This window comes from Leptolyngbya sp. NK1-12 (assembly GCF_032598965.1).
GTDB lineage: Bacteria > Cyanobacteriota > Cyanobacteriia > Elainellales > Elainellaceae > Elainella.
On record NZ_CP053586.1, the window covers coordinates 6490097 to 6546500 of the forward strand.

Below are 56404 nucleotides of genomic sequence, written 5' to 3' on the forward strand. Positions count from 1 at the left end.
CCAAGCTAGGCAAAACGACAATGACAGAACTGAGCGATATCTTGTTTATTCCCGATTGGAAGATCATCAACCAAAACCGTGCTGCTTGGATTGAACGCTTTAACAAGGAGGTCAAAATTTAGCATGAACATTGCCAAGTTATTCACACCACGGGAAGGGCAGTTGGCTCTGCCGCTGGCTATCTTCTTACATTTGTTTTATGTGATACCGCTGGCCGTTTTGCTGGCCTCCAGCTTTCAACAGGCTGCCGGTGTACCTGGCTTTAGTTTGGGGCAGTACGGCGAATTCTTTCGCGATCCGGTCAACCTGAAGGTTTTGCGCGATACCATCTTTCTCGGCATTCAGGTGACGCTGGCCTGTTTGATTTTGGGATATCCAGTCGCCTACGTGTTCGCGAATGCACCGGGGAAGTGGAAAGGAATCTTGACGTTTTTGATTCTGCTACCGCTGTTGACTAGTGCAGTGGTACGGACCTTTGGCTGGGTGGTGATTTTAGGCAAACAGGGATTGGTGAATACCTTCTTGCAGAACCTGGGATTAATTGGAGAACCGATCAAATTACTGTTTACCCATCATGGGGTGGCGATCGCCATGACCCAAATTCAATTGCCGCTAATGATTCTGCCAATCGTTGCCTCTCTTTCCCAGGTTGATCCACGCTTGGCGGCGGCCTCTGCCAGTTTGGGCGGCGGAGCTTGGCGCACTTTCTGGAAAATCATTTTTCCCTTGACATTACCTGGTGTCATCTCTGGCTGTCTACTCGTGTTTGCCATCACCGTCAGCTCCTTTGTGACTCCGTCAATTATTGGCGGCGGCCAAGTAATGTATATGCCAACGCTGATTTATCAACAGGCGGTCGTATTGCTGAACGGGCCGTTTGCAGCGGCTGTTTCGGCGATTTTGTTGGCGGTTGTATTGGCGGTTGTGATTGGCCTCAGCACGCTGGGTCAAAAGAGCCGTGCTTATATTCGTTAGGAGTTCACTATGTCATCTGCTGCGTCAACGAATACATCAACTCATGCACCAGCGCGATCGGCGTCCAGTTCTGCCACTCAGCTCGATCAGCTTTCCTTTAATTGGGTGATTGGCGGTATTGCGGTCTTCAGTTTGCTGATGCTCACCCTGCCCACCCTGATCGTCTTGATCGCCTCATTCAGTTCTGCCCAAACCCTGCGATTTCCCCCTCCTGGCTTTTCGCTGCAATGGTATCTGGCCCTATTCAACTACCCCGAACTGTGGTCGGCAGCCGTGACTAGCTTTCAGGTCGCGTTTTGGGCCACGCTTCTCTGTGTGGTGCTAGGCGTTTGCGCGTCTCTGGCAATGGCCGGAAGCCGTGCCCGCTGGGTGGCGGCAATGGATGCGTTGGTGATGTCGCCGCTCGCCTTACCCGGCATTGCAGTTGGTTTAGGCATGCTGACGTTTTTTAGCATGATCGGCTGGCGGCTGTCTGTGGTTACGCTGGTGATCAGTCACGTTGTTATCTGTATTCCCTATGTAGTTCGGACAACGTTGGCTAGTTTGACCCAGTTGGGTAACTCGCTGCGAGAAGCGTCAACGGTTTTGGGTGCCGGTCCGATCTATACCTTCTTTCACGTGACGTTGCCATTAATCAAACAAGGCGTAATTACAGGTGCCTTTATGGCATTCCTGAGTTCGTTTGATAATATTACCGTTTCGCTATTTCTATCCGATTCCCGCACCGAGGTGCTGCCAATTCGGATGTGGTCAATGATCGAGAACGATTTGGATGTCCGTGCGGCTGCGATTTCGGGCTTGCTAATCTTATCCACGGCATTGCTGATGATATTCATGGAACGAGTATCTGGCTTGTCGAAATTCTTGGTTAAATCTTGATATGAGTGGTGGCATTTCAGTGCATGTGGTGGATGTGACGCGAGGATTACCGGCTGAAAGCATGCAGGTGGAAATCTTTCAGCTGGGAGTGCCGGAACCGATCGCCGAAGGCTGCTTATCTAGCAAAGGTACCTTAGACCATCCAATTGCCCAAAAACAAGTTGAGCCTGGTGTTTACGAAGTGGTTTTTTACGTGGGCGACTTCTACCGTCAACTCGGCTATCCATTGCCCGATTTTCCGTTTGTGGACGTGATGCCGTTTCGGTTTGGAGTTAGCGATGTGCAGCAGCATTATCATTTGCCGCTCAAGGTTTCCCCCTGGGGGTTTTCCCTATTCCGGGGAGGGTAAATGGTGATAACCGCTGAAGCTGCGCTAGTGTCCTTACAGCAGGGCCAGATTTCTGCTGTAGAACTGCTGCAACTTTATCTGGAGCGCATTAAGCAGCGAGAGCCGCTCGTTGGTGCGTGGGAAACGCTCGACCTCGATTCTGCTCTTCAGCAGGCCCAGCGATGTGATGCAGCTCAAGCCGCAGGCCAACCCTTGGCCCCCCTGCACGGTATTCCAATCGGGATTAAAGACACCTTTGCCACCCGTGATTTCCCGACTAATTGGGGCACTCCCATTCACGCTGGACAACAGCTTGGCTATGATGCTGCCGTGGTAGAACGCTTGCGAGCGGCTGGGGCGATTATTCTCGGCAAAACCGTCACCACCGAGTATGCCATCGCCCGCCCCAACAAAACGCGCAATCCCCATAACCTAGAGCACACGCCGGGAGCTAGTTCTAGCGGTTCAGCCGCCGCTGTAGCAGATGGAATGGTGCCGGTAGCCATTGGCACGCAAATGGTGGGGTCAATCCTGCGCCCTGCTGCTTACTGTGGCATCCTTGGTTTCAAGCCCAGTTTTGGCACCATCTCTCGCTATGGCCTAATGCCAAGCTGCCGCGAGCTTGATCATGTTGGAATCTTTGCCCACACCGTTGCCGACATTCAACGAACGCTCAAGGTTTTGGCTGCCACCGATCCGCGTGACCCCGACTGCTACGGCACGCTTGCTCCCAGCTCGCCTAACCCTACTCCACCCAAATTAGCCCTGATGCTCGAACCCCACGCATCATGGCTAGAATCTGAAGCCAAAGCAGCCTTACTCGACACTGCAACCGCGTTGACTGCCGCAGGGGCAATCATCACCGAGATCGGCTTACCGCCAGAGTTTACGACTCATTTCGAGCAGATTAACGTTCTCGCCGCTGCTAGTATGGCCGCCAATCATGGTGCAGATTACGATCGCTGTGCCGATCAAATGTCGCCCAAACTACGGCAAGTGATTGAAGAAGGACGCCGCATTTCAGCCACGGCCTATGCCCACGCTAGACAGGCTGCCGTTAATTACACGCTTCATTTATCAAACCTGTGGCGAGACGTTGACGCAATTCTCACGCCTGTCACCACAGGTCCGGCTCCCCACGGCCTAGAAAACACTGGCTCCCCCATCTTCTGTGCCCTGTGGACCCTGTGCGGCTTGCCTGCCATTGCTATTCCAGTCCGAACCGCCAGCAATGGTTTACCGCTGGCAATTCAGCTGGTGGCCGCGCGATTGCGAGACTTTGATTTGCTAGCGCTTACTGATTGGGTGATGGGTTGCTTGTCCACTCATCCGCTGTCCAACTATGCCAATTGCCATTTGTACTGAGTTGAAACGTGACCATGATTAAACATGACTAAACGAGTGCTGCTGGGGATGCTCACCCCCTCTTCTAATACCACGCTAGAGCCAGTTACGAGTGCAATGGTGGCTGAGTTGCCCAATGTTTCAGCGCATTTTGGCCGCTTTCGCGTCACGGAAATTTCGCTGCGGGAACAGGCACTCGCCCAGTTTGACAATGCGCCCCTACTAGAAGCAGCTCGACTGCTGGCCGATGCCCATGTAGACGTGATTGCCTGGAATGGCACCTCCGCTGGCTGGTTGGGCTTTGAGGCCGATATACAGCTTTGCCAGGAGATTACAGCTGCCACCGGCATTCCGGCAACAACTTCAGTGTTGGCAATTGTAGAGATTTTGCGCGATCGTCACATCACGCAGTTTGGCCTGGTGACGCCCTATCTGATGGAGGTGCAGGAGCAGATCATCACCAACTTTGCCAAGGAGGGCTTTGACTGCATAGCTGAACAACACCTGGATCTATCGGTCAATTTTGCCTTCTCTGAGGTGACGGCTGATCAAATCACCGCCATGATTCACAAGGTTGCGGCAGCACACCCCCAAGCGATCGTCACTTTCTGCACTAATCTGCGAGCCGCGCCGTTGGTGAACAAGCTAGAGCAAGCGTTAGGTATCCCGATTTACGACACGATTTCTGCAGTGGTTTGGAAATCACTGCAGATGGCAGGCGTTGATCCAATTGGCGTGAAAGGCTGGGGGCGATTATTCACTGATGTCTATTAATTAATAGATTAATGTACATACAGCGTTTTTCACGCATATTTCACCCGTATTTTACTCATGTGAGGTATAAGGGGTGCGGGGGCAGTGCCCCTCCCTGCACCCCGTTTTTCGTACTTCACTAGCCTGAAAAAGGCTGTATGCTTCAAAGAATTAAACGACACTTTAAAGAATTAATTTCCATGTTTAATCATGCCTTGCTTCAAGGTGGAGAACAACGAATTAACTACTAAATCAACTGCCAAATTAACTACCAAATCAACAATCGTCGCAAGCAATGTATTCAGGCATATACACACCTTGCCACCTATTGATTAATTTTTATCTTGGCATCATATTAATCGCGTTAATCATTCACTGATAGCCATTTTGGCTGCAATTAGAGTACTTTTTTAGATAAGAAGCTTGTGCAGAACAATAAGTGGTTTTCCAAAATAATTTTTATGCTGCTGAACAGGGTATTGTCTATTTAATCTACCGATCAGCATATCTCTAATAGGCAATTCGACTCGGTAAAACCAAGCTCAAGGTAGATCTCACTCGGATTCCCAGAGCTTAAACTAGCAAGTAAAGTGTTTACTAACTATCGAAGTCCTATGAAGAAGTTACCTATTCCTTACCAAACTGGCGCTAAGCTTCCTCAAAGTGCTACAGCTGATGCCAAATCAAGAAACTCGGTTCTGCCTGAGTTGAAAACAACTGATAAGAAGTAAGGCACTGCAGTTGAAGTTGTGCCACAAGCAATTAGAGCTGAACAACTCAATCAAGGAAACGAGCAAGGAAACGAGATAGCGGTCAACCCTGATCGCTACTTTTTTATATTTTATTTAGCTTGAGTGCTAGAAACCAAGAAATTCAAGATTTGCTTCAGTGGCGCAATCAGACGGGGAATTATCATACACTCAATTTGGTGACAAGGAGTGACACACCGTTTATGCCCTACTTGTTTCAGCTTATTGATCGCTGCGTCCGCCAGTTTTATTGGGTTCCCCAGTTGGGTCGGTTTGGCTTGAGTCTGTTATTGGGCCTGGGATTTGTGCTGTTTTGCGGGATCCGCGCCGTAGCATCCGACACAGTTGTGCTGCAGTACTACGACCAACGATTATCGATTCCCCGCTCTGAGCTGCAAGCCTTTGCTGATACGGCTGAACTCTCGCCTGACCTAGAGTCTTTTTTGCAGCAAACCGAATCTGATCCGGCTCTGGTACGAACTTGGTTGACAACCCCCATAGCTCCACGTTTGGGTTCGGTGTTGCCTCAAGAATTTGCGCTGCTGCAAATCAACAAAGTCGTTGGTGAACCGTTGGGGCGTGAAGCGCTGGCCCCCCTGAGACAAGCATTGAGGCAGGCGATTGCGGATGACGAAGCCTTCTCAGTGATGGAAGTAATCGAGGAGTATCCGCAAAGCAATGTGCGGCTAGTACTCAGCAGTTTGGAACGGGTGTACACGGATGTTTCTCTGTATGTAACGCGATTGCAGCCTGTGCTGAACGTAGCTCAGAAACTGCTGCCTGAATTGGTTTGTGAATGTAATTTAACCCCAGCAACTCAAGCTTCTAGCCCAGCTTCCTATCCTGCTGCTGAATCCTTGGCCTATCAAAAGGCCCACACCGCATTGGAAACCCTCTTCACGACAGAGTTGATCAGTAACGACACCACACCCGCCAACTCAGCCACCTTATCCAAGGAAGCCGTCCTCATAGCTGATGCCCGCTCCACCAATGCAGACAAACGCATCGTTCTCGCCTTTGGCCCGTTTCGTCCCTCAATTACGCTCGGTGAGTTAGCTCAATTTGCCGCAACTGGTGAGCTGTCTCGCGGCTGGCGGTTTTACTTCAACGTTGCCAATGTCGATCAAGACAGCGTTCGCAGAGCGTTGTCCCAAACTATTAACCTCAATGCTGGCTTTCTCGATCGCAGCCTGAATACAGTGTTAGGCGAATTTGTCCTCTACGAAGTTGGGCAACTGGTGCAGACGCCTTCTGGAACAGCCAATATTCAAGCTCTGCGAGCGGCGCTGGTTCTTTCGACCCTAGAGGACAACCAACTGTCGCTACTGGAGTTTCTGGAAAACTATCCGCTCCAGCAAATTCAGCTCAACGGCCTGCGGTTAGCCCGACTTGGGATAGCGGCAAACCAATTGCAAGCACGAGGCGGGTTCGATGCCGTCGTGACGGATTTAGAAGGATGGCTGTTGCAAATTCAAGCCACCGCAGCCAAGCGAGTTTGTGACTGTGAAGCAATTGCAGCGGCCGCTAATCCGCTGGTGACTGCTCCCCTACCCGCGATTCCGCCCGAAACCGTGGCCCAGTTTTTACCCGCCAATTGGCAGTCTGTTGCTCCCCACCGGGAAGACCGAGGCATCATCAAAGTCGTGTGGCTGCGAGGCACGCCCTACGAAATGGGCTATCAGCATGGTCAGTTGCTGCATGACGAAATTGGCTCCTTGGGTGAGCGGGTGTTTACGGTAGCGCGGTTGGTTGGCAAGGGGTTGGCGCTAGGACGCTTAGCCGAGAATCGCACCTATCCCAGCCTGATCGAAGAATGCCGCGGCCTCACCGATGCTACGCAGGATCTGGGCATCACGATGGATGTGTGTATGGTGATGGCTTATGCCGATGTGTTCCAGGAAATTTTGGGCTACACCTTACCCAACGAGCTATTTTGGGAAGGTTGCAATCAGTTTGTTGCTACCGATGCGGCTACGGTTGATGGACGGCTGTATCACGGTAGCAGTGTCGATAACGACCAACGCCCGGTTCCCTATGTAATCAACAATCCGGTGATCTTTGTGCGGCAGCCCAACAACGGCTTGCCCCATGTGTTTGTCACCTATCCGGGTGCCATCTGGCCCAACTCTGGCATGAATGTGGCTGGCATCACGCTTGGCTTGGATACGGCCCATCCTGACAGTCCAGACGAGTTATCGCTAGTGGGCCGCAGCAATGTGCAAATTATGGCTAAGATTCTGGAAACGGCCACGAGTTTTGAGCAAGCCCGCAGTGTGATGGAAACCCAGCCCCGCGTCCGCGCCAATCTGATCATGATTACGGACGGCAAATCGAGACAGGCGGGCGTGTTTGAGTTTACCGGCAAGAGTTTAGCCGTGCGGCCTCTACAAGAAAATGGCGTCCTCTATGTCACCAACCACTTTGTACTGCCCGAAATGTACGAAAAGCAGCCGCTGCCGGTTGATCCCTCTAGTCAGTCGCGCTTCGACCGCTTTCAGCAGCTACTGGAGTCGGGCCTACCCACCTCCTATTACGGCCAGATCGACCCCCAGGTGATGGCGAGGATTCTGCGCGACCGCGTCAATCCCTATACCCAGCAGGCCAGTCCGCTGGACCAGTTCGACGATGATGCCAGCCCCGGCGGAAACGGTGCCCTGCGACAGGCCATGTATGATCCAGAACGGCTGAAGCTTTGGATTGCTGCCGGTCAACCTCCGGTACCAGAGAATCCCTTTGTCTGTTTCTCAATGGGTGAGCTGCTGAATTTCCCCAATCCGGCTCGCTGCGAAACTCCAGAACTGTGATGGGCGCTGTGATGATCACTAGCTGAGCCACCCTTCAGCTCGGTTGAGCAGACCGCATGGCCTGAATCGCGTTCAGAATCAGTGCTAAGGCTAAAACGATCATGCCCATCGTTTCAATGGCTGAGGGCCGTTCGCCGAGCTGAATCCAGGCCGCCAACACCCCCACCGTCGGATTCAGCAAAACTCCTAACCCCGCAGTTCCGGCTGACAACCGATCGAGCACAAACATCCAGAGTAGAGCTGCTACTGCCGTTCCAGGAATCACGTTATAGACCAGGGCAATCAGGAACGGCGTTGACCAGTCAATGGGTTCCGCAGGTGTTAGCAGCACCACGGCAATCAACGGCACAGCGGCAAAAATGGTTTGCCAGGTGGTTAGGGAAAACAAATCCACCTCGGTCCGCTGCCGCAATCGCTTGGTTACAACCGCTCCACCCGCCCAACTCATACCAGCCAAAACCGCCAACAGTTTGCTGCCAACCGTGCCGCCCATCTGCTGTGGTTCCAGAATCAACACCAGTCCAGCCAGTCCTAACCCAATCACCCACCACTGCAACCCCCGCACCCGTTCCCCCAGCCCAAACCAGGCAAACAAAATCGTCCAGAAGGGCATTGTGTAGACCAGTACCGACGTTTTTCCCGCTCCGCCGCTTACTAGCGCCCAGCTTGCCAAGCCATACACCCCCGCCGTTTGCAGCAAGCCAATCAAACAGGTTTCCGGAATTGCTTTTGGCTTCAACGGTTTGCGCAGCCACACCATCGCCAACAGCAGCGTCAGGCCCCCCAGAGCCACGCGCCAAGCTGAAAACTGAAACGGCGAGGCATACTGAACTGCAATTTTCATCTGCACCCAGTTGTAGCCCCAAAGGGCAGCCAGCAGCAGCAAAGCCCAAATGGCGGAGCGGGAGTTGGGTGGGTGTTTTGTGAGCATTGTGGAGGTGAGGGGTAGGGGGTGAGGGGTAGGGGGTAGGGGGTGAGGGGCTTCGACGCGAGCGCTCAGCCGAGCGGTGAGGGGTAGGGGGTGACGGAACGGTTCTGGTACTCTACGCTGTAGACGCAAGCTGTAAACCTTAAAACTACGCGCTATGCCTAAAACGGTGGGCTATCACCAAATGCGTGGGCTGTGCCAACAAAACTTAAAACTCAAAACTCAAAACTGAGAACTCTTTCATTAAGTCGGGGTGCGGGCGGATAGCAGGGCGTCGAGGCGGTCGGCGTAGCCGGTTAATTCTACATAGCCTTTGCCATGTAGCGTTTCGTTGGCTTGTTGGCCGTCAAATTCTACGGCTCCTTCCCAGTAGGTGGCGGTTGCCACGTTCAGCTCCTGGTTTGGCATCAAAGGTTGTCCTTGCAGGGTCAAAGCCAGCTTGGGAATTTCGATCGTCCATTTGGCTGGATAGACGGCTCCAGTCTTAGGACTCTTCCAGGTGTCCAAAACCTTGAGTTGCCAATCTTGCCAGCTTAGTGGTGTCGTTTCTCCAGCGGGGGCAATGAACGTGCCTGCCGATGTGGTTTCTAGCGTTCCGTCTTCGTGGCGCAGCAAATACAGCATCAGGGCTGAGCCGTTGTCAAACTGCATCGAGAACCAATCCCAGCCAACGGTGCCCGCACTCAAGGAGCTGGTGGAATATTCGTGATCTTTCCAGGTGAGGCCAGAAACTGAATAGGGGTGTCCTTGCACCGTAATCGTTCCCGTTGTCGGCTGTTGCACCAGCGAGTAGTAATAGGAGGCATTGCCCGGTTCCAGTCCTTTGATACTCAAGCCGTGGTCGCCTTGCAGAACTGGCGGGCGTGTTTGTTCGACTAGTAAGTCCAGCGCTACCTCTGCTGTTTGGGCCTGTAGGCGTACCTGACCCGGAGCCACCTCGGTGGCAGACCAATCCTCTAGCCAAACGTGATAGGGTTCGGTCTCTGCCCCTGCTAATCCCACCGTACCGCGACTAAACCGCTCGTAGGGATAGAATTTCTTCTGGGCAATGTCGCTGATCGTGAAATGGGCGGAATAAACTTGATTGCTGCGCCAGTGAGACGCCTGATTTGCCACGGGCTGGGCTGGTTCTGGAGCGAGCGCCTGCCGAAAAAAGGTGAGCTGAAACCCAAACTCTCGGCCTTCGTCGGTTGCCATGTTACCTGTGTAGTACCACCACTCGGTCTGGTAGTCTTCATGGGCACCAAAGTCCTGCGGGAACTGCCATGGTTTCGGAGCCATTGCTTTCTCGAATTGCGCCGTGTCCGCTGGGGGTGCCTCCAGCCAGTTCAGTTGAGTTCCAGCCGCGTTTGCCATCGGTACCCATAGCCAGCTTAAGCTGACCAATCCGACCAGCAAAATCACCAGCTTCATCGAAAATTGGACTACATACCTGCACAATTTCATTAGCAGCAACCGCAAAACGTCTTGTCTATCTTTTTTAGTTTGCACAATAACTTTTTGCACTATAGAATTTACTTCGCAGGCCGTCAATCTGAGCTGTGGGGCAAACTCTAACCTGGGTCAGACGTAGTTTTGGTGCAGTCGCTTTACCTTGAAAGCAATCATACTAACAGCCCACACCGCTACGAAACCGCTATGAAGAAGCTATCTGCCCTAGTCACTATCGGCCTGCGTTATTTGCTGATGATTAGCGTCATGCTGCTGCTGGTTTTTCCGCCACTGCGCAGTTTCGCTGCCTACGCAGATAACCATAATCCTCTGGATCAGCGCCATCCTTCCGAGGAGCACCCGATCAAAGATAGTACTTCGTCCGATCTATCCGATATTCCCAACCTGGGCCAGATGGATTACGACGTGTTCGAGGAGCATATTGGCGATATTCCCAATGACCGCAAGCCGCTCTTCAATACCGACAATCCCAAACTGCAAATCAAAGACAAAACCCCCGGTAGCGACAAAACTATCACCACCGAGGATTTGCAGGAACCATAGCTTGAATCATAGCCTATGAGTCTTTTGTCCTCTCTCTCACCCATTGTCGAAAAGCTTTCATAGTAGCATTCCGGCCTGCTGTTCTGCTCTGTTCTAGATATCGAAGAATTGCTTCCTTTAACGGCATTACTGGAAACGTTGGGCTGTTTTCAACTTCTACATACTTTCCCTGTTGCAGTACATTGATCTGTAACTTTCCTCGGTCGAATCGCCACAGCTCAGGTACTCCGAGCGCTTGATAAATACTTGGATGAGTGCGAGAAGTAATGTCAATTTCCAGAGCTAAATCAGGCGGTGGATCAACCGTCAAATCCAGTCGTTTTTTGCCGCGAATTACTGATTCATTTTGGATGTAGAAGCACTGATCTGGCTCAATCCCTTTGAGCATGGCCTGATTCTTATAGGTGGTTGAACCCAAACTCCTGAATTCAACATCCAGCTCTTCTAATAAAGCTTTGATCAAATCTCCAATAATTTCCTTATCGTCTTCGTGCTCAGGGAGGGGAGTCATGATCTCCAAAATTCCGTCATCATAGGCGATTCGAGCCGCTCGATGCTCTCCCAACTCCTGCAAAATCAGCTCAAACTCTTGCCAACTTACATCATGTAATAACACCCGCTGCCCTGGCGGAATGCTCAATCGGCTCAGTTCCAGCAACATCATGCAATCCTCCCATCAAGCGGCTTGCCCTAGACTTCACTCCTCCTAGCGTATCTTTACACTACCACTCTAGATGCTGCCCCATAGAAACTACAGCGTCTTGCCGTACCCGATCTACTCCCCTCTCATTCAACTACGCTGCTTCCGTCTCGACCCTCACCTCTTCTATCCTGGACTCTGTCAACTGCAAGCGGTACACATGCTGATACTCAATCCGCTGATGCTCCAGCCAAGCTAAGGTCGGTGGAAAGTTGAGAATGACGCGATGAGCTTTATTTAATCCTTCCTGAAGTTCTTGCCGGGTTTGGGGACGATCTAGCCAATGGACATTAGGCCGCAGATGGTGCTCTTGATGGTAGCCTTCATTGCAGAACAGCGAATTGTATAGCTTGCCGTAGTAGCTCGTAGAGTTCGCATATTTGTCCTCTGGCATACCACCAAAATGTTCGTAATAGTTCTCCAAATGTTCTAAAACCCAGCCCAAATAGAAGCACGGTAGGTACAGAAACAGAAAATACTGCCAGGACAATGCCAGATATACCACTAAGCCAAGCACACAGGTGATTAACTCAAAACTCAGCTGTTTTGTCCCACCACGCTTGACAATTTCCTGAAACGATTCCACCAGGTCCGTGCGAAACAGTCCCAAGAAGCAATAGGACACCATATCCTCGTGCTGGCCATTCTTACCATGGGCGAACGTAGAAGTGGGGTCTTTGGTTAAGCCATTTTGATCCGGGCGATCGTTTCCGTAGCGATGATGTTTCAGATGTTCCAGATGGTAGTGACTCTGGGGCAGACCAATGTTCAGCGAATTCAGGGCTGCATAGATTCGGTTGAGGAAATTTGATTGAAACCAGGGAGTGTGAACAAAATTATGGCTGGCAACCAAGCCGTTATACCAAAACAAAAACACACACAGGGGCACAAATACCAAATTTTGTGCTAACGTTCGACTCTCCCAGGTTGCAGCCAACCAAAAACTCAAGCCAAGCTGGAAAAGCGTAATCGAGCACGGTATACTATCTCGCCAAGAATATCTCCAGATCATTGAGTCTAGCCCTAATACTAAATGTAGCGGTTTGGTGGAAAAATTTACGAAATTAGGCGCTATTTATAGCGAAATAATCGATCAAATGTTCGTTGCTTAAACAATTCTTTATAATTGTCAGGAGGCTGACGTCAGGAGTCAGCAAAGTTCAAACCATCGATCCCTTGACCGCTGGTCCCCGACGCTTCAGGATAAGCATTAGGTTCACAATTCTTAACTCATTGCCTCTCACCTTGCCATGACCGTTTTTTCTTCGGTGTCCGTCTCGAACCGTCCTCTCTGGCGATTGGCTTGGCAGCGAATTCGTCAGCGTCCCTTGCCCTATTTGCTCTGCGTGCTGGGCATTGCCCTCGGTGTCGCCATGATGGTCTCCATCGACCTCGCCAATGGTTCTGCTCAGCGTGCCTTTGCCCTTTCGACCGATGCCGTGACCGGACGCACCACCCACCGGATTGTGGCCGTTTCGCCTACCGGAGTCGATGAAGCGGTCTACAGCCAGTTGAGGCGCAACTTTAATGCGGTGCCGGCTTCGCCTGTGGTGGAGGGCTTTGTTTTGGCCGAGGAGTTGGGTGCCCAACCCTATCGGCTCGTGGGCTTAGACTTATTTGCCGAGTCCCCGTTTCGCAGCTACTTTGGTGATGTCGAAAGTCGCGGTACCGGCTTTGTTCAGTTCCTCACCGATTCAGACGCAATTGTGCTCTCCCAGCCTGTTGCCGAGGACTACCAGCTCAAACTGGGCGACTCGCTCCATCTCGACATTGCTGGACGGCACCACACGGTGCGCTTGGTGGGCACTCTGGATACGACCGACCGCAGCAATCAGCGAGCCTTGAGCAATCTGATCTTTGCCGACATCGCCACCGCCCAAGAACTGCTGGGATCGATTGGCAAACTGAGTCAAGTCGATCTGATTGTCAACGATCCAAACGAGTTAGCTGCGATTGCCGCCAGTTTACCCCCCGGACTCAAGCTGGAAACCGCAGAGGCCCAAAAAAATGCCGTGCAGCAAATGACGGCGGCCTTTGAGCTAAACTTGACGGCTCTGAGTTTGCTGGCGCTCGTCGTCGGCATGTTTTTGATCTACAACACCGTTACCTTCAGTGTGGTGCAGCGGCGGCCTCTGTTTGGTGTTTTGCGCTGCATTGGTGTGACGCAGGGCCAGCTTTTCACCTTGATTTTGACCGAAGCTGGTATTTTCAGCATTATTGGCTCAGGGCTGGGTGTTGGTTTGGGAATTGTCTTGGGCCGCAGCATTGTGGGCTTGATTACCCAAACGATTAACGACTTCTATTTTGTCGTCACGGTTCAGCAAGTCACCCTGTCTAACACCACGATTGTTAAAGGACTTGTGATCGGCATTGCCTCTGCCCTATTTGCATCTGCTTTACCGGCACTGGAGGCAATGAATACCACACCAACGTTAACCTTACAGCGCTCTACATTGGAAAGCCGCGTTCTCCAGCTTTTACCCAAACTCGTTCTCGCCTGGATTGGCCTCACCGTTGCCGGTATCTTACTCTTGCGCTGGCAGCAGGCTGGACTCGTAGCTGCCTTTGCTGGACTGTTTGCTGTTTTGCTGGGAGCGGCCCTCCTGACGCCGCCGTTGATTGCTCTGGCGATGCGCGGGTTTACCTGGATTGGCCAACCTTTGGGATTGTTAGGACGCCTCGCACCCCGCGACATTCTCCGCTCCTTGAGCCGCACTTCGGTGGCGGTAGCTGCTCTGATGGTAGCCGTTTCGGTAATTGTGGGTGTTTCGATTATGGTCGGTTCGTTTCGCGGTACGGTGATTAGCTGGCTGGACCAAACCCTCCAGGCCGATATCTATGTCTCGCCGCCCACCACCACAGCAAATCGGGTGATTGGCAAACTCGATCCCACCGTTGTAGAGGCTTTACGAACCTGGCCCGGACTGGATCGCGTCGTTTCCTACAATGATGCCGATGTCACCGTCGTTGATTTCAACAAACAGGTGAAGCTGATTGCTGCTGACGGCGATGTTTCCCAAGGCAAACGCCCCTACGCCTGGATTCGTCCCGACCTCGGTCCTGACCCCTGGGATGAGATGGATGCCGGTGCGGGCGTGATTATTTCAGAAGCGTTGATTCTGCGAGAAAATCTGGACCAGCCACCCGAAACTATCACCCTAGAAACGCCCCAAGGCAACCAAACCTTTCCAGTTCTTGCCATCTTCTACGACTACTCCTCGGACCGGGGCACGGTAATCATCGACAACGACCGCTATGAGCAGATCTGGCAGGATTCTAGCATTGCCTCGCTCGGTCTGTTTGTCCAGCCTGGTGCTGACGTAGAAGCGATCGTGGCCGAGATTCAGAACCAGTTTCGCGGGCGGCAAGATTTGTCGGTGCAATCGAACCGCACCCTGCGGCAAGAATCCTTGATTATCTTTGACCGCACCTTTGCCATCACCAATGCCCTGCGGTTGCTCGCCGTGGTGGTAGCCTTTATCGGCGTCCTCAGCACCCTGATGAGCCTCCAGCTCGAACGCACCCGCGAACTCGGCATTTTGCGCGCCACGGGCATGACTCCCAGCCAGATCGGCAGCATGACTCTGCTGGAAACCGGCCTGATGGGTACCATGGCTGGTCTGTTTGCCATGCCCCTGGGCTACGCCCTCGCCTGGATTCTGATCTATGTAATCAACGTTCGTTCCTTTGGGTGGACGCTGCAAATGGCGCTCGAACCCAAATACTTTTGGCAAGCCCTACTCGTGGCCATTATCGCCGCTCTACTGGCTGGCATCTACCCGGCGTTCCGCTTAGGTGGGATGAACATTTCCACTGCGATTCGGCAAGAGTAAGGTATCCTTACAGCTCAGGGTAACGTTCTCCGCAAGAGAAGCATATTAAAATCTGAATTACTGCACTAGAGACTTTGAGCCATGCTTGCTAGCTATCTCGACCAGGCAATGGAAATAGCAGTCTATGAAATCATTGAAGATGAAGGCACTTATTGGGGCGAAATCCCAGGTCTTCAGGGTGTGTGGGCAAGGCATCAAACTTTGGAAGGGTGCCGGCGGGAATTGCGAGAGGCATTGAGTGATTGGGTTGCACTGCGATTGCGATTAGGCTTGCCAATTCCTGAAATTGCTGGAATTGATCTGAATCATATTACTCAGCCTGTTTGAACTTTAAATTAGGGCATTCAGTCGGATTTGCTATTAGTAACGCCGAATCTTTGCTTTACGGCTAATCGCCACACTCAGGATTACCAAACTTGCGGCTGCCATTGTCCCGAGCGTAATCGTTTCCTTGAGCAAAAGCGCCGAAAACCCAATTGTCAAAAACGGCTGCAATAGCTGCATCTGGCTCACCCGCGCCACACCCCCCATCGCTAAACCGTGATACCAGGCGAAAAAGCCCACCAATTGACTCACTAAGCACAGATAGAGAAATCCCAGCCACGCCATCGGAGCGGCCATGAGCGATTGGTTGCCTGCCACCATGATGGTCGGAATTGCCTCGATCGGAGCCGCCAGCACTAGCGCCCAGCAGATCACCTGCCAGCCCCCCAGCGACTGTGCCAGCTTACCGCCCTCCGCATAGCCAAACGCCGCCGCAATCACCGCTCCCAGCAGCACCAAATCGGCTCCATACAGCCCCTCCGCTCCCGCACTCAGCGCAAACCCCACCACCGTGGCGCTGCCCACCACACTTGCCAGCCAAAACAACCGCGAAGGCCGCTCGCCTGTGCGCATCACGCCAGCCACCGCCGTCGCCAACGGTAACAACCCCAACACCACCGCCCCATGGGCTGCCGGAAGCTGCTGCATTGCCCAAGCCGACAGTAAGGGAAACCCCAGCACCACCCCCAGTGCCACCACTGCCAAACTGCGCCATTGCCTGAGATTCGGCCAAGGCTGCCGAGTCAGCCCCAGCACCACCGCCGCCAAAGTTCCTGCCACCACGCCCCGACCCAACCCCACAAACAGCGGATCCAGTCCCGTCACCGCCACCCGCGTAGCCGGCAACGTCAGACTAAAGCTAAACACCCCCAGAAACCCATAGAACAGCCCCAAGGTTTCCGGATGAATCGAACGGTTACGCCAAGGCAAAAGCATAGGACAAAATAGCTCAAGGCCGAGTGAAATTGCACATCACCCATCCAGCATCGCAACCCCAAACCCGCTTGAGAAGATATGGTTTGCCCAAATTCGACCAGAACAGTTGCCAAAACCCACCTAAATCCGCAACTGTTATAGTCAAATTGCCTGCAACTGCATCGGGCCATTCCTCCCCAAACCCGCTATAGTTCTCTACACTTCCCCCATCTCCCCTCGTTGGGCGAGGCTCACGAGCCGCATCTCCCCCTACCCCCTGCCCCCTACCCCCTACCCCCTACCCCCTGCCCCCTACCCCTCCCATGCAACTCCCCATCGACCGTCACTCCTCAAAACCGATCTACATCCAAATCCGCGACCGGATGCGGCGGCTGATTCAATCCGGCAGTTTGCAGCCCGGAGACAAGCTGCCCTCGATTCGGCGGCTGGCCCGCACGATTCAGGTCAGTCCGCTGACGGTGATTGAAGCCTATGGGCTGTTAGAAGGAGACAATCTGATTCAGTCGCGGCCCGGTTCGGGTTACTTCGTCAACGCTCCTAGCCTCAAACCAGCCGTATCTCCCTTTGCCCCCGCTCAAACCGTGATTATCCAGGATCAGGAAGCAGGCGGCTTTTGCCAACAGTTTGTCGCCTCTCTACAGGTGCAGGCCCAGGGCGGTGTAATTGACTTCAGCTCTGGGTTTCCTCGCCCCTGGGGGTTGGAGGATCTGCAAAAAATCGCTCGTCGGGCCATCAGCCAAGCCAGCGACTCGTTGTTCAACTACGGCTTTCCCCAAGGGCAGCCACTGCTTCAGCAGCAAATCGCCCAACTTTTGGTGCAGCAGGGCTTAGATATTTCGCCTCAGGATTTGATCATCACCAACGGCTCCCAGCAGGCCCTGACCCTGGCAATGCAGCATTACCTTCAGCCCGGTGATTGGGTAATCGTCGAAGCCCCTACCTTCCATGGCGCGATTGCCTTACTGGAAAATATCGGCGCTCGCATCATCGGCATCCCCATGACCCAAACCGGTATGAACCTGGAGTTGCTGGAACAATACCTGCACAGCCATCGCCCCAAGTTGATCTATACCATCAGCACCCTGCACAATCCGACTGGCTTGACGACACCCCAGTCCCATCGCCAGCAGTTGCTCGAACTGGCCAGTCGCTATGATTGCCCGATTTTGGAAGACAACGCCTATGAGGGCTTGAACTTTGAACCCGTGCCGCCACCCATCAAAGCAATCGACCAGAACCACCTCGTCACCTATGTTGGCACCTTCACCAAAAGCCTGATTCCCGGTCTGCGGGTCGGCTACATGGTCGTCACGGGGGCTAACCGAGAGGCAATGCTGAAACAAAAGCTGCTGCATGATTTTCATGTTTCGACTGTTTCCCAGGCCATTGTTAGCGAATACCTGGCATCTGGGCGCTATCGGCGGCATTTACAGCAATTGCGGAGCTACCATTTCCAAAGCCGAAATGTTATGCTTCAGGCGCTAGAGCGCTACTTTCCACCAGAAGCGAGCTGGACCGTACCCCAGGGAGGACTGTTCCTCTGGGTGCACCTGCCCGATTGGATCTCGATTCCGGCCCTCTGTAAGGCCGCCTTTGCCCAGGGAGTACTGATTGCCAACGGTGCCGCCTTCTTCCCCGGTCACAAAGGCTACTCAGCCCTGCGGCTCAACTATTCGCACTCGCTGGAGGAGATTGAGGTGGGGATGGCGAGGGTGGGGAGGTTGGTGGGGGAGATGCGGCTCGTGAGCCTCGCCGAACGAGGGAAGGTGGGGGTTGATTGATTGTGGTGTGAATGTATGGTGTCAGGAGAAGGTTATGGATTCTGAATTTTATCGGTCGATTGCGCATGAATCGTCTTGGTGTGAGGTGTCGAAGACGGCGATTCGGGCGAATGTGGAGATTTTGCGGCGACGGGTTGGAGAAGGGGTGATCTTGGGGATTGTGGTTAAGAGTGATGCTTATGGGCATGGGTTGATTCCTTGCGCGCAGGAGTTTCTTAAGGCGGGAGCAGATTGGTTGATTGTCAATTTTGCTTACGAGGCGATTCGGTTGCGGCAAGCGGGGATTGAAGCTCCGATTTACGTTTGCGGCAATGTCTCGGCGGCGCAGGTGGCGATGCTGGCTGAGTATGATGGCATCCGGATAGCGCTTTATGATGCAGATGTGGCACGGGCGGCGGCTGAGGCGGCCCAACGCACAGGCCATGTGATTCCGGTGCACATTTTGATCGAAACGGGTACCCATCGGCAAGGATTGGTGACCGAGGAGGCGCTGCAACTTGCCAAGCTTGTGTCCCAACTCGACGGCATTTCTTTAGAAGGGATTGCCACCCACTATGCCGATATTGAAGATACGACAGATCATCGCTTTGCCCATCAGCAGCTCACTCGTTTACAGGAAGCAGAGCAGGCGTTCCGGCAGGCGGGATTTGATTTGCCCATTGTGCAGTCGGCCAACTCTGCGGCAACGATTTTGTGGAACCAGACCCATGCGGCGATGGTGCGGGTCGGGATTGCGGCTTACGGACTCTGGCCCTCGAAGGAGACCTACGCCAAAGTGCTGCAAACCTTTGCGGATCGAGGCGAGGGATTTATTCCCAACTTGCAGCCGGTTTTGAGTTGGCGTGCTCGTGTGGTGCAGGTGAAAGCGGTACCTGCCGGTGGTTATGTCGGTTATGGCCGCACCTTTCGCGCTGCTTATCCGATGAAAATTGCCGTATTGCCGCTGGGCTATCACGAGGGGTACGACCGGCGACTCTCGAATCTGGGCTATGTGATTATCAACGGTATGCGTGCCCCAGTTTGCGGACGCATTTGCATGAATATGTTTATGGTCGATGTCACCCATATTCCAAACGTGCAGGTCGGCACCGTAGCAACTCTGCTAGGCAGCGATGGTGAAGAACGGGTGAGTGCCGAACAGTTGGCAAGCTGGATGGGCACGATCAATTACGAAGTGGTGGCCCGGATCCATCCTTCTCAGCCGCGCTATTTGGTGGAAACTGAACTGGCTCCCGACTCCCAGCCGTTGCTGGCGTCATCTATTAGCTAGGTAAACAACCCAATGATTGAGCAATTTTTGCAATGCAATGATCTCACTGACAGCGGGCAAGATGCTCGCGCTTTTTCGACTCGATATTAATATCAAATCCGACTAAACACCCTAAATTTAAATGCCGCGTTGTACGGGCGTTTCGGCGAAACGCCTCTACGCGAACTCTGGCTGATCAACCGGATTTGATATAAATCATTCAGATACGACTGAGGTAACGCTTTTTGACTTTTTGCCAAACCTGTTTAGTACGCAGTTGAAGAAGGCGCAGTGGAGTGAGAGCCTGAATATTGGCGGCATATTGGCGTTGATGATCAAAGAACTCGTTAATTTCCGCCAAAATTATTTCAAACCGCTGCACGATATTGGCGGCGCGATATTCGGCTAGAAGTGAATCGGGTAACGGCGGCAGGGTGGCGTCAAGAGCGGTGAGAATACGCTGCACATCGTACTCTTTAGAATAGGCGGCAATTTTGTGGCAGTTAAAGCCCGGATCGAGATAGTCTGACAGCCCACCATTGACGCTGGAAAACACCTGACAGCCACAGGCCATTGCTTCGAGCGGCTGCAAACCAAACCCCTCACTCACACCCTGCTGCGCCCAATATTCGGCAGAGTCGTACAAATACACCTTTGCCCGGTTGAACAGCCCTGCTAGATCCTCCACATAGGAATTCACCACCTCAACCCGACAGCGCGACTGTAAGGCTGGGATTAGCTCTTGCATCAAATATTCCGACGACTTGCGGGCCTGCACCAGCACATCAATGTCACGCAGCTGATGGCGATTGGTAAATTCGGCAGAAATTTGGTTGGGTAAGTAATAAATCAGCGAATGGGGCGCCTGTTGTCCCCAATATCCCAAGCTGTTGCGGCTGACGGTAATAATTGGAATCCTAGACGGCAAGCGCAAGCGGTACCCCGTACTGTGAGCATGATAGACAACATGGTAGGGCTGGAGCTGGGCCACGAGTTTTGCCACGTCAAAGCCCCAGCTAACTACAAAAATCACGTCATCCAGCGAACGGGCTTGCAACACATCAGCCAGAAACAGCGTTCCTGGTTCCCGCTGCCGATAGGTAACGACTTCCGCCAGACAAATCTGCTGCGCCAGCTTCAGAGTTTTTAACTCAGCCCACAAACCACCGCACGCAAACTTACCGCTCGTTCCAGGCACCAGAAAATACAGTTTCCGCATCATAGGCTCCCGCTTGAAGGCTGGACTCGCTCAAGCTTTATTTCTATATCGCTGAGCGCAATTTGGCAATATGAGGAGTCAGGAGCCAGGAGTTGAGCCGATAGGCCAAATTAACCATCAACTGTAGAGCAGGCATCTTGTCTCCTGGCAGGAAGTCCGCGTACAGGTGTACTGTGGGACAGCAATTCAGCAGGATTTGACACCTGGGGACAAAAATTAAGAGCGAGTTTCTATAACGATTACGAAGCGTTTTGTTTGAGTTTCGCCAGCGAGGATATCCGGAAGCTCCAAAGCCGCATGGATGAGGTGGAGCAAAAGATTCGGGACCTGACGCTGGAGCAGGGCGCAAACCAGCAGCAGATCAAGAGTTATGAAACCGAGATAGAGGGCTTGGCACGGCAAATCGAAAAGCACCGCATGAGCGAAAACCGTCAGGAGCAGGTGCAGCGGCGAATTATGGCGACTGAGGATGCGATCGCTCGTCTCAAAAAAGTCCAGGAGGGCTTGGGTCAGCTCTTTCGCCTCCAGCTCGAAAAACGGATACAGGAAATCTTTAGCCAAATCTTGTTCACGCCCTACGTCCCCAGGCTAAACGAGAATTACGAATTAATGCTGGAAGACACAATGGCGGGACAGCCTACTTCAGTTGCCGCCTCAACAGGCGAGAACCAGATTTTGAGCTTGTCCTTCATTGGCGCAATTATCGATCGCATCCGGGAGTGGAGCAAGGGTAAATCTGGAATACTGATGCCTGAGAGCAGCACCTTTCCGATCGTGATGGACTCTCCCTTCGGCAGTCTGGATGAAATCTACAGACGACAAGTTGCCAGAGCAATCCCAGTGTTGGCGAATCAACTGGTGGTCTTAGTGACCAAGACTCAGTGGCGGGGTGAGGTGGCGGAAGAAATGGCAGATCGGGTTGGGCATCAGTATGTATTGACCTATTATTCTCCTAAGCCCGACTGTCAGGAGGATGCGATCGCGCTGGGAAGTGGGCAGTATCCTTTAGTGCGGTTGAGTTCTAATTTGTTTGAGTACACTGAAATTATTGAAGTGGAGAGACAGGGATGACTGCCACAAAGCTAACCCTATCGGATTATTTGGCACTGGAAGAGGTCTTTGAAGGTCGGCGGGAGTTTGTTGACGGAGAAATTATTGAGATGCCGTCCGAAAGTCCACAGAATGTTTTGATTTCACTGTTTTTGCTGGCTCAGTTTTTACAAATCGTACCGCTCCAGCAATTGCGGCGGATGGATACGGAACTAGTGGTGGCAGGTCGGGTGCGAATTCCTGATTTGCTAGTTTTGAGTCAAGAGTTGGCAACCGTGCTACTCGCTTCTGGGCGCAGCACGATTACAGCGGAGATGCCTGCTCCTTTGCTAGCGGTTGAGGTTGTGTCTCCAGGGAAAGCCAGCGAAGATCGGGACTACCGATTCAAGCGGGCAGAATATGCTGCACGAGGAATTCCAGAGTATTGGATTATTGATCCGATTCAAGGGCAGGTAAGGGTGCTGCTGCTGGTGGATGGGCTGTATGAGTCGGTGGACTATCGGGGCAGTGATTGTGTTGTTTCTTCGCTGTTTCCTCAACTAAAACTAACGGTTGAGCAATTGTTGCAGGTGGGGCGGGGTGAGTGAGGCATCTATTCTGAGTTTGAGTATACGGAGATTCTGGAGGTGAGCCGGGATGGTTAGCACTGCATCTGAACCCCAACGTTTCATCACGGATGCCTGGGTCAAGGCAAGCTGGGATCAGTTTATGACCTTAGTGGACAAGCCGGAGTATGAGAATTCCCGATTTTACTATGATGACGGGCGCATGAGGATTGAAACGATGCCAATTGGGTTTGGACATGGGCGCGATAATACGTTGCTTTCTCAAGCGGTTACCCTCTATGGCACACTCAAATCCATCAGGCTGATTGGGTTAACAAACACAAGTTTTCGTAAACAGGGTGTGCAGGAGTGTCAACCTGACCTGGCGTTTTACATCGGCACTGAGTTTCAAATTCCACCTAAAACGTCTCAACCTGTCGATGTCAATGAGTATGGAGCGCCCCATTTGGCGATCGAAATTGCCTCCACTAGCCTGAATGATGACCTGGGACGGAAGCGGCTGCTATATGAGCGATTGGGGGTTCAGGAATACTGGGTGGTGGATGTGGATGGGGCAGAAGTGATTGCCTTTGAGGTGTTTGATGGCGGCAGTCGGCAAATTCAGACCTCAAAGGTGTTGCCAGGATTGACAATTGCCACAATTGAGGAAGCTCTGAAACGGAGCCAGACAGAGGAAGATGGCACCATCAATCGCTGGCTGCTGCAAACCTTTGGTGAATCAAAGCAGGCCGGATGACCGACTCAGTGGCGAGGAGAGGTCGCAGAGGATTTTAGATTCTGAAAGACACCGGAGTGAATTTAAAGAAGAATTTAATTTATCACTTTTTCTTTAGAAGATGTCCTCGAATGAGCTAGTTAGAAACAGTAGAGACCTAGCAGCATTGAGCTATTATGCTAAGAAGTTTCAACGGCTACGAGTCGATCGCGCTCATGGCGTAGCACCGCATAAGCCGATTCTTCTTCTATCCGTTATTGAGCAGGTTAAAAGGGAAGTTATAACAAGAAACGAAATTCATTTAACTTCTGCACTGATTCACACGTTTCTCAAATACTGGAGTTACTTAGGTTCATTTAATCATCATCCAGATATTTCTAGACCCTTCTTTCACATGAGAAGTGGCAAGTTTTGGCATCTATGGGCAAATCCAGGTTATGAAGAAGTAATTAACTCCAAAGAAAAGCTTAAAACTTTTGCCGAAGTTAAACGAGCAATTAAATTTGCATACTTGGATGAAGACTTGTTTGAGTTTCTACAAGATCCGCTTTCAAGAAGTAGCCTGATCACAGTTTTGGCTGCACGCTGGTTTCCAGGTCATTTCAACTTAATTGAAGAAATCTCACAGACTGACAAGTTTAAGGAACCGCCGGAGTATCTTAGAGATGGCTATCGGAGTCTTGATGAATATGGCAACTTGGTAAATCAGCCAGAGCATTGATGGATAAAGATCTAAATTACTACATCAAGCGATTTACGAGCTTACGAATTGATAAAGCTCATGGTCAGGCTCCATATCAGCCGCTTTTGTTGTTATCGCTCATTGAGCTAGTTGAACAAGGCTTAATTTCTGAAAATAGATTTGCGATTTCTCCTGAACTTATTTCAATTTTTATTAAATACCGCGATCGCCTCAGCACTGCCTTTCATCAAGCAAATCCTGCACAACCTTTCTATCACATGAGCCGTCCGGCTCAGCCTTTCTGGCATCTGGTTCCGATTCCCGGACATGAGCAAGTTTTGTTCTCAGGTGGCAAGCTCAACACATTAAAAAAATTGAGAGACAACGTGTTGTATGGATATTTTGATGATGAGTTGTTTGATTTACTGCAAATTCCCAACTGTAGAAATAGCTTGATCTATGCGTTGATTAATAAATGGTTTCCTGACAAATTTGCACAGATACAAGAGCTTCTAAGAATTCATTCCTTTGACCAGTTCCGTTTTGCACTACGAGAAAGAGGCGGAGCAGTTTACACCGTTGAAGAACTCAAGCAAGAAGACGAAGTTGAAGCGTACAGAAGAAGTGCCACCTTTCGCAAAGAAGTTCTTGCGTTATACGATCAACGTTGTGCATTTTGCAGATTACGGGTGATCAGTCAAGATAGCGAGAATATTGTAGACGGGTCACACATCTTACCGTTCTCTACATTCAGAGATGATCGATATGATAACGGTTTATCACTCTGCAAGAATCATCATTGGGCATTTGATCACGGATGGTTTAGTGTCAGCAACGATTACACAATCATTCTTCCAGAAAATCGCATTTATGAAGAATCACCAGTTGATACTAAGCCGATGCAGGCGTTCAATAACGAGCCGATTTTCTTACCCAATCAAGCTGAGTTCTACCCCAGATTAGAAGCCATTCAGTGGCATCGTGAGCGGTGGAAAATTGCTTAAGGGGCTGACTCATCCATATATAAACGCTTAAACTCTGATGCCGCACCAGGATTGATCTCTTCTAAAGCCTTGATGATGGCAATAACTGTCTCTGAAGTAGGATCTCTTACTTCATTTGCCCACCGATAGACATTCGATCGGCCCACCCCCAACTGGGCGGCCAGTTTAATCTGGCTGATGCTGTACTGCTCCAACACCACTTTAAGAACTCGACCTGCTTTTCCCATGACATAGATCGTGTCAGAGGATGATCAACTCGTAAAGGAGTGAGTCCTAATGGACTACAAAATGATGTACACTGAGGAAGCTAACTGCTAAGTGGACTTTGCTTTTCCCTGCTTGTAGTCCATTAAGGCGACAAAATAGGAGACTCATTTATGAGCTTTGTAGAGAGCGGAGGATTTACTCCTCCCACCGATCCGCCTGCCAATTTTTCTAATTCGTTGCCCAACGAGGAACCTGTGAAAATGACGCTGACTGCTTCTCGCCAAGCCGTTGATCGCATGATTCTTCTGCTCCACAACCGCAACATCATCGCGGGGAGTGAGTGGAGCCGACCAATCGCCATCAAGAACTCAACAGAGGTAATCAGCGTTGCCAGTCGGATGATTCAGATTGATTAGAGGCTTCTACGAAGAAAACCCTGAGCAGGGGCAGATTAAACAACGATCTGTCCCTGAGTTTGTTGAGGCGTTAAAAGCGCTTACAACTGAAATTCAGGAACTTTATTGCTAAGCTCGCTGTATCGAGCGTGAATTTCAAGTGCTGTTGCGCGCTGCCAAAGCTGGAGATGTAGAGGCCGTCAAGCAGCTAACCGACAAGCCAGCAACTTCCTGGGCAAACCTGAAATTTGGCTCCCCAAAAGTGGATTAGTGAATTGGCTAGCTCATAATGAGGAAAGATCAACGAATTGGAGGCATTAGGCTATGCGAACCTTACAGATCACAGCCACCGTCACCGACAACCACGAGCTAACTATCCAGCTTCCTCCAGAAATTGCGCCTGGAAACTACCAGATTGTTTTAGTAATGGAAGAACAGCCGACTCAGAAACAACGAAAACCTTTCAAATTTCCAGTGGATGACTATGGTCCACTGTTAACTGAGCTTTCCTTGCGTCGTGAGGATATGTATGGAGACTTTGGACGATAGACCTATTTTTATTGACACCAACGTTTTGGTTTACGCCAATATCCTTGCCTATCCGCTCCATACAGTAGCCGCAGAGTTTCTACAATCATTAATTGATGCTGAGGTTGAGCTTTGGCTGAGCCGACAGGTTTTACGCGAATTCATTGCTGCTGTTACCCGTCCTCAAACCTATGGCAGTCCCCAACCGATCACAGTGGTGATCGAACGAGTCCGTACTTTTCAAACCCAATTTCGGGTGGCGGAAGACAACGTTCAAGTAACCGATCAATTACTGAACCTGTTACAACAGTTTCCCACCGCAGGTCGCCAGGTTCACGATGCCAATATCGTTGCCACCATGCTCACTGCTGGAGTTGAACGGCTCTTGACCCACAACGTTGGAGATTTCGATCGCTTCTCCGGTCTGATTACGGTGATTCCTCTGGTAACAGCAGCATGATCTTTCAAGAATTGATATTAGAAAACTTTGGTCCCTACAAAGGACGACAGGTCTTTAATCTTCGTCCTGGCAAGGAGCAGCAAACCATCATTCTATTCGGCGGTATGAACGGCGGTGGTAAAACGACGCTGATGGATGCCATTCGTCTGGCGCTCTATGGACACCGTGCCCCCTGTTCAACTCGCGGCACCCTCAGCTACCCCGAATTCCTCAAACAGTGCATTAACCGACAAGCGCAGGATGCCTCAATTGAACTGGTATTTCAGCAAACCCTGAATAACGAGGCGCAACCCACGGAGTTTAGAATCTACCGCACCTGGATGGAGCTGATTAGCAATCGAGATACTTTAAGGATTGCCGTCAACGGTGAGCTTGCAACCGATCTGGCCCAGAAATGGGACGAGCGGATTGAGGACTTACTGCCACTGGGCATCTCTCGTCTATTTTTATTTGACGGTGAGCAGGTGGGTGAATTGGCTGACCAAGACACTCTGCCACAGTCTGTGATGAGTGCGATGCGATCGCTGCTGGGCCTCGAACTACCCGATCGCCTTTCCGCTGATCTCGATGTGCTAACCTCCCGCAAACGCAAAGCGTTGGCATCGGCTGTAGAACAGGCTCAGCTAATGGAAATTGAGCAACGTTTGGAGTCCCAGGAGCAGGAGCGGCGTTCTATCAAAAAGAAGATTGCGGCAATCCAACCGAAACTGGACAAAGCGGAGGAGAAACTGCGGCAGGCGGAGGAGCGTTTTCTGACTGAGGGGGGCAAAATTGCAGCGGAACAAGCTCAGCAGGAGAGGCAATTACAGCAGGCAAATAGTAAAGCTGAGGCTCATCGTGCTGCCTTAAGGGAGATCGCAGCCGGAGTTTTGCCTCTAGCGTTGATTCAGCCTCTGTTAGAGGAGGCGGAAATTCAGGCACAGCAGGAGATTCGGCAACAGCAGTTAGAGATTGCCAAAGAGCTATTGAAGGAACGAAGCCAGGAATTGCTTCAATTTGTTAAATCACTAGACTTAGAAACGAAACAACTTAAGCAAATTCGTTCGTTTCTTGCAAAACAAGAAAAGGAAGTCTTACAGGATATAGGGGAGACTTGGTTAGGTGCGGACGTAGACACCCTTCATCAACTAACGAACACGCTGCAATACGCCCTACCCCATCAACGCCAGGTGGCAGCAGAACAGCTTAAGCAGCTTCAGACTTGCCAGGAAGAAATTGAAACCATCGAACGCTACCTTGCCACTGCCGCTTCTCCAGAGATCTATGACAAGTTAGTGCAGCAGGTGCGTCAGGCACAGGCAGAAGTCGTGAACCTCAGATCCGATCGCGAACACAGTCAACGGCTGCTTGAGCAAGCAGAACAAACCCTCGCTCGCACCAAGCAAGAGCTGATGGACTACGGCAAACTGGCGATCGACCGCAAAAACGATGAGCATACTCTGGTGGCGATCGCCAAAGTCCAGGACACCCTCAAAGTGTTCAAGCAAAAGCTGAAACTCCGCAAGCTCAATCAGCTTGAGACTCTGGTGACAGAGTGCTTCCTCTACTTGCTGCACAAATCGAATTTGGTGCATCGGGTTCAAATCGACACCGAAACCTTCAGCCTCTCTCTGTTTGACTACGAAGGGCAACCTGTGCCCAAACATCGGCTGTCTGCTGGGGAGAAGCAGTTATTGGCAATTTCTCTATTGTGGGGATTAGCCCGCGCCTCCGGTCGGCAACTGCCTGTGGCGATCGATACCCCATTAGGACGGCTCGATTCCTCCCACCGCAATAATCTGGTCGATCGCTACTTCCCGCAGGCGAGTCATCAGGTGCTTCTGCTCTCGACGGATACCGAGATCGGCAAGGCGGAGGTGAAGCGGTTGCGGGAGAATGGGGCGATCGCTCGTGAATACTTGCTTAAGTACGATCGCGCCAAACACCAAACCCAAGTAAAATCTGGTTACTTTTGGTAGATAGAGCCTATGGAACCCCCTGTCGAACGAGTTCGTATTTCTCAAGCTGCCAAGGATCAACTGATTAAGCTCAAGCGTACTACCAAGATCGATCAGTGGAATATTCTTTGTCGATGGGCGTTCTGCCGCTCTCTAGCAGAACCTACTCCCCCATCGCCTATCGCGATCCCTGCTGATAGCAATGTGGAGATGACTTGGCAAATATTTGGAGGGGGAATTGGGGACTTACTGGCGATCGCGCTAAGACAACGTTGTTACAAAGATGGCATGGGCACCGATCCAGAAGTGTTAGCAACTCAATTTCGTCTACACCTACATCGTGGTATTGGATACTTAGCCGCCGACTCAACAATGAAGGGGGTTGAGAGCATCATTCGGACCTCAATGATTGCCAGTCATCGCTAGGCAAAGCCTGCTCTTTGAGCACATCCATCAGGACAACGACTTCAGGACATACTTACCTTCTGCTTGTTTCTTAAAGTAGGTTGGAGTAACTGTTGTTTTCGGGTTTCCGCCATCACAGCGACGCTCGATCGCCCCACGTACCATTGCCCTTGGATCTTTTGTGTTAAAGGTATACAGCCCCTTATCCAAGATGACCTGAGTAATTTCGGCTGCTGTCATCGGCTGTTTTGCTTCTTTTAGCACCTCGATGGCTGCCTGAGCAATCGTTTGCTTCTCCATAAATGCCTTTCACACCTTCTAGTAAACTATGCTTGATTGCGACGTTCCTTAATTTGCAATACCAAGTCTGCTACCGTCAGCCCGTCTTGCCACTGGTGACGCTCCTTCGTATAGTCACCACTCCCTGCATCAAACTGATGTAAAAAACGCACCATGCCGACGTAGCCGAGTTCCTTACGCAACGCCGCCAAACCTTGTCGTCTAAGCTCCACTGGGGTCATTATCAGAGTCTCCTGTTTGAAGTGTTGCAATCAGCCATAGAGCGGGGTTTTCTACAGCTACAGTAAGGGAACTGCCATATCGAGCCGCCCTTCTTAATAATCGATCATCTGTTGATAAAAAAACATTCACCTGGGCAAATTCAGCACAAGACAGATGAATGGCATCGAATCCTTGAAAGCCCAGATTTTGAAGCTCCTCACCCCGATTGGCGATCACATCATCGACGATAATGCGCGATCGCGCCATCAGCATTGCTTCCTCAATCCTCTGTCGTCGCTCTGGATCAGCAATTTGAGCCACCTCAATTTCAACCATCTCGCTAATAACCAGTTCCCATTCCCCCGTCTCGCACCGCTCCAAAACGGCTAAAACAGCTTCAGTTTCTACTCGAATACGAGCTTGGCTCTGATCATCGAAGGGACGGTTAAAACAGCAAACATCGAGATAGAGACGCGGCATCGTGGTTAAAAGTTATCGAATAGAAAGGGCTGAACACTCCCATCGGGTAAAATCTCAGGCAGCCACTCATCGCCTCGATGCTCCGTTCCATCCCACTTTTCAGGATAGGTTTTCGCCGCAATCAGTTCTTCAATCCGCGCCAGTTCTTCGTCGTTAATCAGGCTGAGTTCTGGCTTGCCGAGCGATCGCGCCACCTCACTCACTTCCGCCTGAATGCCCAAAACCTGCTTCAGCATCCAGCGTCGGGCATCCAAAGTTAACGGCCCCAACCGATTCTGCTTAGCTGCTAGAGAACCGTTCTTATTGATCTCCCCATGCTTGCGGAGCCGGTACTGCGGCTTTCTCACTTCCCAGTACAGAGGTCTCAGTTTTTGCAGGGGAGCAAGATAGGACCATTCCGGTTGAGCAATCAGGCGATCGAGGGCAGCATCCTTCTGAACGAGGGGACAACCGATACAGCCCGTCCTAGCGTTGAGTGGCTCCTCTCCGTCGCTGACTTCCTGACCGTAAATTCTGGCGATTTCAAAAGTCGGAAAACCTAATTCCAGGTCAGCCTGAAGCAACCAATCCCAGACATGGCACACCCGCCAATGAACGATTGGAGCCAGAGTGTCTGCCACGGCACCGGTCGCCGAATGCTGGAACCATCCCTGCCCACACTCCCCACCATCCTTCGTGCAGCTTACGGCGATTCGCTGGTCGCGAGCTGCACTTTCGCCAATTCGCACTCCTGTCAGCATCAGGAATTTCTCGCCCCGCTCTTGGCGTAACGATTCCAACTCCCGCTCCATGCTCATCACTTTCAGCTTGGGCGTACACCAGCGAAACGTGTTGGAGGGTGGCGGTACTCCACGCCCTAATATGTAGACAAAATAGCGGTAATCCAGGTCGGGCTGAACAACGCGAGTCTCGAAACCGCCTTCCTGGAAGTGAGGTTGAAGCCGTTCGCGCAGAGCATCCAGAATATTGAGCGCACTCACATGGAGCGGCGGCAACTCCTGGCGAGTATCGGCATAAAGAACCGTTAAGCTTTCGGGCTTGGCAATTTGACCTGTTTCGATCAGATGAGCAACGAGGGTAACGGTGGCTGAGGAATCCTTGCCTCCAGAGAAGGCGATCGCCCAGTGTTTGTAAAGATCGCCATAGTGACGCAGTGATTCTGCCGACAGCTCGATGCTTTTCGGCAGCGTCAGGCGATCCTCCTCAAACAGGCTCAGGGTTCTCATGAATCGGGCTTTTGTTTTCCACTGGCTCCTAACAATAACAGAAATTTTGGAGCTTACGCCAGATATGGAGGTTAGAGATCTAGATTTAGTGTCTGATACGCTAGGTGATTGTTAAGAGTTTGCTTTAGTATAGCCGTACCTAAAATCGTCCTGCTCCACCAACGAATGAATACCCTATGCTGGTTTTAGCGTCTGGGTAAAGCTCTATGGACAGTGTAGGGTCAGCAACGTGTGCTTCAACGTCGATTGCTCAGCAATTTGCTGAGAATGTGAGGTGCTGCGATTTCTCCGAAGTTGCGCAAAGCACAAAACGCTCTCCAATTGGCAAACGCCTCCCTGGTGCCCTTTACGTTCATGTCTCTGCCCTCTCTGCGCTGAAGCATTCGGCAACTATCAGCAAGCCTGTACCGCAGCGGATTTGATGCTGTTGAGCCTGGGAAATTTGGAGGTGATGGCGGAGCGGTTTGGATCGGTCTCAATTGGTCAGACAAAAAGCACGATGTTGCTCTGCAAGCAGTAGACAGCGATAAGGTTGAGTTGAGTGTGGTAGCTCATACCCCAGAAGCTATCCATGCTTGGGTTGCCCAACTCAGGCAGCGATTTGAAGGACAGAAGGTTGCTCTGTGCACTGAACAGAAGCAGGGTGCTTTGATTTATGCGCTTTGTCAATATGACTTCATCGTTTTGTTTCCAGTCAATCCACAAACCGTGGCAAAATACCGTCGTGCTTTCACACCCTCTCGTGCTAAAGATGACCCAACAGATGCGTACATTTTGTTGGAATTGCTGCTCAAACACCGAGATAAACTCACAGCCTGGCAACCTGGTAGTTCGCAAATTCGAGAACTACAAAAACTCGTGGAGTGGCGGCGCAAGTTTGTCGATGATGGAGTGCGTTTGACGAACCGCATCACCGACGTGCTCAAGGGCTACTATCCCCAAGTATTGGAATGGTTTAGAGATAAGAATACCCTGGTATTTTGCGATTTTCTCACTCAATACTCAACGCTTGAAGCAGCGCAGCAAGCAGAGCCAGAAACACTGAACCAGTTTTTCATTTTGCACCGCTGTAGGTACACAAAAACGAATGCTAAACGAATAGAAAAGATTAAATTATCAACACCACTGACGAGCGATAGAGCGATCATTGAACCATCAAAGATGATTATCAAAGCGTTAGCAATACAGTTACGGACACTACTATTTAGTATTGAACAATTCAATCAGACCATTGAGCAATTGTTTGCACAAATGCCCGATGCTGATTTGTTTGCCGCATTACCTGGAGCAGGAGAACATCTTGCTCCTCGACTACTCTTGGCGTTTGGCGAAGAACGCTCTCGTTTTAGTCGTGCCCAAGATTTGTTGCAGTATGCAGGCATTGCTCCAGTGACAGAGCGCAGTGGCAAGAAGGACTGGGTCCATTGGCGATGGTCTTGCCCCAAGTTTTTACGCCAAAGCTTTGTCGAGTGGGCCGAGCAGTCAAGGCAGCATTCGTTCTGGGCAAAGGCGTTCTATGAGGCGCAGAAGCGCAAAGGCAAGACGCACCAGGAGGCAATGCGGGCATTGGCGTTCAAGTGGATCAGGATTATCTAGCGTTGCTGGCAGGACAGGAAACCCTACGATGAGGCAAAGTACTTGCTGGCGCTCAAAAAGAAGGGATCGCCTTTAGTTGCACAACTCGCCCTCTAGACAGTTTCTTGACTGCTGTCAGCCTCAGGGCATATTATGCGGCTGGCAACTAAGTAGCTAGGCGGGATTAAACTTAAAACGCTCTAACTTGTACTCCCCTGTTTGACTGCGAGCGGTCATGCCGTCGATGACCGTCATTGCCAGATCATACTCATTGTCAAACATTCGTCTATCGGAAGAGAGCTAAATGATATCAAAATCGCTTCAATAGTCCTTTCCCTGCTGATGGACAAAGCACCATAACCACTGTTCTCCCAATTCAGCCGAGCTAACGATCGGGTGTCCGGTTTCCTCATAGTGACGGCGAGCATGTTGATGTTCAGAAGAGTCACAACACAGCATCTTTCCACAGGTTTGGCAAATGCGGAGGTGTACCCAGCGACTATTGATCCGCGTGCATTCTTCACAGCGGAATATTGGATAGTTTGCTTTAGAAATGAGGGTTTCAGCAGTCAGATTGTTGAGATGTTTGCAACTCATATGGCTCCAAATTAAGCACGTGTTTACTTGTCGCTTATCCGTTGTTCTATTCAACCTAAATCCAATGTGGCAGCAAAGGGTAAGGCTACAGAGGGGCATAAAATCTTGTCGCCAATCTCGGCAGCAAGTTTCATGTTTTCTCCGATCAAACTCATTCTCTGTACCAGACGCGCACACATTGAAAGCAATTGACGGTCACGCCTTGACTAATCACCACTGGGTGAAAACTATTACTGACCGCCAATCCGTAGTCACCATCACTGGTGCCTTCGATGCGATCGGGTAACACAACAGTTTCCACATTGATCACCTGTATCGTTGTCTGCTCAATCCACTGATTCGCAGCACTCACAACCTCAGAGAAGGATTCATACTCGGAAGCTCCGCCGAAGGGTCCCCGTTCCGTAATCCGAGGCGCAAAATCTTTGCACTTAATCATGTTATCCACCTTAAACTTCTAGAGTTGACTTCACTTCAAGGAACCATCGTGATTTGATTGGTTGATGAATCAATTCACTGTGATTCCATATCAACCAATTGCAGGACAATCTTGCCTCGCATTCCTCCCTTTTCTAAACGTTGATGAGCTTGAATGATGTCGCTCCAAGGCAGAACTGAATCAATGACGGGTCGAATCTGATCGCGTTCAATCAGGTTCCTCAGTGCGTCCAATTTGTCTCTATACTGGGGACTTAAAACGAAGTGAATCGTCAAATTCTTACCCCAAGCATCAAGAAGTGTTTGAGGAGTTGCAATATCGACAATTGTGACAAGTTTGCCAAATGGACGAATCACCTCTGAGCTACGTCCAATCGTGTCTCCTCCAACCGTGTCTAAAACCAGATCAACACCGCGACCATTCGTTTCTCGCCCAATCACTTCAATATAATTTTCATGCTTGTAGTCGATGGGATAATCTGCACCCAGCTTCTTAACGAAATCAAAGTTTTCTGCACTGCATGTTGTATATACATAAGCACCCATTGCTTTCGCCAGTTGAATTGCGATCGAACCAACTCCACCCGCTCCAGCATGAATTAGAACTGTTTCACCGACTTGTAAATTCCCTCTGGTTACAAGGCAATCCCAGGCGGTTCCTCCTGCCAACGGCAAGCACGCTGCCTCAACATGGGTCAAATTAATCGGCTTAACTGCAACAATGCTTTCCTCTGCAACGTGGTATTGAGCATAACTACCAAACTCGTCAAAAATTTGGGGTGAGTAGTAAACTTCATCTCCGACCTGGAAACGGGTTACTGCCTCTCCAATGGCTTCAATCACACCCGAAACATCAACTCCGATAATTGCAGGGAGCCGAACTAAATCTTTGTAATCACCCCGACGAGTTTGATAATCAATGGGATCGACCGAGGTCGCATATACTTTTACCAGAACTTGGGTCGCTTTTGGAACTGGCTTCGGTATGGTTTGAAATTTAAACACCTCAGCTCCACCAAAAGCAGTTAGTACCGCAGCTTTCATGTACTCCATACCAGCCTCCTTAAGAACACTTTGTTTTGCAAAAATACATTCTGACTTTTGCAGATTATTTACGCCGCGCTGCTGGTTTCATCCTTGGTCTCGGTTTTGATGACGAAAGCTCTTAATTCGACAATCTTGCCGCCGCGAAAGCGCCAGACATCGCAGTATGAGTAATGAGCCGCTTTCCCGTCTTCGTCCTTCATTGTGATGTTGCCAAGTGCCGTGACGAAATCACCCTCAGCGATTAAGTGATCGACCGCAAACTTCGGCGGCTCGATGTACGCTGTTGCCATCCAGCAGCGTACAGCTTCTTTCCCTTTCAGGGTCTTGTCGCCTACAAACGTCCATTCCATGTCGTCGGTGCAGAACGACAAGAATCCTTCATTGTTACCTTCGGTGATGGCTGCGTTTGCCGCTTCTAAGACCGCTTTATTGTTCTCTGACATTTGAATTCTTTTAGCTCGTGATTGCAGTCACGCGGATTTCAATTCGCATTGTTGGCAGTCCAAGCGCCGCGACTCCTACCTGTGTCCAAATTGGGGCGTGGTTGGGCATGTACTGGCGATATAGCTTGACCATCACATCGTTAACTTCTGGGGGAAACCCACCAACATGGTAAGAATTGACATGGACAACATGCTCCCAACTTGCCCCAGCAGTCGCCAAAGTTCGCTCTACGTTCCGAAACGCCTGAGTAATCTCGTCCGCAAGCGATTCGGGAATTTGCAGATTGTCGTCCCAACCGCCTTGACCTGATATCTCCACGCGATCGCCAATTTTTACGGCTTGCGAGTAATGCAATTCATTCAGCATATGTTCCCCATAACCAGGGGTGACAAAAAACTTTGGTTTATTCATGGTGTTCCTTTGTTGAGTACGTTTGACATCGTGAATGAGATGGAGTGCTGTGATAGTCATGTGATGACTTCTGAGATGAGCAAATTGAGCGAGTCTATGCGATTGAGCTTCATTGTCAATCTTGCAGGTTATTGGCATAGAGGGCAGTCTGACGATACTTTGATCAGCGCATTGCTTTCTCAATCCGGCGATCTGGAATCAACCACATCATTGTTACTAACACATAGAGACTAAAAGCTAACCATGAATTAGCAAAGGCGAGGAGAATCGATATGGCATAAATCGCCACTGATACCTTCCCCTTAAAATCTCTCCCGATAGCAGTCGCGATCATTGAGCCTTGGCCGTGGTGAACAATCAGAGTCATCGTCAGAATTAAATAAGCAATGGCGCTGAACAACAGCACACCCCCATAAAAGGCAACAGGTAAAGCAGTGAAGTAATTTTCGCCCATCCAGGCGGTGACAAAAGGAATAAGTGACAGCCAGAATAGCAAATGCAAATTAGCCCATAAAACTCGACCGCTGACATATTGCACGACCTGAAATAAGTGGTGGTGGTTATTCCAATAAATTCCCAAATTGATAAAGCTAAGGATGTAGCTTAGAAATGAGGGAATTAGCGGACGTAATGCAGCTAAATTATCTCCATGAGGCACCTTCAACTCCAGTACCATGATTGTGATGATGATTGCGATGACACCATCACTGAATGCTGTCAATCTTCCTTTTTCCATGTCAATATGCCCCTGCTAAAATTGATGAATTCACGCCCTGAAGAAAGTCCAGTAACAGGGGATTGACCTGATCAGCGTGAGTCCAATTGATGGCGTGTGGTCCGCCAGGAATAACAACCAGTTGACTGTTTTTAATTAGCTTCGGCAGTCTTGCTGCGGTGGACTCAAGCGGCAAAATGCGATCGGCATCACCATGAATGATCAAGGTTGGTACATCGATGCGGGGCAGATCGTCGCGGAAATCGGTGAGCCAGGAAGGGACGCAATCCAAAGTCGCTTTCGCAGAAGACCCTGCTGCCACATTCCAACTTGCCTGAATTGCTTCATTACTAATCCGCTCACCCAGCAATACATCCACATTGAAGAATTCTTTGAAAAATGCAGAAAAGTAAGCGGGACGATCTGCAACGATCGCTTTCATAATGCCATCGAAAACGCTTTGATCGACACCTTCAGGATTATCATCGGTCTTCAGTAGGAAGGGCGGCACGGGAGCCATCAGCACAGCTTTCTGCACCCGCTCTGAGCCGTATTTGCCGAGGTAGCGCGTGACTTCACCTGTTCCCATTGAGAAGCCAACCAGAACCGCATCACGCAAGTCAAGTTTGGTCATCAGCACGTTCAAATCTGCGGCAAAGGTATCGTAGTCATAGCCAAACGAGGGTTGGCTAGAAGCCCCAAAGCCTCGGCGATCGTAGGTAATGACTCGATAGCCTGCATTCAGCAGCACTAAGGTCTGCTTTTCCCAGGAATGACCGTTGAGGGGAAATCCATGAATGAGAACAATCGGTTGACCTGTTCCCAGATCTTCATAGTAGAGATCAATGGTTGCAGAATTTTCTTGACCAACAGTAACGTAAGGCATTGCAATCTCCTGTAAATACTGCATTGGATTCTTGTCCGATTTAACTTAATGACTTGCAGCAATCATGGCTGCCATCAACTCCATCGTGTTCCAGTGTCCGATATACCGAATTCCATTGATAAACAGGGCTGGAGTAGTTGTTACTCCACTCTGGATTCCGCCTTCGATGTCTTCATTGATGCGATCGACATGCACTTGTTTAGGCAAGTCTTTGAGAAACTGAGGAATATCAAGCCCTAAATCATTGGCATACTCGACAAGATAACCATTCTCCAATTTTTGTTGATGGTTAAATAAAGTATCACTCATTAACCAAAACTGTCCTTGGGTAGCGGCGGATTCGGCAGCTTGGGCTGCTCGTTGAGCATGAGGATGAATCTGTGCTTGTGGAAAATGGCGGAAGATAAAGCATAAATAATCTTCTCCTAAAGAAGCACTCAGTTCTCGGTCGAGCACTTTAATCAGCTTGTAAACGTTCGCACTTCTAGAGCATTGATAGTCTCCATACATCACCAGCACTACCTTGGCACTCAACACACCTTGAATATGATCTTGGGTTGAAGGTGGTACAAGTAAGGAACTGTGGTTACGATCGTCGTTCATCCTTCTACATCTGCATCAAGCATGGAACTTTGCAATTAACTTGCTCAATTCATTGCCTTCATGACTGTTTGCATAAATTCAATGTAAGTGATCACCTTCAAGCTGTCGTCTACAGCAAGTTAAAATTTTTGCAGTATAAATTGATAGAGCAACCATACAATCGTAGAGTATAAGGCTGACTATAACTTAAGTTAGAATCGGGGAAATCAATAAACATCTGAACACGCCGCGAGTGCTTACGATTCAGTAAATACAATGCATAAAAGCAGTTCGTCCAGAGTAAATTGAATCTGAACGAACTGCTCAATTTATCGTTAAACTTCAGTCGCTAGCAGTGTGACTAAATCAGCATGGACTAGCAAATTTAGAGTTAAACTTTAGTTGCTAGCAGTGCGTTCAAATCAGCATGAGCTAGCACTACATCGGGGTTGCGTTGAAACGCCGCATCATACTTCACAGCAAAGTCATTTCCGGCTTCATCAGGTATGAGTAGAATTCGAACATCAGCAATGAGAGCAGCGATCGCCTCCGAGGTGACAGGCTCATCCGAGTGGATTAACTCATCAATTTGCACAATCAATTCTGAAAGGTGATGTAACCAGGCAAATTGATCGTGATTGATCACCAGTTGCAGCAACTCACCTTTAGAGACCTGTCCGCGCACCTGTTCGTAACGAATACGCTCTGTATCCAACAACAGTTTATGCAAATGCAATAGCTTGATGCGTATATTGGTCAGCAGTTGATCTTGGGTAATGCGGTGTTGAAGCGTGTTAAGCATAAATATGTCCCATCCTTCCATTCCGGTAATCGTCGATCGCTTGCAGGATTTCGGCTTCAGTGTTCATCACAAAGGGACCATAGCGCACCACAGGTTCATTCAGCGGCACTCCAGCAATCAGCAGTAGATCAAGGGGTTGGGTGGCATCCGCAGGATTGGCTATCGCCACTTCCTCCCCATCCGGTGCAAAAATCACCATTTGCCCATCCTCACCCCGTTCCTGCTCAGGGCCAAACAAACCAGACCCATCGAGGATATAAGCAAAGGCGTTGTACTCTTTCGGTATGGGTTGAACAATGCTTGCGCCTGGTTGGAGCGTGAAGTGCAGGTAGATCATCGGGGTGCGAGTTTCAATCACCGCTTTCGCCCCCAACGCTTCTCCCGCAATCACGCGCACTGTCACAGACCCATCTTTGGTCTGAGCCACCGGAATCTGCGCTGATGGAATTTCTTGATAGCGAGGAGCAATCATCTTGTCCCGCTGCGGCAAGTTGACCCAGAGTTGAATGCCGTGCAGTCGCCCACCCGTGCGAGTAAACTCAGCTTCTGGCATTTCGGAATGCACTACGCCTGCCCCAGCGGTCATCCACTGCACATCACCGGGATTGAGCAGTCCGGCATGACCGACCGAGTCCTTGTGTTCCAGCCGTCCATCCAGGACGTAACTGACGGTTTCAAAGCCACGATGGGGATGATCCGGTGCGCCCTTTGCTTGACCGGGCTTCAGATTTACGGGACCCAATTCATCGAGGAGGAGAAAGGGATCAAACTCGGAGAAGCTGCTCTTGGGAAAGGGACGACGCACCAGGAAGCCTGCTCCTTCAAGCGTTTCTACACTATTAATGATTCCAGCAACGGTTCGGAGGGTTTGAGTTTGAGTTGTCATACAGTTGCCTCCAGGCAGATATTTACAAGACTTATCCCATATATGATTAATCATATATTAGCATAGAAGCATATAAATTCTATGGGTTGGGCTTGTCCTCCCTATTCGTTCGGTAAACCGCCTATGTCTCTTGCCCATGTAATTCTAGGTCTGCTCCAACAACAGGAGCGGACAGGCTACGACCTCAAAACCGAGTGCTTTGACGATTGCATTTCCCATCTGTGGCCAGCAGATCAGGCACAGATTTATCGGACTTTAGACAAACTGGAGTCACAGGGGTGGATTACCTGTACCGTCGAGATTCAGCACGATCGCCCCAATCGCAAGGTTTACCGGATTACCGAAGCAGGTGAAGCAGAGTTAACCCACTGGCTTCAGATGCATCATCCGTTGCCCGTGTTGCGAGAGTCGTTGCTGGTGCAACTCTATTTTGCGGCTCAGTTGCCTAACGAGGCGATCGTGTATCTGCTAGAGCAGGAACGGGAAGCACGGCTAGAAAAGCTAGCCCAGTGTGAGGCGATCGAGGCTCTATCTTTGAGTAATCCGACTGCATCGCGTAAACAAAAACTGCATCGACTGGTTTTGGACTTGGTGAAGCAACGAGAACAGACTTATTTAGATTGGTTGGAAAAGGCGATACGTGCTGTGCACACGCTGCGCGATCGCAACAATCCGTAGCCAATCAACTTAGCCCGCTTGTTGGGGCGTTACGGACACTCTGATCGGGAACGCGGGGCGAGGAACTAATAACCAACTCCTCGCCTTCACTTTTTTATTCCGCGTGTGCGCCTCGCAATTAGATACTTTTACACAGTTGCAAATTGCTTATCGAGCTTGGTTTCCTGTCCATCTCGTTGCACAGATTGAGCTTTGTCATAGCTCTCCATCAGGGCGCGGTAAATCGGCATGAGGTCAACCATGACAGTGGCAAACTCCATTGCGTCCGGACGGTTCCACGTGTTCATGAGTTCGCCGATTACTGCGTAAGTGTCGATGGGCATGGCTCCCGCCTGGACGACGCGGGCCAGAGTCAGGTCGGTCGCCATCTGGCTCCAGTTGCCGGAAGCGTCAATGATCGTGAAGACCTTGTAACCAGCGGCCAGTGCGCTCAGCGTCGGAAACGCCATGCACACACTGGTGAGAGTTCCAGCGATGAGAAGAGTCTTTCGCCCAGTCTTCTCGATCGCGTCTACCCAAGCCGGATTATCCCAGGCGTTAATCTGGCCTGTGCGCGGAATGTAAACCGCGTCAGGATTGTGCTGGTGGATTTCAGGAATCAGGGGACCGTTGGGACCATCGGGCACCGAAGCAGTCGTGAAGGTCGGAATCTTGGCGAGTCGGGAAGTCTTGGCGAGCGCCGTGACATTGGAACGGAGGACTGGGAGTTCGATGTCACGCACAAGTTGGAAGAGTCCGCTCTGATGATCAATCAGCAGCAGTACGGCATCGTTAGGATCGATCATTGTGTCGATGGTGTTGCTCATGGGTTTGTCCCCTTTTTGATTCAAATTCAGTCAATGTCATCTTTTCCTAGCTATCTGAAGTGCAGTCAGTTTTAGGACTCAGCTTGTTTCAGAATACATTCAATATAGGAAATTGCTTTTAAGCCGTCGTCTATAGCGAGTTAACTCTTTTACACTACAAATTGATAGAGCAGCTATGCGATCGCAACGTATAAGACTGGCTATAACTTAAGTTAGAATCCGAACTCGATTGAAAGTACACCCTACAAACTAACAATGCCGCGTTTAACGGCAACAATCACAGCCTGGGTACGATCGCTCACATCTAACTTGTTTAAAATCCGATTGACGTGGGATTTAACCGTGCCTTCACCGATACTCAAAGCCACCGCAATCTCAGCATTACTCATTCCCTGTGCCAGTGAACGGAGTACTGCTAGTTCTCTTTCACTCAGTTCTGGATTACTGAGGCGCTGTGCCAACTTTGCCCCCACATCAGGCGGAATATATTGCTGACCCCGATGAACGGTACGAATCGCATTCAGAAGCTCGTCCGGTTCAGTTTCTTTCAACAGATATCCTTTTGCACCTGCCTGCAATCCCCGATAGATATCTTCGTCACTATCATAGGTGGTCAGGACAATAATCCGAGCAGATTTCGCGATCGCACAAATTGCACCAATGGCGATAACCCCTTCCACTTCCGGCATTCGCAGATCCATCAGCGTGACATCTGGTTGGTGTTCCCCAAATAGTGCGATCGCTTGTTCCCCATTTTCAGCTTGAGCAATCACGTTCATATCTGGGTCACGGTTAATAATCGTGGCTAATCCTTGCCGAAAAATGGCATGATCGTCCGCAATCAGAACCCGAATCGTCGTGGCTTGGCTCATTGTAATGCTACTCCCGATCGACGGTGACAATAATTTCTGTTCCTTGTCCAGGTTGACTCCGAATCGTGAGTTGTGCGCCGATACGCTCAGCCCGTTCGCTCATGCCGAGTAAGCCAAAACCCTCAGAGGATGGAATACTCCCAACTCCAAAGCCCTGTCCATTGTCTTTCACACGCAAGCAAACCTGATCGCGATCGTATCTTAGCTCTACATGGATTTCGTCAGCATTGGCGTGTCTCATTGTATTGGTTAATGCTTCCTGCCCAATGCGTAGCAGGTTACTCTCGACTTCAGTGGATAGAGCATACACTGCACCCTCGATCTCATAATATAAAGTGGTATCCATTGCAGCAGTTCTGAGTTGAGCGACGAGATGATGGAGAGCGCTCTGTAAACTGCCCTCCTCCAAAAGCTGAGGACGGAGTGCGACGACCGATCGCCGCGCTTCAGTCAGTCCAGTTCGTGCCAATTCTTTGATCAGATCCAGGTGTGCCCCAGTTGCTTCTACATCATCCGTGAGCACCTGTTTTGCCGCTCCCACCTGAGCCAGAATGCCCGTAAACGCCTGAGCGAGTGTGTCGTGAATTTCGCGTGCCATCCGGTTGCGTTCTTCAATAATCGAGGCTGCTTCTGCTTGCTTTTGCGGCGTAATATCTCGCGCCAGCCAAATCACCTGATCGTGCTGAATCGGGGCAATGCGAGCCGAAAACCAGGTTTCTTGTTCAGCGATCCATTGGCTGTACTCAACGGTGAGGACTTGTTGGGTTCTCACCGCCTGCTGAATGTAACTCAGGAACTCATTAGCTTTTTCCTGAGCATAGAGTTGATGCAGTGTTGTGCCAATATACTCCTCCCGATGCAACTCTTCATAGGACGGATTTCCTTGGATTGCACAGACCAATCGTCCCTCAGCATCGAAGATACACAGCGGATCGGGAATGGCTGAGAAGAGCGCCCGCAGTTCTGCTTCAGAGGCTTGCAATGCAACTTCTGCTCGCTTGCGATCGTCAATATCCGTATAAACTCCCAACATCCGCATGGGTTGACCTGATTCGTCCCAGGCAACAATTTTGCCAACAGAAAGAGTCCATTTCCACTGACCATCCTGGGTACGCTGGCGATACTCTGCTTGATAGCTGGGGATTTCTCCAGCAATGTAAGCACGGTAGGTTGCGACAACTGATTCTCTGTCATCAGGATGCAAACGAGCAATCCATTCAGAAATAGTTTCGTGGAATGTTGCTGGATTGTAGCCCAGCATTAAAGCGTATTCCGGGTTAACAATTCTTTCTTCAGTTTTTAAATCGAGATCGTAGAGTCCTTGATTTGAAGCGGTTAATGCTAAGCGTAATCGTTCTTCACTCGTTTGTAGAGCGGCTTCTGCTTGTTTGCGATCGCTAATATCCGCAATCACCCCTTCGATGTAGTCATCGTCTTCATTCAAATAGCAAGAGGAAAGTACCCAAAACACTGTCCCATCTCGTTTTCGCATCTGGAATTCATAGCTTCGCAGTTCCCCATCACGCTTCAGTAACTCATGGGCTTGTTGGCGATCGCTGGGATTTACAAAATAGCCGATGCTGTGTTCCAGCCCAATGATCTCCTCTGGTGAATCAAAGCCCAACAGATTGGCAAGGCGTTGATTGGCATTGAGAATTAATCCATCCGAGAGGCGGTTTCGGAAGATGCCGACCTGCGAGTTTTCAAAGATAGTTCGGAACTTAGCTTCACTGCGTTGTAAAGCCTCTTCTGCTTGTTTACGCTGGGTAGTGTCATTGCCAACCGACAAGATTTCAACGACCTCTCCCTGGTCATTGAAGATGGCTTGATTCGACCAGGCCATCCAAACTCGCCGTCCGTCTCGACACAGATTTTCACCTTCGCCTTGCGGGTACGATTGAGGATTACGAAGTAAATCGTGGACCATGGGTCTCACATCGCGCCCAGAGGTTTCGATGTCTGGAATGATTGTTTCAAACAAGGTTCGCCCTACAATCTGATGTTCTTCATAGCCCAGGAGTTTCACCCCATAATCGTTGATGTATCGAATCCGTCCTTGCGTGTCATAGCAAATGATGACGGAATTCGCGGTTTGTAGCAGGTTGCGGTAATTGGCCTCACTTTGTCGTAACGCAGCAGTTCGTTCTGCGACCTGTTTCTCTAAAGTGCAGTTGTAGTCGGCTAGGAGTTTCTCGGCTTGTTTACGCTCTGTAATGTCCTGAAAGGTAGCGATCGCATAAGTGATATTGCCCTGTTGATCAAAAACTGGTGTTCCCCGTGCCTCAACTAGAATTGTGACATGATCTCGACGAATTTCTATATCTTCAGTCCTAATGCGTTCGCCCCTTAATGCCCGCACAATAGGCAAGCTCTCCGCTGGATAGATTTGATCCGTTCCCGCTACATAAAGCTGATAAGCCTCTGAGATCTGCTCCGGTGCTATGGAAGTATCAGTTTCTTTGCCCGTGAGTTGATTGCCGTATTGGTTGGTATAGTAAGGGCGACCCGCCGCATCCACGATCGCAATTCCCACCGGAATCGCTTCGAGGAACTGGGTGATCTTGCTTTCCTTAGCCCGCAGTTCTGAGTAAAGGTTGGCATTTTCGATGGCGATCGCTGCTTGAGTCGATAATAGCTGCAAGACCTGCGATCGCTCTGGTGTAAATACTCCAGCTGCTAACCGATTTTCTAAATACAATACACCGACCAGCTTGGCTTGATTCAGCAGCGGCAAACAGAAAATAGATTGAGGCTGGTTCTGTTGAATGTATGGCTCATTAAGAAAAGCACCTTCACGAGTCGCATCATTTAAGGTGACAGGCTTCAGAGTCCGAATCACATATTGAATGATTGATTCTGGCAATTGATCGGCAATTGGAATAGACTGTAACACCTGAGTCGCACAAGCATTCTCGTCGGCATTGAGTTCACAAGCCGCTTCAATCGACCATTCTCCTGAGTTTTCTAAAATCAGATATCCGGTTTGTGCGCCAGCATTCTCAATTAAAATTTGCATCAGTGATCGCAGCAGTTGCTTCAGTTCAATTTCACGAGAAATGGCCTGTGAAGCTTTCATCACTGCTGCTAAATCGAAAGCGGTGTGGAAGGGATTAGTGATAGTTTCAGCAGTAATAGGAATTGATGTGGAAGCGGCTTTAGGCGACTGGGAAAAGAACTGTGGATAGCGAGTTTCTAAGTCTTTAGCTTTAGCGGTTGCGCCCCAGCGATCGTAGCAATAGTGCGCCTCTTTCATGTAGGTTTGAGCAATTTTCTCTCGACCTCGTGCCAGATAATGTTTTGCCGCTAATTCATAAGCTAATGCTTCTTCCTGGATATACTCATTTTCAGCAGCACCTGCGATCGCCCGTTCATAAAACTCTTCAGCCTCAAGAAATTGCCCTAAGACTCGTGCTTTCTCTGCCTCGACTAGATGAAATTCATGTAGATAATTCATTGGAGCATGTTCTGCCCATTTCTGCATCTTTTCTTGGTTGGTGTTAACACAGTTTAGCCAAGCTACTTTTTCAGAGTTTGAAGCATCAGGCGATAGGCTCAAAAGCGCCAGCGAATGATAGAAACAGAATACAGGTAAAACCTTTATTGCCGTCGCTTCTTCAAAATGTTTCCTTGCCAGAATAGCAGTCTGTACAGCTTGATGATATTCTTCAAATAGATAAAACAGTATAACTTTGTGCAGATATAGCATTTGAATTGCAGTTCCATCTTTAACTGCAATAGCGTGTGATAACGCCTCCTCTTCATTACACACCCGACCAACTAAGCGACTGGGATTCTCAGACCTATCTAACAAATTAAGAATGGTCTGCCACACTATTGCAATCCAAGTCGAGGGGCTTTCCCGTCTGATTCGATCAACCGCTTTGCTGTATGTTGCCGTTTTCTGTTCCAGTTGGGTGAGTTCCTCACCGACGAAGAACGAGTTGTAGCACACGTCATATGCAGCATAACCAGCGGTTTCAAAGTCTCCGGTTTCCACTCCTTCCTGATAAGCCTCAACCAGCAGTGGTATCGTCTCCTTAAGATGCACTTTCCATTGCATAACATGGTCACTAAATAACTGTAATGCTTTAGCCTTACCTTTTTTGGTATTCAATCGTTCTGCCAAGCTAAGAGCCAATTGACCAAATTTATAGCCGAGTTCAATGTCTTGAACAACTCCACATAGAACAAATCCGTAGGCAGCATAATACAGTGGTGACCAGATAGAATTACCGTAGTTGATTGATAAATTCACCGTTTTGCAGGTAATCAGTATCACCAGTGGTGGTGATACTATGAATGCAGCAGCCCCTATATTCGCTAGGATTGACATTGCTGCTAGCGGTTCTGGTGCAGTCATCTCTGGTAACTTAACCAAGTCTTCAATTTCTCGTTCAGCTAATCGTGCAGCCGTTTCCTCCAATCCGCCTCGAACATCTAACTCACTTGGATTTTCTGGTAAGATTACTCCTAGGAGCTTCAACACTTCCAAGCCAATTTTGAGTGCTTCTTTCAGGTTGCCCTGTGATAAATATCCTTGAATTCTGCTATCGTAAATCTGCGCTTTATCAAGTACTGTCTTAGCGCGATCAAGTACCACTTCTGCTAACTGTTCCATCTGATCAAAGCGACCGTGAAGATATGCTGCTCCTGCTGTTTCTGAGTACAGCGCCAAGGTGAGGTCATACTCACTAAGCCAACTGTCTGTATCGAGGAGTTGAATCCCTGCGGTGAAATACTTAAAAGCTGCTTCATAAGCCGTTGCTGCCTTTGCTTTCTGACCTGCTATTAAATTCAATCGAGCAATCTCATTACGTTCGGCTTGATCAGAGATAAGTTCAATTCCATGATTGAGATGATCAACAATCTTAAACAACCGCTCTGATAGCTGTTCTGGCAACGTTTTTTTGAGGAGATTGCGACCAATTTGCAGATGAACCACTTGTTTCTGCGACTCATCAATTAAGGCGTAGGCTGCTTGCTGCACGCGATCGTGCAAGAACTTATACTCTTGAACTAACAAGTTCTCATCTAATTCAGAGAGAGGCTGAATTAAATCAGCTTGAATCGCTGCTAGCAAATCTAGAGAAATCGCCTGAGGAGACTGCTCACCAACGATCGCCAACGTCTCTAAATCAAATTCAGCCCCGACACAAGCAGCTAAGCGAAGCATTTGCTGGGTGCCTTCTGGTAGTTTCTGCAACTTCAGCAGTAGTAACTCCACCACATTATCAGTCATGTTCTGGGCTTGAATCTGCGCCGTATTCCACTGCCAGCTTGAGAGTGCCGCATCAAAGGTCAACAGATTTTCGCTATGCAGCATTCTCAAAAATTCGCCAACGAAGAAAGGATTGCCCTCCGTTTTATGCAATACCAACTCAGCTAAGGATCGCACAGTGTCAGTATTTTGATGCAACGTCTCGGCAATCAACTGACTCAACGGCTCCAGTGTTAAGGGTGCCAGAATGATTTCCTGAAGCACTGCCCTTTGTTTCCTCAATCGCTCCAGCGTTAATGCCAGTGGATGCGCTAGATTCACTTCATTATCTCGATAGGCTCCGATCAGAAATAGAAATTGGGTTTGCTCGTCAAGCATCATTAGTTCGATTAACTTCAGCGTGGCTGAATCCGCCCACTGTAAGTCATCTAAAAAGATCACCAGAGGATATTCTTGGGAACAAAATACTCGAATAAACTGCTGGAAAACTCGATTAAAACGATTTTGAGCTTCTGTGGCTCCCACCTCTGGGACGGGTAGCTGCTTGCCGATAATTAGCTCTACTTCGGGAATCACATCAATGATGATCTGTCCGTTACTCCCTAATGCCGTCAGCAGACGCGATCGCCACTGTTGCAACTGCTCATCCGGTTCACCCAGCAGTTGTTGTACTAACTTTTGCAAGGCATCGGCGATCGCGCTATAGGGAATATTGCGCTGCAATTGATCGAATTTACCAGAGATAAAATAGCCACGCTTTTGGGTGATGGGTTTGTAGAGTTCCTGCACTAATGCTGATTTCCCAATTCCAGCGTAGCCAGACACGAGCAGCATTTCGGAAGACGCGAGGGCAGAAGAGGACAGGGGGATATTATTCGTCTCCCCTTCTCCGTGTCTCCCCCTCTCCGTTTCCCTGCCTGCCACTCGATCAAAAGCTGCCGATAATGCTGCAATTTCCGCTTCTCGTCCATACAGTTTTTGGGGAATTTGAAACTGAGCAGAAACGTCCTGAAGACCCAGTTCAATTCGCTCAATCTGACCACTTTGCTCTAACTGGTGAACACAGATTTCTAAATCCGCTTTGATTCCCCAAGCACTCTGATAGCGATCCTCCGCATTTTTTGCCATCAGTTTCAAAATAATATCTGAAACGGGTTTGGGAATCGTTGCGTTCATCTCGTGAGGTGGAACAGGCTGTTTGGCAATATGACAATGGATTAGTTCCAGCAGATTCGTGGTGGGAAACGGCAGGTGCCCAGTCAGCAATTCGTAAAACGTTATACCCAGCGAGTAGAAATCAGTGCGGTAATCGAGCGAGCGATTCATCCGCCCGGTTTGTTCTGGAGACAGGTAGGCTAATGTGCCTTCTAAACTATAGTGGCTCTTGAACGTCGGATTCGTGCGGTTAAATCGGGTAGCGATGCCAAAGTCAATCATTTTAACAACGCCAGTATCTGGGTTGAAAACGATGTTTCCAGGATTAATATCTTTGTGAATGATAGTGTTGGCGTGAATGCTGCCCAGAATATCGGTGAGTGCGATCGCCAGTCGCAGGAATGCAGGTAAGGACATTGGGCAGAAACCTGATTGCTGCCGCATCCATTGCTCCAGGGACTCACCGCCAAAGTCTTCTAAGAGAATAACCAGCGTGCGTTGATAGTCTTGCTGGCGGTATGCCTTGACCACTCCTTCCAGGTTGAGGGAGCGGGTAATTTCATATTCCTGTCGGTAGCGTGTTAATTCTTGAGGAGAAGGATAATCTTGCTTGAGCATTTTGACGACGATCGCCCGCTCGTCTTGCGTTCTAATGCCTCGGTACACCAGCGAATTTGAGCTTTCGTAAATTTTGCTTTGGATGGCAATTCCAGATAAAGCAATCATAGAACGCCCTCCCAAAGGATGTTATGAGCTATGCCGTTAATTATATCGATCTCAACAGAATATTGAGACAGTTTAGCTCAATAATGAGGTACCAATTCTGTTACGGAACTAGAGCGGACCTGTTGCGACTTGGATTGCTCAATTGCGGTCCTGATCCCGAAGACCTGATAACCTCGTTTACTTCGAGACGCTAAGGATAGATGACTCATGACCCAATCGATTCCTGCCCAGCCAAAAGCTACATCTGACAAAGCAGCTCGTCATCAGCGTCTGCTAGGGCTGGTTGAAGCAGAGGACGCTGCTAATGGCGAACTGGGTTGCGGACAGGATTTGGGAAAGGGGCTGTCAGGGTATCTCATTACTCGCGGGGTTATTCTTGACGATGAGCAATTGAAGAGTCTGTTGCAAGAGCATTTAGGACACATTTTGACGGAGCCGGATTTTGATTCCATCGCAACTCAGATTCAACGCCGGAGTGAGTCTTTGGTCATTCCGGCTGCGAGTCAGTCCTTGGGTTCTGAGCCTCCGCCAGCTTCAACAACCGTCACAGCATATGTTCCAATAGAGGCACTCAAAGAGCTATTTCAGTCACAGCTTGCCGAGTTTTGTTCCGAAGCTGCATTAGAACAACTGATTCAGTTTAGCCATCAGATCATCCATAAAGCCATCCTTCGACCCCGGCATATCAGGTCTAGTCCAATTTGGATACTGAGAAGCGAGGCGTAGATCTCTATTGCTCAGGCAGCAGGGATTGAGGAGGCGATCGCCAATGTCAGGACTCAGCAGCCCCGGGAATCTGGAAAACTGGAAGTAATCACAGTCGGAGGTATTCTGGCACCCGATCAGGTGATCTCTCTAGATACAAATTTGTTATAACGTTCTCATCTTGAGAGAAGTTCCAGGTTGAGTATGATGAACTTGCGTACCAGATGCAAATAACTTCTGCATCTCAACAAGAGCTTAAATTCGTTCCGACACAGCAACTCGCTAGACAGCAATCGCATTCAGTCTAATTTCAATCTCAACGATAACTGGACACTCTGTTCAGGCTGTTCGTAAATGCTCAACATCCCGGATCGGCGGCGCACCAAACATCCGAGAATATTCGCGGCTGAACTGGGAAGCACTCTCATATCCCACTTGATAGGCGGCATTAGACGCATCAGAGTTTTCGGCAAGCATCAAACGACGCGCTTCTAAGAGTCTTAATTGCTTTTGATATTGCAGCGGACTCATGGAGGTCACGGCTTTGAAGTGGTGATGAAATGAGGAAGCAGACATCTTTGCTTGTCCTGCTAGATCTTCAACCCGCAGCGGTTGGGCAAAATCCGCCTTGAGCCGTTTTATCACCTCAGCAATCCGCTGCATATGGCTACCCGATGTGGCAATTTGACGAACTGCTTCGCTTTGCTCACTCATTAAAAGGCGATAGTGGATTTCACGAATGATTAGCGGTGCAAGGATTGGAATATCCTTTGGTGTATCTAAAAGTTTGGTCAGTCTGAGAGCGCAATCAAACAATGGGGTATCAATCGTGCTGACAAATAATCCTCTCACAGCATTCTCTGGCTGACGCTTAAGCCCAGTGGTTTGGAGAATCAGGTCACAGAGTTGATGGGGATCTAACGTTAGCTTAAATCCCAGATAGGGCTTGTCGGGAGATGCCTCTGTAATAAATGCGCTTAACGGCAAATCAACTGAAACAACCAGGTATTGAGCCGCACCATACCGATAGATTTCCTCATTCAGCAACAATTTTTTTTGACCTTGAACCAGAATTGCAAAGATTGGGTCACAGACACCACGTAGTACAGTGGAAACCGAAGATTCTCGCTGAAATTCTAATTGAGCGATCGCGGTTTGATGAAACCCATCCCCTTTGCTATCCGTGTGCCGGGTAATCAGTGCCGCCAATTCTTGACACTGATTTATGCTTTCGCCTTGATTGATGACTGAGCCAATTTCAGTTGTCATGTGATTCTATCGACCCATTGAATCCTGCTCCACTCAGCATTATAGAACACTCACAAAATCCTAACTTGGAGGATTAGGCAATCATTGGCGAGGTCTGTGTATTTGGCTTTCTTGCTTTTACTTCTACGGTGAATACATACAGACCAATCAACCAGGAAAAATAACGATGTTGAACGTTGCCGAAAAAGTTGTCGTCATCACTGGAGCCAGTAGTGGCATTGGAGAAGCAACCGCTCGATTGCTGGCTGAAAATGGCGCAAAAGTTGTTTTGGGGGCGCGACGGACGGAGAAGCTCGGCAAGATTGTCGAGGAAATTCGTGATCAGGGCAGCACAGCAGAATTTAGAGCGGTAGATGTCACGAACCGCAAGGATATGCAAGCATTCGTCCATTTTGCCAAAGACAAATTTGGTCGCGTGGATGTGATTTTTAACAATGCAGGCGTAATGCCGCTGTCTCCATTGAACGCGCTGAAAGTCGAGGAATGGGACAACATGATTGATGTCAACATTCACGGCGTATTGAATGGCATTGCGGCGGGACTACCCATCATGGAAGCGCAGGGCGGTGGACAATTTATCAATACTGCGTCGATCGCTGCCCATTGGGTCGGACCTACCGCTGCGGTTTATTGCGCCACAAAATATGCAGTTTGGGCAATCTCCGATGGGCTGCGTCAGGAGTCAAAAAATATCCGCGTCACCCTAATCTCTCCTGGCGTAGTCGAAACAGAACTTGGCTCCGATATCACGGACGATGCCAGCAAAGGGTTCTTACAAGAGCTTCGCAAGATTGCACTCACACCAGATGCGATCGCCAGAGCCGTCCTATATGCGATCGCTCAGCCAGAAGATGTTGATGTCAATGAAGTCATTGTTCGCCCGACAGCGAGCGCCTTCTGAACCATTGCCCAATCCATTGCTCTCAGACCACAAATAGGAAAACAGCAAATGTCAGAAACGATTGAGCAGAACAGGGCGATCGACCTTTCCTACGGACTTGCGGCTCTCAGCCAGGGCAACCGCCTCGTTCCCTGGACATTTGAGCGTCGAAAGTTGCGATCAACCGACATCAGGGTGAAAATTCAATTCTGCGGCATCTGCCATAGTGATCTACACGCCATTGGAGGATCAAGCCGCTTTCCGCTCGTTCCAGGGCATGAAATCGTGGGTGAGGTGACAGCGATCGGCACAGATGTCACCACGTTCCGCATTGGTGATGCAGTGGCGGTGGGCACGATCGTCGTTCCTGCGGTCATTGCTCATCATGCCAACGCCAGTTGGAACAATATTGCCTGGAAGGGGTGACTACTACCTATGATGGCATCGACAGGAATGATGGCAGCATCACGCGCGGTGGTTACTCCAATGACTATGTCGTCGATGCCCAGTTTGCTTACCACCTCCCCGCCGGTCTCGATCCGGCAAGTGTTGCACCGTTGCTTTGTGCTGGAGTAACCACTTGGTCGCCTCTGCGCCATTGGGACGTAAGCGGCAAGACGATTGGAATTGTTGGCTTGGGTGGTCTGGGTCACATGGCGGTGAAATTCGCCCACGCGCTGGGGGCTTATGTTGTGCTGTTCAGTACTTCTCCAGATAAGCCTGACACTGGGACGGCGACGGCTGGCAAGCTCAGGGGTGGCAGGTACGCTTGAAACGCAGGAGATGCTGGACTTCTGTAGCCAGCACAACATCTCTGCTGATGTCGAAATTATCTCTGCTGCGGATATCGAGGATGGGTTTAAACGACTCGATCGGGGAGAGGTACGCTACCGTCTGGTAATTGACATGGCTACGCTCGACGTGCCAGTCGAGGCTATTACCCTATCTTAATTGTCACGAGATTAGGGCAAGTGTTTCTCTACCCTACTCGTAGCAGGCAGCAAAATCTCACCTAGGCTGGGTGAACACTCCGCCAAAAAAACAGGAGCTCTATTTCTTGCTGCTGTCGCTTCCATATGAGCTCTTTTTCTTCTGCAACACCAAGGAAGCCACTATTTGCGTGTTTAAGTACTAAATGCAAATCAGAAACAAACAATAGCTGGTTTTCTTGTGATATCGCAATCGTTTCTGTTGCATCATTAAGAGAAATGAAGATTTTACGAGCTAGGTCTTCATGCTGATATGAAATTGCATTACTTAGATTTCTAAATAGCTCTATTTTTGCACGAACCCCATGTAAATATTTAATATTATTTTCATTCTTAGAGTGAAGTTGTTTCAGAAGCTTTGCTATGTGTGGACTTTGACAAACAGAAAATTCTTCTGAAAAGCTTCTAAAATAAAACCAATCAGGATTTTTTCGAACATTGGCTACATAAGAAATTTCGTCTCCTAAAACAGACGTAATTTTATTTAGCCATTCATTGAGCTCCAGTGATTCAAAAGAAAAGTCTTCTTCTACACCCTCAAGACAACCAAGGACATCTCCTTGAAATAGATGATAGACAAACAGAAGGTCAAGAATCCTCAAAAAGACTTCTAAGTCTTGCTTATACCCTGGGCGTATTCGCTCATTAAAGGGTTGTGCAGGAAAGAGGTACATCCCATACAATTCATCCTCTATTCCACTAAAATCGTTGTGCTCACCCAGAAATCTAAAGGAACAATATCCTTTGCTTTTCACTATCCCTGCAAAGACTGTCGGAATAATTTCGTGCAGGTCAGTAACCTCTTCAATGCGTATTTGCCTCAAGTAGATTAATGGAAAGTAGGTGCCATCATCCATAAGGTACAGCGAAATTCGCCATGAAGGGCAACACTCCAAAAAAATACTAATATTGCCATTCTCTTGAATGGCAGCTTTAAATCCAATTTCTTCAACCTTAGTGAGAAATTTAGTTAGCATGAAACAACGTGTTTATGACACCTAACAAGTCGCTGCACCCGACCCCCTGAAAGTTTCTGCTAAGATGCAGAGGTTGTCTACGGCGGGTGAGCTTGGTCGTTATGTGGCTGGCGCGGTTGGCGAAGCGGTTTAGAAATGATTCTTCTACCACTTGTTGCTTGCCGTTTCCGCAAGTCATTACAAATAGCTTTCAAATCGTAATTGAATGCTTTTGCGTGTTCCTCTCGGATTTTATAGATCTCCTCTAAAATCTCATCTCTCCACATTTTTAACCTCCCATTAATTCATAAGGCGTACAAATCGTAGGCAACTCGTACCCAGCATTCAAGCTGATTTGAGCTAGCTTTTTCTGAATTTGAGCGTTGGCGATGTGTTTACAGTTCCACGTTAGCAAATAATCCAAGCCATAGACTGTAGCGACTGCAATATGAAGGGAATCATCGGCAGCTTTGGGCGGAAGATTGCTTTTTGTGAGAAACTGCATCGCCAAATCCTGGACAGCTTCATCCACTTCAAGCAATGGAAAATCGCTTAATGCCTCCAGTCGCCTACTGGCTATCTCTGCATCCCCTCGTGCGACCTCATCTAGAACCGTTTGGGAGATGTAGAGATCAAACTGAGTTCGACGAGTATCCCACCATTGGCGTGTTGCTTCTACATTTGCCATCAAAATAAGATTGTTACTTGTTCTGGCGGTCAAGTAGCCAATGATGCTGGTTTCTATGTAGACAGTCTCGCTCATGGTGAGATTTGGCAGATGGCTCTCTTATTTTACAGCGATCGCACTAACCATTTTTACTCCACTGTTACAACGATTTGTTATGCGGTTTATGGTGAGTATTCAGCCAATGACGCAAGCCCAAATTTTACCTATCTAACCCTAATTCACAATTCACTAATTTCTTCAATTGCCTCCTCTGTAATTGCTCCAAGCATGATGCAGTAGGGGAGTTCTCGGTCTTCTCGGTGAAAAGCAACGTATGCAACTCCTTCCTCTTTGACCCAGTAACACATCTCGATCGCCCAAATCCGAAACCACTTTGGATAGCCTAAAGTGGTAGTGCTCAAGATGTAATGATAGAGAAGTAGAGTTTCTTACTAATCTCGTTCCATGCCAACCTGCCCAAGCTGTACTTCTGCCCACACCGTTAAGAATGGTCGCATTCACAATGGTAAACAACGGTTCAAGTACCATGAGTGTGGACGGCAGTTTGTTGAACAACCCACGAAAAAAGTGATTGACCAAACGACACGAGAGTTGATAGACCGATTATTGCTCGAACGCATTTCGTTAGCTGGAATTGCTCGTGCTGTGCAGGTATCTGAGCAATGGCTGCAAAGGTATGTGAATGAGAAATATGCTATGCAGTGTGATGAGCTGTGGTCATTTGTGGATAACAAGGGGAATAAACAGTGGGTCTGGTTAGCCATTGATGCAGACACCAGAGAAATGGTCGGAGTCTAGATCGGGGCACGAGATGAGGCAGCAGCCCAGTAATTGTGGGCATCGTTACCAGCGGTGTATCGTCAGTGTGCAGTTGCCTACACTGATTTTTGGGCAGCTTATGCAGCGGTGTTTCCCAGCAAGCGCCATCATGCGGTCGGCCAAGAAACTGGGTTGACCTGCTACATTGAACGCTTCAACCACACCTTGCGCCAACGGGTTTCTCGATTAGTCCGAAAAACTTTGTCATTCTCAAAGTCACTGGAGAACCATATTGGTGCAATTTGGTACTTTATCCAGCATTACAATGCATCATTACTTCTTTAGTACTACCTTGCTTAGTGCATACAGCCATCCTAGATAGGAGATGAACAGTAGCCGTACATAAACGCCTTGGCGAAAGCAAAGGTTTGACAATGCGTGACCAATTGAAACAGAAACTTGACCGACCCAAATCTTCTACACATTCGTGCATACTTGCGAATAAACTGCTTCGCTTGTAACCAAACATCCTCAACTGGATTCTGCTCAGGTGCATTAGGGGCTAAGCGAATACAGGTAATCTTCCACGCCTCAGTCGGTAAGCCTCCATTGGTCTGCTCCAGAAATTCCTGCACCACCTTTGAGCGGTGGTAGCTCACCCCATCCCAGACAATCACCAGGCGCGTGTTCTCAACATACAAAGACTGGAGATACTGTAGGAAGGCAACCGTATTCTCTTCGTTGCCTGCGCTGTACTCTTTGACAACAAACTGCTTGGTGAGATAATCCAATGCCCCATAGTAGGTCTGTCGTTGCTTGGTAGACTTGACTTCCACATCCACCCGTTGCTTGCGGCGGCTCCACCCATAGCCACTGATATCGCCCCACAACAGGTGGCATTCGTCGAGAAATAAAACTCTTAATTGTCCATCGGCGATCTCAGATTGATGCGTTGCCAGTAGCGCTTCAAGTTCTCTTTTTTTTCCTGAACCAGAGTTTCATCCTTGTCAGGGTGAACCGGTTGTGCCTTCTTCCAACTGAAGCCAGCGTCTCTGAGCAGGGCATAGTAGCTCTGGAGTGATTGGTAGACCACCCCATACTCATCCTCAATGTGGTCAATTACCTCCTGGAGTGTCCAAGCATCCTGCCCGTCGAGCCACCGAAACAACGCTTGCTTCTGCTCACAATCGAGATAGCCTTGGGTGCCCCAATAGTTGGAGCGCAGTCCCTCCACACCTGAGCATTCGTAGCGTTGATGGCTAGCTGTGATGAAGCCAACCGACACTTGCAGAATGTCACGGATCTCCCGATAGCTGTGACCGCCTTGACTCATCTGCACAGCGAGTGCACGCTTGAGTTCCAACGGA

58 protein-coding genes and 1 pseudogene (2 of these 59 cut by a window edge) are annotated in these 56404 nt (G+C 49.6%); 30 read left to right on the top strand and 29 right to left on the bottom strand.

Translation table 11 applies throughout. The annotated features are described in order from the left end of the window. From HJG54_RS27880 to HJG54_RS27910, 7 genes are all read left to right on the top strand, one after another. Positions 1-122: the 3' portion of an extracellular solute-binding protein gene (locus tag HJG54_RS27880; RefSeq protein WP_316432505.1), read on the top strand. It extends 967 nt beyond the left edge of the window; only the last 122 of its 1089 coding nucleotides appear in the window; its start codon lies beyond the left edge, outside the window; it ends in the stop codon at positions 120-122. A gap of 1 nt (position 123) precedes the next feature. Beyond that, a complete protein-coding gene (locus HJG54_RS27885; protein WP_316432506.1) occupies positions 124-975 on the top strand; it encodes an ABC transporter permease in 852 nt (283 codons plus the stop codon). Between the two features lie 9 nt (positions 976-984). Further along, positions 985-1854 (top strand): ABC transporter permease, encoded by an 870-nt coding sequence (locus HJG54_RS27890; RefSeq protein ID WP_316432508.1) that lies wholly within the window; start codon positions 985-987, stop codon positions 1852-1854. Position 1855: 1 nt separating this feature from the next. Beyond that, the gene (locus tag HJG54_RS27895; protein ID WP_316432509.1) at positions 1856-2203 is read left to right on the top strand and encodes a hydroxyisourate hydrolase; all 348 of its coding nucleotides are present in this window, start codon (positions 1856-1858) and stop codon (positions 2201-2203) included. After that, entirely contained in the window at positions 2204-3547 is a 1344-nt protein-coding gene (locus tag HJG54_RS27900) for an amidase (protein WP_316432510.1), read from the top strand. A 24-nt stretch (positions 3548-3571) separates the two neighbouring features. Next, positions 3572-4300, top strand: coding sequence for an aspartate/glutamate racemase family protein (locus tag HJG54_RS27905; protein WP_316432511.1), 729 nt, complete (start codon positions 3572-3574; stop codon positions 4298-4300). Between the two features lie 931 nt (positions 4301-5231). Continuing rightward, entirely contained in the window at positions 5232-7832 is a 2601-nt protein-coding gene (locus HJG54_RS27910) for a C45 family autoproteolytic acyltransferase/hydolase (RefSeq protein ID WP_316432512.1), read from the top strand. A gap of 34 nt (positions 7833-7866) precedes the next feature. Here HJG54_RS27910 and HJG54_RS27915 read toward each other — a convergent pair whose 3' ends face one another. Next, the gene (locus HJG54_RS27915) at positions 7867-8892 is read right to left on the bottom strand and encodes a DMT family transporter (protein WP_316432513.1); all 1026 of its coding nucleotides are present in this window, start codon (positions 8890-8892) and stop codon (positions 7867-7869) included. A 111-nt stretch (positions 8893-9003) separates the two neighbouring features. After that, entirely contained in the window at positions 9004-10173 is a 1170-nt protein-coding gene (locus tag HJG54_RS27920; protein ID WP_316432515.1) for a lipocalin-like domain-containing protein, read from the bottom strand. A 225-nt stretch (positions 10174-10398) separates the two neighbouring features. Here HJG54_RS27920 and HJG54_RS27925 point away from each other — a divergent pair, with 225 nt between their 5' ends. Beyond that, positions 10399-10755 carry a hypothetical protein gene (locus HJG54_RS27925; protein ID WP_316432516.1) on the top strand — a complete coding sequence of 119 codons (357 nt, stop codon included), beginning with the start codon at positions 10399-10401 and terminating at the stop codon, positions 10753-10755. Positions 10756-10768: 13 nt separating this feature from the next. Here HJG54_RS27925 and HJG54_RS27930 read toward each other — a convergent pair whose 3' ends face one another. Together HJG54_RS27930 and HJG54_RS27935 are read right to left on the bottom strand one after the other, a co-directional pair. Continuing rightward, positions 10769-11419: a Uma2 family endonuclease gene (locus HJG54_RS27930; RefSeq protein ID WP_316432517.1), complete on the bottom strand. Its 651-nt coding sequence runs from the start codon at positions 11417-11419 to the stop codon at positions 10769-10771. A gap of 130 nt (positions 11420-11549) precedes the next feature. Then, positions 11550-12392, bottom strand: a complete 843-nt coding sequence (locus tag HJG54_RS27935; RefSeq protein WP_316432518.1) for a fatty acid desaturase family protein — start codon at positions 12390-12392, stop codon at positions 11550-11552. Between the two features lie 313 nt (positions 12393-12705). Between HJG54_RS27935 and HJG54_RS27940 the strand changes: the two genes are divergently transcribed. Together HJG54_RS27940 and HJG54_RS27945 are read left to right on the top strand one after the other, a co-directional pair. Next, entirely contained in the window at positions 12706-15288 is a 2583-nt protein-coding gene (locus HJG54_RS27940; protein WP_316432519.1) for an ABC transporter permease, read from the top strand. 81 nt (positions 15289-15369) lie between these two features. Then, a complete protein-coding gene (locus HJG54_RS27945) occupies positions 15370-15615 on the top strand; it encodes a type II toxin-antitoxin system HicB family antitoxin (protein WP_316432520.1) in 246 nt (81 codons plus the stop codon). Between the two features lie 33 nt (positions 15616-15648). On the opposite strand, the gene HJG54_RS27950 is transcribed toward HJG54_RS27945, so the two are convergent. Beyond that, entirely contained in the window at positions 15649-16548 is a 900-nt protein-coding gene (locus HJG54_RS27950) for a DMT family transporter (protein ID WP_316432521.1), read from the bottom strand. 302 nt (positions 16549-16850) lie between these two features. Here HJG54_RS27950 and HJG54_RS27955 point away from each other — a divergent pair, with 302 nt between their 5' ends. Both HJG54_RS27955 and alr read left to right on the top strand, forming a co-directional pair. Further along, positions 16851-18329, top strand: coding sequence for a PLP-dependent aminotransferase family protein (locus HJG54_RS27955; RefSeq protein ID WP_316432523.1), 1479 nt, complete (start codon positions 16851-16853; stop codon positions 18327-18329). A 34-nt stretch (positions 18330-18363) separates the two neighbouring features. Further along, on the top strand, positions 18364-19599 hold the full coding sequence (gene alr, locus HJG54_RS27960; protein ID WP_316432524.1) for an alanine racemase: 1236 nt from the start codon (positions 18364-18366) through the stop codon (positions 19597-19599). Between the two features lie 199 nt (positions 19600-19798). Here the strand turns inward: alr and HJG54_RS27965 are convergent, their stop codons facing one another. Then, positions 19799-20800, bottom strand: a complete 1002-nt coding sequence (locus HJG54_RS27965; protein ID WP_316432525.1) for a glycosyltransferase — start codon at positions 20798-20800, stop codon at positions 19799-19801. Positions 20801-21052: 252 nt separating this feature from the next. Here HJG54_RS27965 and HJG54_RS27970 point away from each other — a divergent pair, with 252 nt between their 5' ends. The 5 genes from HJG54_RS27970 (at position 21053) to HJG54_RS27990 (ending at position 24814) form a co-directional block, all read left to right on the top strand. Beyond that, a complete protein-coding gene (locus HJG54_RS27970) occupies positions 21053-21868 on the top strand; it encodes a hypothetical protein (protein WP_316432526.1) in 816 nt (271 codons plus the stop codon). Then, positions 21865-22434, top strand: coding sequence for a Uma2 family endonuclease (locus tag HJG54_RS27975; protein WP_316432527.1), 570 nt, complete (start codon positions 21865-21867; stop codon positions 22432-22434). Before HJG54_RS27970 ends, HJG54_RS27975 begins: the two co-directional genes overlap by 4 nt. Before the next feature lie 49 nt (positions 22435-22483). Further along, a complete protein-coding gene (locus HJG54_RS27980; protein WP_316432529.1) occupies positions 22484-23149 on the top strand; it encodes a Uma2 family endonuclease in 666 nt (221 codons plus the stop codon). 100 nt (positions 23150-23249) lie between these two features. Beyond that, on the top strand, positions 23250-23849 hold the full coding sequence (locus HJG54_RS27985; RefSeq protein WP_316432530.1) for a hypothetical protein: 600 nt from the start codon (positions 23250-23252) through the stop codon (positions 23847-23849). After that, positions 23849-24814: an HNH endonuclease gene (locus HJG54_RS27990; protein WP_316432531.1), complete on the top strand. Its 966-nt coding sequence runs from the start codon at positions 23849-23851 to the stop codon at positions 24812-24814. Before HJG54_RS27985 ends, HJG54_RS27990 begins: the two co-directional genes overlap by 1 nt. On the opposite strand, the gene HJG54_RS27995 is transcribed toward HJG54_RS27990, so the two are convergent. Continuing rightward, on the bottom strand, positions 24811-25041 hold the full coding sequence (locus HJG54_RS27995) for a helix-turn-helix domain-containing protein (RefSeq protein WP_316432532.1): 231 nt from the start codon (positions 25039-25041) through the stop codon (positions 24811-24813). The genes HJG54_RS27990 and HJG54_RS27995 overlap by 4 nt on opposite strands. 150 nt (positions 25042-25191) lie before the next feature. Between HJG54_RS27995 and HJG54_RS28000 the strand changes: the two genes are divergently transcribed. From HJG54_RS28000 to dndE, 5 genes are all read left to right on the top strand, one after another. Continuing rightward, entirely contained in the window at positions 25192-25437 is a 246-nt protein-coding gene (locus HJG54_RS28000) for a hypothetical protein (RefSeq protein ID WP_316432533.1), read from the top strand. Between the two features lie 303 nt (positions 25438-25740). Beyond that, positions 25741-25965: a hypothetical protein gene (locus tag HJG54_RS28005; RefSeq protein WP_316432534.1), complete on the top strand. Its 225-nt coding sequence runs from the start codon at positions 25741-25743 to the stop codon at positions 25963-25965. Next, complete coding sequence (locus tag HJG54_RS28010) at positions 25955-26404, top strand: type II toxin-antitoxin system VapC family toxin (RefSeq protein WP_316432535.1); 450 nt, start codon at positions 25955-25957, stop codon at positions 26402-26404. The genes HJG54_RS28005 and HJG54_RS28010 overlap by 11 nt, the downstream gene beginning before the upstream one ends. Then, positions 26401-28362, top strand: a complete 1962-nt coding sequence (dndD, locus tag HJG54_RS28015) for a DNA sulfur modification protein DndD (protein ID WP_316432536.1) — start codon at positions 26401-26403, stop codon at positions 28360-28362. The genes HJG54_RS28010 and dndD overlap by 4 nt, the downstream gene beginning before the upstream one ends. Before the next feature lie 9 nt (positions 28363-28371). Further along, positions 28372-28767, top strand: coding sequence for a DNA sulfur modification protein DndE (gene dndE, locus HJG54_RS28020; protein ID WP_316432537.1), 396 nt, complete (start codon positions 28372-28374; stop codon positions 28765-28767). 27 nt (positions 28768-28794) lie between these two features. On the opposite strand, the gene HJG54_RS28025 is transcribed toward dndE, so the two are convergent. The 4 genes from HJG54_RS28025 to HJG54_RS28040 are packed head-to-tail and all read right to left on the bottom strand — an operon-like array spanning position 28795 to position 30953. Beyond that, entirely contained in the window at positions 28795-29046 is a 252-nt protein-coding gene (locus HJG54_RS28025) for a winged helix-turn-helix domain-containing protein (RefSeq protein ID WP_316432539.1), read from the bottom strand. A gap of 26 nt (positions 29047-29072) precedes the next feature. Next, positions 29073-29267: a hypothetical protein gene (locus HJG54_RS28030; protein ID WP_316432540.1), complete on the bottom strand. Its 195-nt coding sequence runs from the start codon at positions 29265-29267 to the stop codon at positions 29073-29075. Further along, on the bottom strand, positions 29248-29727 hold the full coding sequence (locus HJG54_RS28035) for a PIN domain-containing protein (RefSeq protein WP_316432542.1): 480 nt from the start codon (positions 29725-29727) through the stop codon (positions 29248-29250). The genes HJG54_RS28030 and HJG54_RS28035 overlap by 20 nt, the downstream gene beginning before the upstream one ends. A 5-nt stretch (positions 29728-29732) precedes the next feature. Then, positions 29733-30953: a phosphoadenosine phosphosulfate reductase family protein gene (locus tag HJG54_RS28040; protein ID WP_316432543.1), complete on the bottom strand. Its 1221-nt coding sequence runs from the start codon at positions 30951-30953 to the stop codon at positions 29733-29735. A 507-nt stretch (positions 30954-31460) separates the two neighbouring features. On the opposite strand from HJG54_RS28040, the gene HJG54_RS28045 reads away from it, so the two are divergent. Next, positions 31461-32549: an IS110 family transposase gene (locus tag HJG54_RS28045; RefSeq protein ID WP_316435675.1), complete on the top strand. Its 1089-nt coding sequence runs from the start codon at positions 31461-31463 to the stop codon at positions 32547-32549. A gap of 300 nt (positions 32550-32849) precedes the next feature. On the opposite strand, the gene HJG54_RS35615 is transcribed toward HJG54_RS28045, so the two are convergent. From HJG54_RS35615 to HJG54_RS28090, 10 genes are all read right to left on the bottom strand, one after another. Continuing rightward, positions 32850-33224 (bottom strand): UBP-type zinc finger domain-containing protein, encoded by a 375-nt coding sequence (locus tag HJG54_RS35615; RefSeq protein WP_420717302.1) that lies wholly within the window; start codon positions 33222-33224, stop codon positions 32850-32852. Between the two features lie 52 nt (positions 33225-33276). After that, positions 33277-33564: a hypothetical protein gene (locus tag HJG54_RS28050; protein ID WP_316432545.1), complete on the bottom strand. Its 288-nt coding sequence runs from the start codon at positions 33562-33564 to the stop codon at positions 33277-33279. A gap of 74 nt (positions 33565-33638) precedes the next feature. Then, the gene (locus HJG54_RS28055; protein ID WP_316432547.1) at positions 33639-34616 is read right to left on the bottom strand and encodes a zinc-dependent alcohol dehydrogenase family protein; all 978 of its coding nucleotides are present in this window, start codon (positions 34614-34616) and stop codon (positions 33639-33641) included. Between the two features lie 59 nt (positions 34617-34675). Further along, positions 34676-35053: a nuclear transport factor 2 family protein gene (locus HJG54_RS28060; protein ID WP_316432548.1), complete on the bottom strand. Its 378-nt coding sequence runs from the start codon at positions 35051-35053 to the stop codon at positions 34676-34678. A 10-nt stretch (positions 35054-35063) separates the two neighbouring features. Beyond that, the gene (locus HJG54_RS28065) at positions 35064-35465 is read right to left on the bottom strand and encodes a RidA family protein (RefSeq protein ID WP_316432549.1); all 402 of its coding nucleotides are present in this window, start codon (positions 35463-35465) and stop codon (positions 35064-35066) included. A 163-nt stretch (positions 35466-35628) separates the two neighbouring features. Continuing rightward, positions 35629-36201: a TMEM175 family protein gene (locus HJG54_RS28070; RefSeq protein WP_316432550.1), complete on the bottom strand. Its 573-nt coding sequence runs from the start codon at positions 36199-36201 to the stop codon at positions 35629-35631. Between the two features lies 1 nt (position 36202). Beyond that, on the bottom strand, positions 36203-37066 hold the full coding sequence (locus HJG54_RS28075) for an alpha/beta fold hydrolase (RefSeq protein WP_316432551.1): 864 nt from the start codon (positions 37064-37066) through the stop codon (positions 36203-36205). 45 nt (positions 37067-37111) lie between these two features. Beyond that, positions 37112-37669, bottom strand: a complete 558-nt coding sequence (locus HJG54_RS28080; protein ID WP_316432552.1) for a DsbA family protein — start codon at positions 37667-37669, stop codon at positions 37112-37114. A gap of 370 nt (positions 37670-38039) precedes the next feature. Further along, positions 38040-38450 carry a hypothetical protein gene (locus tag HJG54_RS28085; RefSeq protein WP_316432553.1) on the bottom strand — a complete coding sequence of 137 codons (411 nt, stop codon included), beginning with the start codon at positions 38448-38450 and terminating at the stop codon, positions 38040-38042. Next, positions 38443-39336: a pirin family protein gene (locus HJG54_RS28090; RefSeq protein ID WP_316432554.1), complete on the bottom strand. Its 894-nt coding sequence runs from the start codon at positions 39334-39336 to the stop codon at positions 38443-38445. The genes HJG54_RS28085 and HJG54_RS28090 overlap by 8 nt, the downstream gene beginning before the upstream one ends. A gap of 123 nt (positions 39337-39459) precedes the next feature. Between HJG54_RS28090 and HJG54_RS28095 the strand changes: the two genes are divergently transcribed. Next, the gene (locus HJG54_RS28095) at positions 39460-40014 is read left to right on the top strand and encodes a PadR family transcriptional regulator (protein ID WP_316432555.1); all 555 of its coding nucleotides are present in this window, start codon (positions 39460-39462) and stop codon (positions 40012-40014) included. A gap of 128 nt (positions 40015-40142) precedes the next feature. Here the strand turns inward: HJG54_RS28095 and HJG54_RS28100 are convergent, their stop codons facing one another. The 3 genes from HJG54_RS28100 to HJG54_RS28110 all read right to left on the bottom strand — a co-directional run bounded on the left by HJG54_RS28100 (position 40143) and on the right by HJG54_RS28110 (position 48791). Beyond that, the gene (locus tag HJG54_RS28100; protein ID WP_316432556.1) at positions 40143-40820 is read right to left on the bottom strand and encodes an isochorismatase family protein; all 678 of its coding nucleotides are present in this window, start codon (positions 40818-40820) and stop codon (positions 40143-40145) included. Between the two features lie 242 nt (positions 40821-41062). Next, positions 41063-41692 carry a response regulator transcription factor gene (locus HJG54_RS28105; protein ID WP_316432558.1) on the bottom strand — a complete coding sequence of 210 codons (630 nt, stop codon included), beginning with the start codon at positions 41690-41692 and terminating at the stop codon, positions 41063-41065. 7 nt (positions 41693-41699) lie between these two features. Further along, a complete protein-coding gene (locus tag HJG54_RS28110) occupies positions 41700-48791 on the bottom strand; it encodes a PAS domain S-box protein (RefSeq protein WP_316432560.1) in 7092 nt (2363 codons plus the stop codon). Between the two features lie 207 nt (positions 48792-48998). On the opposite strand from HJG54_RS28110, the gene HJG54_RS28115 reads away from it, so the two are divergent. Next, a complete protein-coding gene (locus HJG54_RS28115; RefSeq protein WP_316432561.1) occupies positions 48999-49517 on the top strand; it encodes a hypothetical protein in 519 nt (172 codons plus the stop codon). Positions 49518-49835: 318 nt separating this feature from the next. Here HJG54_RS28115 and HJG54_RS28120 read toward each other — a convergent pair whose 3' ends face one another. Continuing rightward, positions 49836-50765, bottom strand: coding sequence for an AraC family transcriptional regulator (locus tag HJG54_RS28120; RefSeq protein ID WP_316432563.1), 930 nt, complete (start codon positions 50763-50765; stop codon positions 49836-49838). Positions 50766-50931: 166 nt separating this feature from the next. Here HJG54_RS28120 and HJG54_RS28125 point away from each other — a divergent pair, with 166 nt between their 5' ends. From HJG54_RS28125 to HJG54_RS28140, 4 genes are read left to right on the top strand one after another with little or no spacing between them, the layout of a single operon-like run. After that, on the top strand, positions 50932-51666 hold the full coding sequence (locus HJG54_RS28125) for an SDR family oxidoreductase (RefSeq protein ID WP_316432564.1): 735 nt from the start codon (positions 50932-50934) through the stop codon (positions 51664-51666). Between the two features lie 48 nt (positions 51667-51714). Continuing rightward, complete coding sequence (locus tag HJG54_RS28130) at positions 51715-52071, top strand: alcohol dehydrogenase catalytic domain-containing protein (protein ID WP_316432565.1); 357 nt, start codon at positions 51715-51717, stop codon at positions 52069-52071. After that, on the top strand, positions 52068-52418 hold the full coding sequence (locus tag HJG54_RS28135) for an NAD(P)-dependent oxidoreductase (protein WP_316432566.1): 351 nt from the start codon (positions 52068-52070) through the stop codon (positions 52416-52418). The genes HJG54_RS28130 and HJG54_RS28135 overlap by 4 nt, the downstream gene beginning before the upstream one ends. Next, on the top strand, positions 52402-52596 hold the full coding sequence (locus HJG54_RS28140) for a hypothetical protein (RefSeq protein ID WP_316432568.1): 195 nt from the start codon (positions 52402-52404) through the stop codon (positions 52594-52596). Before HJG54_RS28135 ends, HJG54_RS28140 begins: the two co-directional genes overlap by 17 nt. A gap of 61 nt (positions 52597-52657) precedes the next feature. On the opposite strand, the gene HJG54_RS28145 is transcribed toward HJG54_RS28140, so the two are convergent. Then, positions 52658-53611 (bottom strand): hypothetical protein, encoded by a 954-nt coding sequence (locus HJG54_RS28145; protein ID WP_316432569.1) that lies wholly within the window; start codon positions 53609-53611, stop codon positions 52658-52660. 268 nt (positions 53612-53879) lie between these two features. After that, positions 53880-54353, bottom strand: a complete 474-nt coding sequence (locus HJG54_RS28150) for a type II toxin-antitoxin system VapC family toxin (protein ID WP_316432570.1) — start codon at positions 54351-54353, stop codon at positions 53880-53882. Between the two features lie 369 nt (positions 54354-54722). Here HJG54_RS28150 and HJG54_RS28155 point away from each other — a divergent pair. Further along, positions 54723-55382 (top strand): annotated as a pseudogene (locus HJG54_RS28155) (IS1 family transposase). 29 nt (positions 55383-55411) lie between these two features. Here the strand turns inward: HJG54_RS28155 and HJG54_RS28160 are convergent. Together HJG54_RS28160 and HJG54_RS28165 are read right to left on the bottom strand one after the other, a co-directional pair. After that, positions 55412-55996 (bottom strand): IS630 family transposase, encoded by a 585-nt coding sequence (locus tag HJG54_RS28160; protein ID WP_316435597.1) that lies wholly within the window; start codon positions 55994-55996, stop codon positions 55412-55414. Beyond that, positions 55957-56404, bottom strand: partial view of a helix-turn-helix domain-containing protein gene (locus HJG54_RS28165; protein ID WP_316430114.1) — the 3' portion only. It continues 38 nt past the right edge of the window; 448 of the gene's 486 nt are visible here — the last part of the coding sequence; the start codon falls outside the window, past its right edge; it ends in the stop codon at positions 55957-55959. Before HJG54_RS28165 ends, HJG54_RS28160 begins: the two co-directional genes overlap by 40 nt.

Bases quoted from the DNA above. Each gene is read 5' to 3' on its own strand.
- HJG54_RS28030 (WP_316432540.1), bottom strand. From the start codon at position 29,267: ATGACCCCAGTGGAGCTTAGACGACAAGGTTTGGCGGCGTTGCGTAAG.
- HJG54_RS27975 (WP_316432527.1), top strand. From the start codon at position 21,865: ATGACTGCCACAAAGCTAACCCTATCGGATTATTTGGCACTGGAAGAG.
- HJG54_RS28065 (WP_316432549.1), bottom strand. From the start codon at position 35,465: ATGAATAAACCAAAGTTTTTTGTCACCCCTGGTTATGGGGAACATATG.
- HJG54_RS27910 (WP_316432512.1), top strand. From the start codon at position 5,232: ATGCCCTACTTGTTTCAGCTTATTGATCGCTGCGTCCGCCAGTTTTAT.
- HJG54_RS35615 (WP_420717302.1), bottom strand. From the start codon at position 33,224: ATGCCCCTCTGTAGCCTTACCCTTTGCTGCCACATTGGATTTAGGTTG.
- dndE (WP_316432537.1), top strand. From the start codon at position 28,372: ATGGAACCCCCTGTCGAACGAGTTCGTATTTCTCAAGCTGCCAAGGAT.
- HJG54_RS28120 (WP_316432563.1), bottom strand. From the start codon at position 50,765: ATGACAACTGAAATTGGCTCAGTCATCAATCAAGGCGAAAGCATAAAT.
- HJG54_RS27890 (WP_316432508.1), top strand. From the start codon at position 985: ATGTCATCTGCTGCGTCAACGAATACATCAACTCATGCACCAGCGCGA.
- HJG54_RS27920 (WP_316432515.1), bottom strand. From the start codon at position 10,173: ATGAAGCTGGTGATTTTGCTGGTCGGATTGGTCAGCTTAAGCTGGCTA.
- HJG54_RS27980 (WP_316432529.1), top strand. From the start codon at position 22,484: ATGGTTAGCACTGCATCTGAACCCCAACGTTTCATCACGGATGCCTGG.
- HJG54_RS27895 (WP_316432509.1), top strand. From the start codon at position 1,856: ATGAGTGGTGGCATTTCAGTGCATGTGGTGGATGTGACGCGAGGATTA.
- HJG54_RS27940 (WP_316432519.1), top strand. From the start codon at position 12,706: ATGACCGTTTTTTCTTCGGTGTCCGTCTCGAACCGTCCTCTCTGGCGA.
- HJG54_RS28090 (WP_316432554.1), bottom strand. From the start codon at position 39,336: ATGACAACTCAAACTCAAACCCTCCGAACCGTTGCTGGAATCATTAAT.
- HJG54_RS28040 (WP_316432543.1), bottom strand. From the start codon at position 30,953: ATGAGAACCCTGAGCCTGTTTGAGGAGGATCGCCTGACGCTGCCGAAA.
- HJG54_RS28100 (WP_316432556.1), bottom strand. From the start codon at position 40,820: ATGAGCAACACCATCGACACAATGATCGATCCTAACGATGCCGTACTG.
- HJG54_RS27930 (WP_316432517.1), bottom strand. From the start codon at position 11,419: ATGATGTTGCTGGAACTGAGCCGATTGAGCATTCCGCCAGGGCAGCGG.
- HJG54_RS27905 (WP_316432511.1), top strand. From the start codon at position 3,572: ATGACTAAACGAGTGCTGCTGGGGATGCTCACCCCCTCTTCTAATACC.
- HJG54_RS28035 (WP_316432542.1), bottom strand. From the start codon at position 29,727: ATGCCGCGTCTCTATCTCGATGTTTGCTGTTTTAACCGTCCCTTCGAT.
- HJG54_RS28025 (WP_316432539.1), bottom strand. From the start codon at position 29,046: ATGGAGAAGCAAACGATTGCTCAGGCAGCCATCGAGGTGCTAAAAGAA.
- HJG54_RS28130 (WP_316432565.1), top strand. From the start codon at position 51,715: ATGTCAGAAACGATTGAGCAGAACAGGGCGATCGACCTTTCCTACGGA.
- HJG54_RS28110 (WP_316432560.1), bottom strand. From the start codon at position 48,791: ATGATTGCTTTATCTGGAATTGCCATCCAAAGCAAAATTTACGAAAGC.
- HJG54_RS28095 (WP_316432555.1), top strand. From the start codon at position 39,460: ATGTCTCTTGCCCATGTAATTCTAGGTCTGCTCCAACAACAGGAGCGG.
- HJG54_RS28050 (WP_316432545.1), bottom strand. From the start codon at position 33,564: ATGATTAAGTGCAAAGATTTTGCGCCTCGGATTACGGAACGGGGACCC.
- HJG54_RS27885 (WP_316432506.1), top strand. From the start codon at position 124: ATGAACATTGCCAAGTTATTCACACCACGGGAAGGGCAGTTGGCTCTG.
- HJG54_RS28085 (WP_316432553.1), bottom strand. From the start codon at position 38,450: ATGCTTAACACGCTTCAACACCGCATTACCCAAGATCAACTGCTGACC.
- dndD (WP_316432536.1), top strand. From the start codon at position 26,401: ATGATCTTTCAAGAATTGATATTAGAAAACTTTGGTCCCTACAAAGGA.
- HJG54_RS27925 (WP_316432516.1), top strand. From the start codon at position 10,399: ATGAAGAAGCTATCTGCCCTAGTCACTATCGGCCTGCGTTATTTGCTG.
- HJG54_RS28055 (WP_316432547.1), bottom strand. From the start codon at position 34,616: ATGGAGTACATGAAAGCTGCGGTACTAACTGCTTTTGGTGGAGCTGAG.
- HJG54_RS28005 (WP_316432534.1), top strand. From the start codon at position 25,741: ATGCGAACCTTACAGATCACAGCCACCGTCACCGACAACCACGAGCTA.
- HJG54_RS28000 (WP_316432533.1), top strand. From the start codon at position 25,192: ATGAGCTTTGTAGAGAGCGGAGGATTTACTCCTCCCACCGATCCGCCT.
- HJG54_RS27995 (WP_316432532.1), bottom strand. From the start codon at position 25,041: ATGGGAAAAGCAGGTCGAGTTCTTAAAGTGGTGTTGGAGCAGTACAGC.
- HJG54_RS28080 (WP_316432552.1), bottom strand. From the start codon at position 37,669: ATGAACGACGATCGTAACCACAGTTCCTTACTTGTACCACCTTCAACC.
- HJG54_RS28150 (WP_316432570.1), bottom strand. From the start codon at position 54,353: ATGAGCGAGACTGTCTACATAGAAACCAGCATCATTGGCTACTTGACC.
- HJG54_RS27990 (WP_316432531.1), top strand. From the start codon at position 23,849: ATGGATAAAGATCTAAATTACTACATCAAGCGATTTACGAGCTTACGA.
- HJG54_RS28145 (WP_316432569.1), bottom strand. From the start codon at position 53,611: ATGCTAACTAAATTTCTCACTAAGGTTGAAGAAATTGGATTTAAAGCT.
- HJG54_RS27955 (WP_316432523.1), top strand. From the start codon at position 16,851: ATGCAACTCCCCATCGACCGTCACTCCTCAAAACCGATCTACATCCAA.
- HJG54_RS28105 (WP_316432558.1), bottom strand. From the start codon at position 41,692: ATGAGCCAAGCCACGACGATTCGGGTTCTGATTGCGGACGATCATGCC.
- HJG54_RS28060 (WP_316432548.1), bottom strand. From the start codon at position 35,053: ATGTCAGAGAACAATAAAGCGGTCTTAGAAGCGGCAAACGCAGCCATC.
- HJG54_RS27950 (WP_316432521.1), bottom strand. From the start codon at position 16,548: ATGCTTTTGCCTTGGCGTAACCGTTCGATTCATCCGGAAACCTTGGGG.
- HJG54_RS28115 (WP_316432561.1), top strand. From the start codon at position 48,999: ATGACCCAATCGATTCCTGCCCAGCCAAAAGCTACATCTGACAAAGCA.
- HJG54_RS28070 (WP_316432550.1), bottom strand. From the start codon at position 36,201: ATGGAAAAAGGAAGATTGACAGCATTCAGTGATGGTGTCATCGCAATC.
- HJG54_RS27945 (WP_316432520.1), top strand. From the start codon at position 15,370: ATGCTTGCTAGCTATCTCGACCAGGCAATGGAAATAGCAGTCTATGAA.
- HJG54_RS27985 (WP_316432530.1), top strand. From the start codon at position 23,250: ATGTCCTCGAATGAGCTAGTTAGAAACAGTAGAGACCTAGCAGCATTG.
- HJG54_RS27900 (WP_316432510.1), top strand. From the start codon at position 2,204: ATGGTGATAACCGCTGAAGCTGCGCTAGTGTCCTTACAGCAGGGCCAG.
- HJG54_RS28125 (WP_316432564.1), top strand. From the start codon at position 50,932: ATGTTGAACGTTGCCGAAAAAGTTGTCGTCATCACTGGAGCCAGTAGT.
- alr (WP_316432524.1), top strand. From the start codon at position 18,364: ATGGATTCTGAATTTTATCGGTCGATTGCGCATGAATCGTCTTGGTGT.
- HJG54_RS27965 (WP_316432525.1), bottom strand. From the start codon at position 20,800: ATGATGCGGAAACTGTATTTTCTGGTGCCTGGAACGAGCGGTAAGTTT.
- HJG54_RS28075 (WP_316432551.1), bottom strand. From the start codon at position 37,066: ATGCCTTACGTTACTGTTGGTCAAGAAAATTCTGCAACCATTGATCTC.